This window comes from Bradyrhizobium sp. Cp5.3 (assembly GCF_000426265.1).
GTDB classification, from domain to species: Bacteria; Pseudomonadota; Alphaproteobacteria; order Rhizobiales; family Xanthobacteraceae; genus Bradyrhizobium; species Bradyrhizobium neotropicale.
The window spans coordinates 169,709-218,972 of record NZ_AUFA01000012.1; the positions used below are offsets into that span (position 1 = coordinate 169,709).

At 64.4% G+C, this 49,264-nt stretch carries 52 protein-coding genes and 1 tRNA gene (1 of these 53 only partly in view); 39 read left to right on the forward strand and 14 right to left on the reverse strand.

Going from position 1 to position 49,264, the window contains the following annotated elements:
* Both smpB and K289_RS0119835 read left to right on the forward strand, forming a co-directional pair.
* Window positions 1-251, forward strand: partial view of an SsrA-binding protein SmpB gene (gene smpB / locus K289_RS0119830; RefSeq protein WP_027553126.1) — the 3' portion only. Its footprint begins 223 nt before the window's first position; 251 of the gene's 474 nt are visible here — the last part of the coding sequence; its start codon lies beyond the left edge, outside the window; it ends in the stop codon at window positions 249-251.
* A 4-nt stretch (window positions 252-255) separates the two neighbouring features.
* Entirely contained in the window at window positions 256-849 is a 594-nt protein-coding gene (locus tag K289_RS0119835) for a peroxiredoxin (protein WP_027553127.1), read from the forward strand.
* Here K289_RS0119835 and K289_RS0119840 read toward each other — a convergent pair.
* The gene (locus K289_RS0119840; RefSeq protein WP_027553128.1) at window positions 846-1,520 is read right to left on the reverse strand and encodes a uracil-DNA glycosylase; all 675 of its coding nucleotides are present in this window, start codon (window positions 1,518-1,520) and stop codon (window positions 846-848) included. The two genes, K289_RS0119835 and K289_RS0119840, sit on opposite strands and share 4 nt — an antisense overlap.
* Window positions 1,501-2,145, reverse strand: a complete 645-nt coding sequence (locus K289_RS0119845; RefSeq protein WP_027553129.1) for an NYN domain-containing protein — start codon at window positions 2,143-2,145, stop codon at window positions 1,501-1,503. Before K289_RS0119845 ends, K289_RS0119840 begins: the two co-directional genes overlap by 20 nt.
* A 322-nt stretch (window positions 2,146-2,467) precedes the next feature.
* On the opposite strand from K289_RS0119845, the gene rpoZ reads away from it, so the two are divergent.
* The 11 genes from rpoZ to parC all read left to right on the forward strand — a co-directional run bounded on the left by rpoZ (window position 2,468) and on the right by parC (window position 13,384).
* Window positions 2,468-2,860, forward strand: a complete 393-nt coding sequence (gene rpoZ / locus K289_RS0119850; protein WP_027522935.1) for a DNA-directed RNA polymerase subunit omega — start codon at window positions 2,468-2,470, stop codon at window positions 2,858-2,860.
* A gap of 207 nt (window positions 2,861-3,067) precedes the next feature.
* Window positions 3,068-5,359: a bifunctional (p)ppGpp synthetase/guanosine-3',5'-bis(diphosphate) 3'-pyrophosphohydrolase gene (locus tag K289_RS0119855; RefSeq protein ID WP_027553130.1), complete on the forward strand. Its 2,292-nt coding sequence runs from the start codon at window positions 3,068-3,070 to the stop codon at window positions 5,357-5,359.
* A gap of 110 nt (window positions 5,360-5,469) precedes the next feature.
* Window positions 5,470-6,222: a pyridoxine 5'-phosphate synthase gene (locus K289_RS0119860; RefSeq protein WP_027553131.1), complete on the forward strand. Its 753-nt coding sequence runs from the start codon at window positions 5,470-5,472 to the stop codon at window positions 6,220-6,222.
* Entirely contained in the window at window positions 6,219-6,638 is a 420-nt protein-coding gene (acpS, locus tag K289_RS0119865; protein ID WP_027553132.1) for a holo-ACP synthase, read from the forward strand. The genes K289_RS0119860 and acpS overlap by 4 nt, the downstream gene beginning before the upstream one ends.
* Before the next feature lie 249 nt (window positions 6,639-6,887).
* Window positions 6,888-7,652, forward strand: coding sequence for a signal peptidase I (gene lepB / locus K289_RS0119870; RefSeq protein ID WP_027553133.1), 765 nt, complete (start codon window positions 6,888-6,890; stop codon window positions 7,650-7,652).
* Window positions 7,649-8,464: a ribonuclease III gene (gene rnc, locus K289_RS0119875; protein WP_027553134.1), complete on the forward strand. Its 816-nt coding sequence runs from the start codon at window positions 7,649-7,651 to the stop codon at window positions 8,462-8,464. Before lepB ends, rnc begins: the two co-directional genes overlap by 4 nt.
* Entirely contained in the window at window positions 8,454-9,380 is a 927-nt protein-coding gene (era, locus tag K289_RS0119880) for a GTPase Era (protein WP_027553135.1), read from the forward strand. The genes rnc and era overlap by 11 nt, the downstream gene beginning before the upstream one ends.
* Window positions 9,381-9,397: 17 nt before the next feature.
* The gene (locus tag K289_RS0119885; protein ID WP_027553136.1) at window positions 9,398-9,778 is read left to right on the forward strand and encodes a hypothetical protein; all 381 of its coding nucleotides are present in this window, start codon (window positions 9,398-9,400) and stop codon (window positions 9,776-9,778) included.
* A gap of 144 nt (window positions 9,779-9,922) precedes the next feature.
* Window positions 9,923-10,675 (forward strand): DNA repair protein RecO, encoded by a 753-nt coding sequence (gene recO, locus K289_RS0119890; RefSeq protein WP_027553137.1) that lies wholly within the window; start codon window positions 9,923-9,925, stop codon window positions 10,673-10,675.
* Window positions 10,676-10,777: 102 nt separating this feature from the next.
* The gene (locus tag K289_RS0119895; protein WP_027553138.1) at window positions 10,778-11,065 is read left to right on the forward strand and encodes a hypothetical protein; all 288 of its coding nucleotides are present in this window, start codon (window positions 10,778-10,780) and stop codon (window positions 11,063-11,065) included.
* A gap of 60 nt (window positions 11,066-11,125) precedes the next feature.
* Entirely contained in the window at window positions 11,126-13,384 is a 2,259-nt protein-coding gene (gene parC, locus K289_RS0119900) for a DNA topoisomerase IV subunit A (RefSeq protein WP_027553139.1), read from the forward strand.
* A 60-nt stretch (window positions 13,385-13,444) separates the two neighbouring features.
* On the opposite strand, the gene K289_RS0119905 is transcribed toward parC, so the two are convergent.
* The 3 genes from K289_RS0119905 to K289_RS0119915 form a co-directional block, all read right to left on the reverse strand.
* Window positions 13,445-14,251, reverse strand: coding sequence for a hypothetical protein (locus K289_RS0119905; protein WP_156918073.1), 807 nt, complete (start codon window positions 14,249-14,251; stop codon window positions 13,445-13,447).
* A 79-nt stretch (window positions 14,252-14,330) separates the two neighbouring features.
* Window positions 14,331-15,716 carry a chromate efflux transporter gene (gene chrA / locus K289_RS0119910; protein WP_027553141.1) on the reverse strand — a complete coding sequence of 462 codons (1,386 nt, stop codon included), beginning with the start codon at window positions 15,714-15,716 and terminating at the stop codon, window positions 14,331-14,333.
* Window positions 15,716-16,534 (reverse strand): chromate resistance protein ChrB domain-containing protein, encoded by an 819-nt coding sequence (locus K289_RS0119915; protein ID WP_027553142.1) that lies wholly within the window; start codon window positions 16,532-16,534, stop codon window positions 15,716-15,718. The genes chrA and K289_RS0119915 overlap by 1 nt, the downstream gene beginning before the upstream one ends.
* Before the next feature lie 204 nt (window positions 16,535-16,738).
* Between K289_RS0119915 and dmeF the strand changes: the two genes are divergently transcribed.
* The 3 genes from dmeF (at window position 16,739) to K289_RS0119930 (ending at window position 19,606) form a co-directional block, all read left to right on the forward strand.
* A complete protein-coding gene (dmeF, locus tag K289_RS0119920; RefSeq protein WP_027553143.1) occupies window positions 16,739-17,716 on the forward strand; it encodes a CDF family Co(II)/Ni(II) efflux transporter DmeF in 978 nt (325 codons plus the stop codon).
* Window positions 17,717-17,813: 97 nt separating this feature from the next.
* A complete protein-coding gene (locus K289_RS0119925; protein WP_027553144.1) occupies window positions 17,814-18,641 on the forward strand; it encodes an N-acyl homoserine lactonase family protein in 828 nt (275 codons plus the stop codon).
* A gap of 86 nt (window positions 18,642-18,727) precedes the next feature.
* Entirely contained in the window at window positions 18,728-19,606 is an 879-nt protein-coding gene (locus K289_RS0119930) for a DMT family transporter (RefSeq protein ID WP_027553145.1), read from the forward strand.
* Here K289_RS0119930 and K289_RS0119935 read toward each other — a convergent pair.
* Window positions 19,603-19,794, reverse strand: coding sequence for a hypothetical protein (locus K289_RS0119935; protein ID WP_027553146.1), 192 nt, complete (start codon window positions 19,792-19,794; stop codon window positions 19,603-19,605). The two genes, K289_RS0119930 and K289_RS0119935, sit on opposite strands and share 4 nt — an antisense overlap.
* Window positions 19,795-19,825: 31 nt before the next feature.
* The gene (locus tag K289_RS0119940) at window positions 19,826-20,983 is read right to left on the reverse strand and encodes an MFS transporter (protein WP_027553147.1); all 1,158 of its coding nucleotides are present in this window, start codon (window positions 20,981-20,983) and stop codon (window positions 19,826-19,828) included.
* Window positions 20,984-21,164: 181 nt separating this feature from the next.
* Between K289_RS0119940 and K289_RS0119945 the strand changes: the two genes are divergently transcribed.
* The gene (locus K289_RS0119945; protein WP_027553148.1) at window positions 21,165-22,424 is read left to right on the forward strand and encodes an adenylate/guanylate cyclase domain-containing protein; all 1,260 of its coding nucleotides are present in this window, start codon (window positions 21,165-21,167) and stop codon (window positions 22,422-22,424) included.
* 87 nt (window positions 22,425-22,511) lie between these two features.
* On the opposite strand, the gene K289_RS0119950 is transcribed toward K289_RS0119945, so the two are convergent.
* Window positions 22,512-23,756: an MFS transporter gene (locus tag K289_RS0119950; RefSeq protein WP_027553149.1), complete on the reverse strand. Its 1,245-nt coding sequence runs from the start codon at window positions 23,754-23,756 to the stop codon at window positions 22,512-22,514.
* A 164-nt stretch (window positions 23,757-23,920) separates the two neighbouring features.
* Here K289_RS0119950 and K289_RS0119955 point away from each other — a divergent pair, with 164 nt between their 5' ends.
* The gene (locus K289_RS0119955; RefSeq protein ID WP_027553150.1) at window positions 23,921-25,273 is read left to right on the forward strand and encodes an Nramp family divalent metal transporter; all 1,353 of its coding nucleotides are present in this window, start codon (window positions 23,921-23,923) and stop codon (window positions 25,271-25,273) included.
* 64 nt (window positions 25,274-25,337) lie between these two features.
* Here the strand turns inward: K289_RS0119955 and K289_RS0119960 are convergent, their stop codons facing one another.
* The 3 genes from K289_RS0119960 to hemB all read right to left on the reverse strand — a co-directional run bounded on the left by K289_RS0119960 (window position 25,338) and on the right by hemB (window position 28,072).
* On the reverse strand, window positions 25,338-26,114 hold the full coding sequence (locus tag K289_RS0119960; protein ID WP_027553151.1) for an arginyltransferase: 777 nt from the start codon (window positions 26,112-26,114) through the stop codon (window positions 25,338-25,340).
* Window positions 26,115-26,182: 68 nt separating this feature from the next.
* The gene (locus K289_RS0119965; RefSeq protein ID WP_027553152.1) at window positions 26,183-26,722 is read right to left on the reverse strand and encodes an RDD family protein; all 540 of its coding nucleotides are present in this window, start codon (window positions 26,720-26,722) and stop codon (window positions 26,183-26,185) included.
* A gap of 291 nt (window positions 26,723-27,013) precedes the next feature.
* On the reverse strand, window positions 27,014-28,072 hold the full coding sequence (hemB, locus tag K289_RS0119970) for a porphobilinogen synthase (protein ID WP_027553153.1): 1,059 nt from the start codon (window positions 28,070-28,072) through the stop codon (window positions 27,014-27,016).
* A gap of 123 nt (window positions 28,073-28,195) precedes the next feature.
* Here hemB and K289_RS0119975 point away from each other — a divergent pair, with 123 nt between their 5' ends.
* The 12 genes from K289_RS0119975 (at window position 28,196) to K289_RS0120030 (ending at window position 38,833) form a co-directional block, all read left to right on the forward strand.
* The gene (locus tag K289_RS0119975) at window positions 28,196-28,681 is read left to right on the forward strand and encodes a DUF6163 family protein (RefSeq protein ID WP_027553154.1); all 486 of its coding nucleotides are present in this window, start codon (window positions 28,196-28,198) and stop codon (window positions 28,679-28,681) included.
* Window positions 28,682-29,184: 503 nt separating this feature from the next.
* Entirely contained in the window at window positions 29,185-29,703 is a 519-nt protein-coding gene (gene ldtR, locus K289_RS0119980) for a transcriptional regulator LdtR (protein WP_027553155.1), read from the forward strand.
* A 200-nt stretch (window positions 29,704-29,903) separates the two neighbouring features.
* On the forward strand, window positions 29,904-30,140 hold the full coding sequence (locus K289_RS0119985) for a hypothetical protein (protein WP_027553156.1): 237 nt from the start codon (window positions 29,904-29,906) through the stop codon (window positions 30,138-30,140).
* A gap of 38 nt (window positions 30,141-30,178) precedes the next feature.
* Complete coding sequence (locus tag K289_RS0119990; protein WP_027553157.1) at window positions 30,179-30,400, forward strand: hypothetical protein; 222 nt, start codon at window positions 30,179-30,181, stop codon at window positions 30,398-30,400.
* A 258-nt stretch (window positions 30,401-30,658) separates the two neighbouring features.
* Window positions 30,659-31,957 (forward strand): serine hydroxymethyltransferase, encoded by a 1,299-nt coding sequence (gene glyA, locus K289_RS0119995; protein ID WP_027553158.1) that lies wholly within the window; start codon window positions 30,659-30,661, stop codon window positions 31,955-31,957.
* A gap of 15 nt (window positions 31,958-31,972) precedes the next feature.
* Window positions 31,973-32,455 carry a transcriptional regulator NrdR gene (gene nrdR / locus K289_RS0120000; protein ID WP_011087793.1) on the forward strand — a complete coding sequence of 161 codons (483 nt, stop codon included), beginning with the start codon at window positions 31,973-31,975 and terminating at the stop codon, window positions 32,453-32,455.
* On the forward strand, window positions 32,452-33,600 hold the full coding sequence (ribD, locus tag K289_RS0120005; RefSeq protein WP_027553159.1) for a bifunctional diaminohydroxyphosphoribosylaminopyrimidine deaminase/5-amino-6-(5-phosphoribosylamino)uracil reductase RibD: 1,149 nt from the start codon (window positions 32,452-32,454) through the stop codon (window positions 33,598-33,600). The genes nrdR and ribD overlap by 4 nt, the downstream gene beginning before the upstream one ends.
* Window positions 33,600-34,208, forward strand: a complete 609-nt coding sequence (locus tag K289_RS0120010) for a riboflavin synthase (protein WP_027553160.1) — start codon at window positions 33,600-33,602, stop codon at window positions 34,206-34,208. Before ribD ends, K289_RS0120010 begins: the two co-directional genes overlap by 1 nt.
* A gap of 113 nt (window positions 34,209-34,321) precedes the next feature.
* Window positions 34,322-34,813 carry a 6,7-dimethyl-8-ribityllumazine synthase gene (gene ribH, locus K289_RS0120015; RefSeq protein ID WP_027553161.1) on the forward strand — a complete coding sequence of 164 codons (492 nt, stop codon included), beginning with the start codon at window positions 34,322-34,324 and terminating at the stop codon, window positions 34,811-34,813.
* Between the two features lie 3 nt (window positions 34,814-34,816).
* Window positions 34,817-35,314 (forward strand): transcription antitermination factor NusB, encoded by a 498-nt coding sequence (gene nusB, locus K289_RS0120020; protein WP_027553162.1) that lies wholly within the window; start codon window positions 34,817-34,819, stop codon window positions 35,312-35,314.
* Between the two features lie 175 nt (window positions 35,315-35,489).
* On the forward strand, window positions 35,490-36,488 hold the full coding sequence (thiL, locus tag K289_RS0120025; RefSeq protein WP_027553163.1) for a thiamine-phosphate kinase: 999 nt from the start codon (window positions 35,490-35,492) through the stop codon (window positions 36,486-36,488).
* Window positions 36,489-36,712: 224 nt separating this feature from the next.
* Window positions 36,713-38,833: a sodium-translocating pyrophosphatase gene (locus K289_RS0120030; RefSeq protein WP_027553164.1), complete on the forward strand. Its 2,121-nt coding sequence runs from the start codon at window positions 36,713-36,715 to the stop codon at window positions 38,831-38,833.
* Between the two features lie 214 nt (window positions 38,834-39,047).
* Here K289_RS0120030 and K289_RS0120035 read toward each other — a convergent pair whose 3' ends face one another.
* The gene (locus K289_RS0120035; RefSeq protein WP_027553165.1) at window positions 39,048-40,049 is read right to left on the reverse strand and encodes a tripartite tricarboxylate transporter substrate binding protein; all 1,002 of its coding nucleotides are present in this window, start codon (window positions 40,047-40,049) and stop codon (window positions 39,048-39,050) included.
* Window positions 40,050-40,178: 129 nt separating this feature from the next.
* Entirely contained in the window at window positions 40,179-40,664 is a 486-nt protein-coding gene (locus K289_RS0120040) for an outer membrane protein assembly factor BamE (protein ID WP_027553166.1), read from the reverse strand.
* 98 nt (window positions 40,665-40,762) lie between these two features.
* Here K289_RS0120040 and K289_RS0120045 point away from each other — a divergent pair, with 98 nt between their 5' ends.
* From K289_RS0120045 to K289_RS44745, 9 genes are all read left to right on the forward strand, one after another.
* Window positions 40,763-41,314: a ubiquinol-cytochrome C chaperone family protein gene (locus tag K289_RS0120045; RefSeq protein WP_027553167.1), complete on the forward strand. Its 552-nt coding sequence runs from the start codon at window positions 40,763-40,765 to the stop codon at window positions 41,312-41,314.
* Entirely contained in the window at window positions 41,311-41,880 is a 570-nt protein-coding gene (locus K289_RS0120050) for a DUF177 domain-containing protein (protein WP_027553168.1), read from the forward strand. The genes K289_RS0120045 and K289_RS0120050 overlap by 4 nt, the downstream gene beginning before the upstream one ends.
* Window positions 41,881-42,178: 298 nt before the next feature.
* A complete protein-coding gene (plsX, locus tag K289_RS0120055; protein ID WP_027553169.1) occupies window positions 42,179-43,240 on the forward strand; it encodes a phosphate acyltransferase PlsX in 1,062 nt (353 codons plus the stop codon).
* A complete protein-coding gene (locus tag K289_RS0120060) occupies window positions 43,237-44,217 on the forward strand; it encodes a beta-ketoacyl-ACP synthase III (protein ID WP_027553170.1) in 981 nt (326 codons plus the stop codon). The genes plsX and K289_RS0120060 overlap by 4 nt, the downstream gene beginning before the upstream one ends.
* Before the next feature lie 132 nt (window positions 44,218-44,349).
* Entirely contained in the window at window positions 44,350-44,691 is a 342-nt protein-coding gene (locus K289_RS0120065; RefSeq protein ID WP_027553171.1) for an integration host factor subunit alpha, read from the forward strand.
* A 24-nt stretch (window positions 44,692-44,715) separates the two neighbouring features.
* Entirely contained in the window at window positions 44,716-45,288 is a 573-nt protein-coding gene (locus K289_RS0120070) for a MerR family transcriptional regulator (protein WP_027553172.1), read from the forward strand.
* A gap of 104 nt (window positions 45,289-45,392) precedes the next feature.
* Window positions 45,393-45,470: transfer RNA gene (locus K289_RS0120075), tRNA-Pro, on the forward strand.
* A gap of 270 nt (window positions 45,471-45,740) precedes the next feature.
* Window positions 45,741-46,826, forward strand: a complete 1,086-nt coding sequence (locus K289_RS0120080; RefSeq protein ID WP_035685230.1) for a DUF262 domain-containing protein — start codon at window positions 45,741-45,743, stop codon at window positions 46,824-46,826.
* 7 nt (window positions 46,827-46,833) lie between these two features.
* Window positions 46,834-47,328, forward strand: a complete 495-nt coding sequence (locus K289_RS44745; RefSeq protein WP_156918076.1) for a HEPN domain-containing protein — start codon at window positions 46,834-46,836, stop codon at window positions 47,326-47,328.
* Between the two features lie 11 nt (window positions 47,329-47,339).
* Here K289_RS44745 and K289_RS0120090 read toward each other — a convergent pair whose 3' ends face one another.
* Entirely contained in the window at window positions 47,340-48,431 is a 1,092-nt protein-coding gene (locus K289_RS0120090; RefSeq protein WP_027553174.1) for an integrase, read from the reverse strand.
* Window positions 48,432-49,264 lie beyond the last annotated feature (833 nt).

Sequence of the window (49,264 nt, forward strand, 5' to 3'; positions counted from 1 at the left end):
ACCGCTTCAACCACGAGCCCAAGAGGCCTCGAAAGCTGCTCCTGCACCGCAGGCAGATCAACAAGCTGATCGGCGCGGTGGACCGCGAAGGCATGACGCTGATCCCGCTCAAGCTTTACTTCAACGAGCGCGGCCGCGCCAAGCTGCAGCTCGCGGTTGCGAAGGGCAAGAAGCTGCACGACAAGCGCGAGACCGTGAAGAAGCGCGACTGGGGCCGGGAGAAGGGCCGGCTGATGCGGGCGAGGGGTTAGCGAGATGAATCAGAGAAGCCTGACCGAGGTCGACTGGAGCAAGATTCCCGCACCCGCCGACGATGGGGGCGCCGCGCATCTGAAGGGTATGGCATTGCCTCCGGTCAGCCTGCTCGCGACCGACGATACCTCGGTGACGCTGTCGACGCTGCGCGGGCGCACCGTGGTGTTCGCCTATCCGCGCACCGGCGAGCCCGGCAAGATCGCGCTGGTCGACGACTGGGACATGATTCCAGGGGCGCGCGGCTGCACGCCGCAGACCTGCGCGTTCCGCGATCTCTTCGCCGAGCTGAAGGCCGCCGGTGCGGCGCAGGTGTTCGGCCTGTCGACGCAGAGCAATGACTACCAGATCGAGATGGCCTCACGGCTGCATCTGCCGTTCCCGGTGCTGTCGGACGAGAAGCTGGAGCTCACGCGCGCCCTCGATCTGCCCACCATGGAGGTTGCGGGGCTCACGCTGATCAAGCGCCTCGCGCTCATCATCGACGAAGCGCGCATCACGCAAGTGTTCTATCCGGTGTTCCCGCCGGACCGGAACGCCGGCGATGTCCTGGACTGGCTGAAGGCCAATCCGGCCAAAGATCCGGTCAGGGCCTAGTCGAGGTCGGCTTTCAGCCGCGCGAACACCTTGCGGAACATGTCCGGCGTCAGCACGCCCGTGTTCGTGTTGTAGCGGGAGCAGTGATAGCTGTCGTAAAGCCTGATCGCGCCGGCCTGATGCACGGCGCCGTGGCCGAAAGGGGCCTGCGAGCCCTTCAGTTGCAGCGGCTTGAGCACGGTGTCGTGCGCAATGCGCCCGAGCGCGACGATCGCGCGCAGGTTCGGCATCGCCGCGAGGTTCGCCGCGAGAAAGCGGCGGCAGGTGTTGATCTCCGCCGGCAGCGGCTTGTTCTGCGGCGGCACGCAGTGCACCGCATTGGCGATCCGGCAGCCGACCAGCTTCAGGCCGTCGTCGGGCCGCGCCTGATAGGTTCCCCTGGCAAATCCATATTCGATCAGCGTCGCGTAGAGCAGGTCGCCGGCATAGTCGCCGGTGAAGGGTCGGCCGGTGCGGTTGGCACCCTGCATCCCCGGTGCGAGACCGACGATCAGCAGGCGCGCCCTGGTGTCGCCGAATGGCGCGACCGGCGCATTGTGCCATGACGGCTCGCGCGTGCGGTTCGCCTCGCGAAAGGCGACCAGCCGCGGACAGAGCGGACAGTCACGGTCGGGAACGACGGTGGGGGCCTGGCGGCTTAACCGGGCCGCCTCACTCGTCGAAGTCGTCATCGCCCCTCGGCGCCATCGTGGTTGCGCGCTGCAGGAATTGCGGGGCGTGGTGGCGTGCCTCGCGCTCGCTACGATCGCGCGGGGCGGGGCGTTCGGACGGGTCGCGGCCAAGCTTGGATTGCAGCTCGACGAGGTCGGTGAAGACGTCGGCCTGGCGGCGCAGCTCGTCGGCGATCATCGGAGGCTGGCTGGCGATCGTCGAGACCACCGTCACGCGCACGCCGCGGCGCTGGACGGCCTCGACCAGGGAGCGGAAGTCGCCATCACCCGAGAACAGCACCATCTGATCGATGTGCTCGGCAAGCTCCATGGCGTCGACCGCGAGCTCGATGTCCATGTTGCCCTTGACCTTGCGGCGGCCGGAGGCGTCGATGAATTCCTTGGTCGCCTTGGTGACGACGGTGTAGCCATTGTAGTCCAGCCAGTCGATCAGCGGGCGGATCGAGGAGTATTCCTGATCCTCGATGATCGCAGTGTAGTAGAACGCCCGCAACAGCGTCCCGCGGCTCTGAAATTCCTTCAGCAGGCGCTTGTAATCGATATCGAAGCCTAGCGTTTTGGCCGTCGCGTAGAGATTGGCCCCGTCGATGAAGAGCGCGATCTTGTTGGTAGGAGAAGGTGACATTCAGTTGCTCGCGTAGTGTTGTGATTAATCGTTTATTGTTGGCGCGGCGGCAGTCCGCGCGGTTCTAGAGTGCTGCCGAGTCCCGTCGAAAACAAATCCGGAGAAGTCGGGGCAATCAAGGTATAGTTATGGCGGCGGTGCATAAGTCCGGGCCCGCCATCAATGGTAGCCCGAAAAACCACCCATCCCAGCCCCAATTTGGGGGTAGCAGAGCCGTTTGGCGAGGCCAAATCACAAAATGATCTTGCGAAACCGCCCCGGCCCCTATAACTAGCCCGCATCATCCACATATTTGGTCCCACCCAGAGCGGAGCGACAGTCCATGGCTCGCGTCACCGTAGAAGATTGTATCGACAAGGTCGACAACCGGTTTGACTTGGTCCTGCTGGCCGCCCACCGGGCCCGCATGATCTCGTCCGGTTCACAACTAACGGTTGACCGCGATAACGACAAGAACCCTGTTGTGTCTCTGCGCGAAATCGCTGACCAGACCATTTCGCCGGAGGATCTCCGCGAGGAGCTGGTGCATTCCCTGCAGAAGTTCGTCGAGGTGGACGAGCCCGAGCCCGATACGGTGCCGCTGATCGGTTCCGCGGGCGCGAGCGTCGATGCCGACGATACCGAAGTTGCCGTCGAGCGCATGACCGAAGAGGAGCTCCTGAAGGGCCTCGAGGGTCTCGCACCGCCGGAGGAGCAGCCCGAGGAGGACGAGTAATCGTTCCGTCGCTGTCGTCGAATTCTTGTGATCGGATCAAAGGCCCGAACCCGCGTTCGGGCCTTTGCTTTTGTTGACCTTTTCGTGGTTACCATGGCGTTGGCGGATCGCGCCGTTTCCTGTCATCGAATTGATCGGAACCGCGCGGGATCGGGGCTAAGGTGTATACAACGGGCGTCTTGGTGGCCCGTCTGAAGGCAGGAAGGCATGGTGTATCGGCGCCGGAGACACACGCAGATGCTGGCCGCAACCGAATCGGTTGCCGTGGCCCCGACGGCGCCGGCAGGAGCGCGACCGGCGAAGCCGCGCGCGCGCATGATGCGTCAGTATGACCTCGTCGAGCGTGTCAGATCCTACAATCCCAACACCGACGAAGACCTGCTGAACCGGGCCTACGTCTACGCCATGAAGGCGCACGGTTCGCAGACCCGCGCCTCGGGCGACCCGTATTTCTCGCACCCGCTCGAGGTGGCGGCGATTCTCACCGACCTGAAGCTCGACGACGCGACCATCGTCGCGGCGCTGCTCCACGACACGATCGAGGACACCGAGGCGACCCGCGCCGAGATCGACCAGCTGTTCGGGCCCGAGATCGGCGCGCTGGTCGAGGGCCTGACCAAGCTGAAGCGGCTCGAGCTGGTGTCGCGCGAAGCCAAGCAGGCCGAGAATCTGCGCAAGCTCTTGCTTGCGATTGCCGACGACGTCCGCGTTCTCCTGGTCAAGCTCGCCGACCGCCTGCACAACATGCGCACGCTGGAATTCGTGCCGCCGGAATCGCGCCGCCGCATCGCCGAGGAGACGCTCGACATCTATGCGCCGCTAGCCGGCCGCATGGGCATGCAGCAAATGCGCGAGGAGCTGGAGGATCTGTCCTTCCGCATGCTCGATCCGGAAGCCTATTCGGTGGTGATGCAGCGTCTCGATGCGCTCGCCGAACGCAACCGCAATCTGATCGGCGAAATCGAGGCGCAGCTTTCCAACAATCTGCGCCACAATGGCCTCGGCACGCGGGTCTATGGCCGGCGCAAGAAGCCGTTCTCGATCTGGACCAAGATGGAGCGCAAGTCGGTCGGCTTCGAGCAACTGTCCGACATCTTCGGCTTCCGCATCGTGGTGACGGACGTGGCTGCCTGCTATCGGGCGCTCGGAATCGTCCACACCACCTGGCCGGTGGTTCCGGGGCGCTTCAAGGACTACATCTCGACGCCCAAGCAGAACGATTACCGCTCGATCCACACCACGGTCATCGGCCCCGGCAACCAGCGCGTGGAACTCCAGATCCGCACCGAGGAGATGGACCAGATCGCCGAGCGCGGCATCGCCGCGCACGTCTTCTACAAGGAAGGGGCCGGTTCGCCGACCGAATTCCTCAAGCGCGAGTCCAACGCTTTTGCCTGGCTCCGCCACACCGTCGGCATCCTGTCGGAGAGTGCAAATCCAGAGGAATTCCTCGAGCACACCAAGCTCGAGCTGTTCCACGATCAGGTGTTCTGCTTCACCCCGAAAGGCAAGCTGATCGCACTGCCGCGCCACGCCAACGTGATCGATTTCGCCTATGCCGTGCACACCGACGTCGGCAACAGCGCGGTGGGCTGCAAGATCAACGGCAAGTTCGCGCCGCTGTCGTCGGAGCTCCAGAATGGGGACGAAGTCGAGGTTCTGACCTCGGAAGCGCAGTCGGCGCCGCCGTCGGCTTGGGAATCGCTAGCGATCACCGGCAAGGCGCGCGCCGCGATCCGGCGTGCCACGCGCACGGCTGTGCGCGATCAATATGCCGGCCTCGGCCGGCGCATCGTCGAGCGCCTGTTCGAGCGCGCCAAGATCGAATATGCCGACGACAAGCTCAAAGGCGCGCTGCCGCGGCTCGCCCGCGCCTCGATCGATGACGTCATGGCGGCAGTCGGCCGCGGCGAGATCAAGGCCTCCGACGTCGCCCGCGCGATGTATCCCGACTACAAGGAGGAGCGCGTCGCGCGCTATGCCGGCAAGAAAGGTCTCGCCGCCAAGCTCAAGGAGAAGGTGGTCCCCGAGGCGCCGCGCAGCCCGGTCGCCATTCCGATCCGCGGCATCAACTCCGACCTCCCGGTCAAGTTCGCGCCGAATGGCGGCGCCGTGCCCGGCGATCGCATCGTCGGCATCGTCACACCGGGTGAGGGGATCACGATCTATCCGATCCAGTCGCCGGCCTTGAAGGATTTCGAGGAGGAGCCGGAGCGCTGGCTGGACGTGCGCTGGGACATCGAGGACAGCACTCCGCAGCGCTTTCCTGCCCGCATCAAGGTCGAGAACGTCAACGAGCCCGGCGCGCTGGCCCAGATCGCCACCGTGATCGCCGAACATGACGGCAATATCGACAATATCAGCATGCAGCGCCGCTCGCCCGACTTCACGGAGACGACGATCGACCTCGAGGTCTACGATTTGAAGCACCTGAGCGCGATCATAGCCCAGTTGCGCGCGAAGGCGGTCGTCGCCCGCGTCGAACGTGTTAATGGATAAGGCTCGTCGTTGCCGGGCTTGACCCGGCAACTCATCTTTCGAAGAGGATGGATGCGCGGGGCTCGCCCGCGGATGACGAGTTGAGGAATGTCACTTAAGTGAGCCCTGCAATGCCCGCTCCTCCGCTTCGCCTCGGCGTCAATGTCGACCACGTCGCGACCCTGCGCAACGCGCGTGGCGGCCGCAATCCCGATCCGGTGCGCGCGGCACTGCTCGCGATCGAGGCCGGTGCCGACGGCATTACGGCGCATTTGCGCGAGGACCGCCGCCACATCCGCGACGAGGACATGGCGCGGCTGAAGGCCGAGATCTCCAAGCCGCTCAATTTCGAGATGGCGGCGACCGACGATATGATGCGCATCTCGCTCGCCACCAAGCCGCACGCGGTATGCCTGGTGCCGGAGCGCCGGCAGGAAGTGACGACCGAAGGCGGGCTCGACGTGGTCGGCCAGCACAACGCGCTCGCGCCTTACATCGCGCGGCTGAACGATGCCGGCATCCGCGTCTCCTTGTTCATTGCGGCGGATCCCCAGCAGATCGAGATGGCGGCGCGGCTGCGCGCGCCCGTGATCGAAATCCACACCGGTGCCTGGTGCGATGCCGTGGTCGACGGCCACGCCGAGAAGGCCGAGGCCGAATGGCAGCGGATCGTGGCGGGGGCGAAGCTCGCGCGGGCTGCGGGGCTGGAAGTTCATGCCGGCCACGGGCTCGACTATGCGACCGCGGAGAAGATCGCGGCGTTGCCGGAGATCGTCGAGCTCAACATCGGCTACTACATGATCGGCGAAGCGCTCTTCGTCGGCCTCGCCGAGACGGTCCGCGGCATGCGCGCGGCGATGGACCGCGGCCGGAGCCGGGCATGATCATCGGCATCGGCTCCGACCTGATCGACATCACGCGTGTCGCCAAGGTGATCGAGCGCCACGGCGAGCGCTTCCTCGATCGCATCTTCACGCAGACCGAGCGCGCCAAGGCCGAGCGGCGCGCCAAGAACGAGAAGATGGTGGTGGCGACCTATGCCAAGCGGTTCGCGGCCAAGGAGGCCTGCTCGAAGGCGCTCGGCACCGGCATCCGGCGCGGCGTCTGGTGGCGCGACATGGGGGTGGTCAATATGCCGGGAGGGCGGCCGACCATGCTGCTGACCGGCGGGGCACTGGCCCGGCTCCAGGCCCTGACGCCCGAGGGCTTCGAGGCGCGCATCGACCTTTCGATCACCGACGACTGGCCCCTGGCGCAGGCCTTTGTGATCATTTCCGCGGTCCCGCTGGCGAAGTCCTGACGGTTCGGTGGTCATTTTATAATTCGCATTAAAAATCAATATCTTATGCAGTTTTGATGCGATCCTTGATTGCGTGGACCCCGACAACCGTCTAAAAGTCCGCGGACGCAAATCAGCCTGGGTGAATTCGGCTTTACGCCGGAATTGGCCCTCACTATCAGAATCAGGACAATCTCCTTACGCCGCGAACCGATGGGCCATGCGCGGGAGGAGGGCGCTCTGTGACCGCCGGCCGGAATTGAGAGAGCAATGAGCGTGACTTCGGGAACAAAATCTGAGAGCGGCCTCGGCGAAACCATCCGGGTCGTGATCCACGCTCTCCTGATTGCGCTGGTGATCCGCACCTTCCTGTTTCAGCCCTTCAACATTCCATCCGGCTCGATGAAGGCGACGCTGCTGGTCGGCGACTATCTGTTCGTCTCGAAATATTCCTACGGCTACAGCCATTACTCGATCCCGTTCTCGCCGCCGCTGTTCTCGGGGCGCATCTGGGGCTCGGACCCGAACCGCGGCGACATCGTCGTGTTTCGCCTGCCGAAGGATGACTCGACCGACTACATCAAGCGCGTGATCGGGCTTCCCGGCGACCGCATCCAGATGAAGGACGGGCTGCTCTACATCAACGACACGCCGGTCGAGCGGCAGCGCATGAGCGAGTATGTCGGCGAGGATCCGTGCGGCTCCGAAGGCGGCGGCATCTCCCGGGTGAAGCGCTGGAAGGAGACGCTGCCGAACGGCGTGTCTTATGAGACGCTGGACTGCGCCGACAACGGCTACATGGACAACACCAACGTCTACAACGTGCCGCCCGGCCATTTCTTCATGATGGGCGACAACCGCGACAACTCCACTGACAGCCGATTCCTGGGCCAGGTCGGCTATGTACCGTCGGAAAATCTGATCGGCCGCGCGCAAATGATCTTCTTCTCCATCGCCGAAGGCGAGCATGCCTGGATGTTCTGGCGCTGGCCGTGGGCGGTGAGATGGAACCGCTTCTTCAAAATCGTCCGATGAAAGACGAAGCCAAGGACATCGCGATCCAACCGACCGAGGCGCCAGTGAGCCCTGAAGGCGAAGCTGCTCCCAAGACACCCGCGAAGAAGAAGCGGGCACGGAGCGCCAAGGCCAAGGGGGCGAACGCGGCGCTCGAAGCGCGCATCGGACACGGCTTTGCCGATCCGAACCTGCTGATGCAGGCGATCACGCATGTCTCGGCGCTGAAGTCCGGGCGCAAGCGCGGCGACAGCTACCAGCGGCTCGAATTTCTCGGCGATCACGTGCTCGGGCTCGTCGTCTCCGACATGCTCTATCACGCCTTCCCGAGTGCCGACGAGGGCGAGTTGTCCAAGCGGCTTGCCGAACTCGTGCGCAAGGAAAGCTGCGCCGACGTCGCCAAGTCGCTCGGTCTGCTCGACGACGTCAAGCTCGGCTCGGTCGGCCCCAGCGCCGACGCCCGCCTGCGCAAGAGCGTACTCGGCGACATCTGCGAGGCCGTGATCGGCGCCATCTTCCTCGACGGCGGCCACGCGGCCGCGGCGGAGTTCGTCAAGCGCAACTGGACCGAACGCATGCACAAGCCGCGCCGGCCGCTGCGCGATCCCAAGACCGTGCTGCAGGAATGGGCGCAGGGCAAGGGACTGCCGACGCCGGTCTACCGCGAGGTCGAGCGCACCGGCCCGCATCACGATCCGCAGTTCCGCGTCGCCGTCGACCTGCCGGGGCTGGCGCCGGCCGAAGGCATCGGCGGCAGCAAGCGCGCGGCGGAGAAGGTGGCGGCCTCCGTCATGATCGAACGCGAAGGCGTTGGCGGCGGCAATGACGGCTGAAGCAAGCGGCGAAGCGCCTGCCGCGACGCGCTGCGGCTTCGTCGCGCTGATCGGCGCGCCGAACGTCGGCAAATCCACCCTGGTCAATGCGCTGGTCGGCGCCAAGGTCACGATCGTCTCGCGCAAGGTGCAGACGACGCGCGCGCTGATCCGCGGCATCGTCATCGAAAACAACGCGCAAATCATCCTGGTCGACACGCCCGGTATCTTCTCGCCCAAGCGCCGGCTCGACCGCGCCATGGTTTCGACCGCCTGGAGCGGGGCGCATGACGCCGATCTCGTCTGCGTGCTGCTCGATGCCAAGACCGGTCTCGATGAGGAGGCGGAGGCGATCCTTGCCAAGGCAGCCAGCGTCAATCACGAGAAGATACTGGTGATCAACAAGGTCGATCTGGTCCAGCGCGAGAAGCTTTTGGCGCTGGCGCAGGCCGCCAACGAGCGCATGCCGTTTGCCAGGACCTTCATGATCTCGGCGATCTCGGGCGATGGCGTCGACGACATTCGCACGACCCTTGCGGAGATGGTGCCGCCCGGCCCGTTCCTCTATCCCGAGGACCAGATGTCGGATGCGCCGATGCGGCAGCTTGCGGCAGAGATTACACGCGAAAAGATCTATCAGAAGCTGCACCAGGAATTGCCGTACCAGTCCACGGTCGAGACCGACAAGTGGGAGGAGCGCAAGGACAAATCGGTGCGCATCGAGCAGACGATCTTCGTGGAGCGCGAAAGCCAGCGCAAGATCGTGCTGGGCAAGGGCGGCGCCACCATCAAGTCGATCGGCGCGGACTCGCGCAAAGAGCTGATGCAGATCCTGGATGTGCCGGTGCACCTGTTCCTGTTCGTCAAGGTGCGCGAGAACTGGGGCGACGATCCCGATCGCTATCGCGAGATGGGCCTGGAATTCCCCAAAGAATAAGACATGACCGGGATCCGATGAGCGTGCCTCGCAACGTCCTGCGCTTCGAAGCGCTGCTATATGCATCGCTGATGCTGGATGCCCTGTCGGTCGCGGTGCAGGACCGCACGCCGAATGCGGAGATGACCGAGCAGATGATCATGACGGCGACGCTGCTCGCCGGCGGCATGATCCTGCTTCTGGTCTATTTCGTCTGGCTCGCGGCGAGATGGCGGAAGAACTGGCCACGCTGGGTGCTGGCGGCGGCCCTGGTGCTGTCGGTGATCTCGCTCGGCCAGATCATCGGCGAGAAGGGGATGGAGCTCGACAGCGCCATCGAGATCGTGTCCTGCGTGCTGACGACGATCGGGCTTTACTTCTCGTTCACCGGGGATGCCCAGGGCTGGTTCAACGCGTGACGTTTCACGCAATGCCGTAGGGCGGGCAAAGGCGCGCTCTTGCGCCGTGCCCACCGCAATCGCCAGTGCGCAGTGGATCAAAATTGGTGGGCACGCTTCGCTTTGCCCACCCTACGATCCCTCGAAATGCGTTAGGCTCACCCCATGGAATGGACCGACGAAGGCATCGTGCTCGGCGTGCGGCGGCATGGCGAATCCAGCGCCATCGTCGAGCTCCTGACGCGCGAGCACGGGCGTCATCTCGGGCTCGTGCGCGGCGGTGCCAGCTCGCGGATGCGGCCCCTTCTGCAGCCGGGGAACAGCGTCAGCGCGGTCTGGCGGGCGCGGCTCGACGAGCATCTCGGAACCTACGCGATCGAAGGCCTGAAACTGCGCGCGGCGGCGCTGCTTGCCTCGTCCCATGGCGTCTACGGCGTCACCCATCTGGCCTCGATTGCGCGGCTGCTGCCGGAGCGCGACCCGCACGAAGAGATTTTTGCGCTGCTCGAACATTCGCTCGACGATTTCGACGACATCGGCGGTGCGGCCGTCCATCTCATCCATTTCGAGCTGGCGATGCTCTCCGAGCTCGGCTTCGGGCTGGCGCTGGAGAATTGCGCGGTGACCGGGGAGACCACCGACCTCATCTACGTCTCGCCGAAATCCGGCGGCGCGGTGTCACGCACCGCCGGCGAGCCGTGGCGCGACCGGCTGCTACGTCTGCCGCCGTTCCTGCGCCACGGCGAAACAGCGAGCGAGCTCACGGACGAGGACCTGCAGGATGGCTTTCGCCTCACCGGCCTGTTCCTGCTGCGCCATGTGCTGGAGCCGCGTGGGCAGGGCCATTCCGATGCGCGTGCCGGCTTCATCAATGCCTTGACGCGCCAGCAGGCGAGGGCGGCGGTATCAGCGCCATGACCTGACTGCGCCACTGCCTTGTCCACAGGCATGGAGTTCCTCGGAACGGAATCGCCCTGTTCGTGTTAGGGGGGAGCAGGTTCCACATCGGGGACAGTCCACATGTTGATAAGAGGATTTGCGCTGTCGGCGGCGCTGCTTGCATTTGTGCCGGACGCGATGGCCGGCGAGCCGCAACCGGGCCTGTTCCGTCGCGCCTCATGCACGGTGGTCAGGTACTATGTGGCGAAATATTCCGCTGTAGCCGCAGAGACATGGGCGCGGTCCCATGGCGCGACTGAGGCCGAAATCGACGTTGCGCGCCGCTGTCTGACCAACGCGCCGGCGCCCGCGCAGGCCAGGAATCCGCAAACCACCCCGCCTGTGACCGCTGGTTGGGCCGGGCATTAACGGCCCACAGGGAACCAATCCATCCTTGCCCGATTCGCTTCCACGGTTTAACCGGGCGGCATGGGAAAACGATTGATTCCGCCGGAGGAGCCGGCCGAAATTCACGAGGTGCCGCTGCGTGAAGCGCTGGAAGAGCGCTATCTCGCCTATGCGCTCTCCACCATCATGCACCGCGCGCTGCCGGACGCGCGCGACGGCCTGAAGCCGGTGCACCGGCGCATCCTCTACGGCATGCGGCTGCTCAGGCTCGACCCCGGCACGGCCTTCAAGAAGTCCGCCAAGATCGTCGGCGACGTGATGGGTTCGTTCCATCCGCATGGCGACCAGGCGATCTATGACGCCATGGTGCGCCTCGCGCAGGATTTCTCCTCGCGCTATCCGCTGGTCGACGGCCAGGGCAACTTTGGCAATATCGACGGCGATAACCCCGCCGCCTACCGCTACACCGAAGCGCGCATGACCGACGTCGCGCGGCTTCTGCTCGAGGGCATCGACGAAGACGGCGTCGAGTTCCGCGCTAATTACGACGGCCAGTCGAAAGAGCCGGTCGTGCTGCCCGGCGGCTTCCCCAACCTGCTCGCCAACGGCGCGCAGGGCATCGCGGTCGGCATGGCGACCTCGATCCCGCCGCACAACGCCGCCGAGCTCTGCGACGCTGCGCTGCATCTGATCGAGAAGCCCGACGCGAAATCCAAGGCCCTGCTGAAATGGGTCAAGGGTCCGGATTTCCCGACCGGCGGCATCATCGTCGATTCCAAGCAGGCGATCGCCGAGGCCTACACCACCGGCCGCGGCTCGTTCCGGGTGCGCTCCAAGTGGCAGCAGGAAGAGGGCGCTCGCGGCACTTGGGTGGTCGTCGTCACCGAGATCCCGTGGCTGGTGCAGAAGTCGCGGCTGGTCGAGAAGATCGCCGAGCTGCTTGACCAGAAGAAGCTGCCTCTGGTTGGCGAGGTCCGCGACGAATCCGCCGAAGACATCCGTCTCGTCATCGAGCCGAAGTCGAAGAACGTCGATCCCGCCCTGATGATGGAATCGCTGTTCCGGCTGACCGAGCTCGAAAGCAAGATTCCGCTGAACCTCAACGTTCTGATCAAGGGCCGCATCCCCAAGGTGGTGGGACTCGCGGAGTGCCTGCGCGAATGGCTCGACCATCTTCGCGACGTGCTGATCCGCCGCTCCAACTTCCGCAAGGGCCAGATCGAGCACCGGCTGGAGGTCCTTGGTGGCCATTTGGTCGCCTATCTGAACCTCGACAAGGTGATCAAGATCATCCGCACCGAGGACGAGCCGAAGCCGGCGTTGATCAAGGCGTTCAAGCTGACCGAGGTCCAGGCGGAGGCCATCCTCAATATGCGTCTGCGCAACTTGCGCAGGCTCGAGGAAATGGAGATCCGCAATGAAGACAGGGATCTGCGCAAGGAGTTGAAGGGTATCGAAGGCCTCCTCGCCTCAGAAGCCGAGCAGTGGAAGAAGGTCGGCGAGCAGGTCGGCAAGGTCCGCGACATGTTCGGACCCAAGACGCCGCTCGGCAAGCGCCGCACCACGTTTGCGGACGCGCCCGAGCACGATCTTGCGGCGATCGAGGAAGCCTTCGTCGAGCGCGAGCCGGTCACGGTCGTCGTCTCCGACAAGGGCTGGATCCGCACCATGAAGGGGCACGTCGAAGATCTCTCCGGCCTTGCCTTCAAGCAGGACGACAAGCTCGGCTTCGCCTTCTTCGCCGAGACGACCTCGAAGCTGCTGCTGTTCGCCACCAACGGCAAGTTTTACTCGCTCGATGTGGCGAAGCTGCCAGGCGGCCGCGGCCACGGCGAGCCGATCCGCCTGTTCATCGACCTCGAGCAGGAGGCCGCCCCCGTCGCGCTGTTCGTCAACAAGGGCGGACGCAAATTCCTGGTGGCTAGCCACGAAGGCCAGGGTTTTGTCGTCAACGAGGACGATTGCGTCGGCACCACCAAGAAGGGCAAGCAGGTCCTCAACGTCGACATGCCGAACGAGGCGCGCGCGGTCACAGAGGTGCTCGGCGACACGATTGCGGTGATCGGCGAGAACCGCAAGATGCTGATCTTCCCGCTCGATCAGGTGCCGGAAATGGCGCGTGGCCGCGGCGTCCGTCTGCAGAAGTACAAGGACGGCGGCCTGTCCGACGTCGCCGTATTCGATGCCAAGGCGGGTCTGACCTGGAAGGACTCCGCGGGGCGCGAATTCAGTGCGACCATGAAGGAGCTCGCCGAGTGGCAAGGCACCCGCGCCGACGCCGGCCGCCTGCCGCCGAAGGGATTCCCGAAGTCGAACAAGTTCGGCCGGGTGATCGGGTAGGCTGGTTGCTGCCCCAACAAGACTGTCATGCCCCGGCTCGACCGGGGCATCCACCGGCCGCTAATCCTCCACAAACGCTTTCCATCGGCTCAGCGCCGACTGTCGCAAGCTCGCTCTTTCGCCATCGAGCTCGGAGCTGCGTTTCGCCGCGTCCGTCATTGCGGTCGCAGCGCGATTGTAGCCGTTGGCCGTGGACTGGAAGGGAAACACGAACTGGCCGTTTGTGACCCTATAGATGCCGAACTCGCGCACCAGCAGCGCCACGCATTTTTCGTAGGCGTTGTAATAGTCTGCGCGTGCGATGAGCATTTTCGAAGTGAGCGCGGTCCAGGCTCCATGCTGCTCGTCGATCATCGCCATGAACGAGGTCAATCGCTCGTCCCCGACGTTCAGTGACCGAACGTCCTTCTCCACATTCTCACGTGCAGACGTGAGCAGCGCATCGTAGCGCGGCGCGAACGTCGCGACATTGGCTTCGGCGGTCTTCAGGTCGCGCCGAAGCGCGTCGAGGTCATTGCGGCTGGCCGTGCCGAGATCGCCGAGCATCGGCAAGGGCCTTGCCGCGGCTTCATCGAGCAGTCGCCGAGCCGCAGCGTCGATGTCGTTCACGTCCTCGTTTGCGAGTGCGACGAGCCTGAGCAACCTGTTGGAGGGATATTGCTTGATGGCTTGATCGAGCTCTGCAGGATCGGTCACGTCGCGCAACGCAGCCCGGCTCTCCTCCGCGGACCTGACGGCCTGAAGCCTCGACAGGTCGCCAGCGTAGTAGATGGCGCCAACGCACACAGCCGCAAAGAAACCGAAGAGCAACAGAACGAGGAGCAATCGTCCGCGCGGTTTGGCAGCCTGATGCGACACTGATCCCACGGGGCGGGACTCCTCTCGAACGACACATTACTGTCTTTCGCAGGGCCCGAGGAGTCCAGCTATGATCTGATCAGTCTCCCTAGATCACCCCCACCAGCCGCAAGGCGATACCCGCCGCGCAACTACCCGCCAGCACCGTGAGCATGCCGAGCCTGAAGCGGAACAGCGCGGTTGCGGCTGCGATCGACAGCGCGAGCGCCGGGATGTCGACGCTGGTCAGCACGGGACTGTCGAAGGAGAGCGGGAAGGCGTTCACCGGCACGGTCTCGCGGAACAGCGTGTGCAGCGCGAACCAGATCGACAGATTGAGGATCACGCCGACGACGGCGGCCGTGATCGCACTCAGCGCGCCGGCAAGGCCCGTGTTGCCGCGCAACCGTTCGATGTAGGGCGCGCCGACGAAGATCCAGAGGAAGCAGGGCGTGAAGGTGACCCAGGTCGCGAGCAGTCCGCCGAGGGTTGCCGCGAGCATCGGCGACAGCCCGCTGGGATCGCGGAAGGCGGCCATGAAGCCCACGAACTGGAGCACCATGATCAGCGGGCCCGGCGTGGTCTCGGCCATGCCGAGGCCATCGAGCATCTCATTCGGTTTCAGCCAGTGATAGTGCTCGACCGCCTGCTGGGCGACATAGGCCAGCACCGCATAGGCGCCGCCGAAGGTGACCAGCGCCATCTTCGAGAAGAACAGGGCGATCTGGCTAAACACATTGGCCTCGCCGAAGGTCGCGAGCAGCGCGATCACCGGTGCCAGCCACAGTGCAAGCCAGAACGCGCCGACGCGGATGGCGCGTCCGGTGTCGGGGCGGACGTGCTCGGGCACGGCTTCGCCCAGCATGCTGTCGATCACGGCTGTGTTGCCACCATGGCCGTGACCGGCCGGCGCGAATTCCGGGCGACCGCTTCGCGCGCCGGCATAGCCGATCACGCCGGCGGTGAGGATGATCAGCGGGAAGGGGACCGCGAAGAAGAAGATGGCGATGAAGGCGAGCGCGGCGAGCGCAATCATGACCCGATTCTTCAGCGCGCGCTTGCCGACGCGCACCACCGCCTCGACGACGATGGCGAGCACTGCGGCCTTCAGCCCGAAGAACAGCGCCTCGACAAAGCTGACATTGCCATAGGCGGCATAGATGTAGCTCAGGCCCATGATCGCGATGATGCCGGGCAGGATGAACAGCCCGCCCGCCACCAGCCCGCCGGCGGTACGGTGCAGCAGCCAGCCGACATAGGTGGCGAGCTGCTGCGCCTCCGGTCCCGGTAGCAGCATGCAATAGTTCAGCGCATGCAGGAACCGGCCCTCCGAAATCCAGTTCTTCTCCTCGACCAGGATGCGGTGCATCACCGCGATCTGCCCCGCGGGCCCGCCGAAACTCAGGCAGGCAACGCGGAGCCAGACGCGAAAGGCTTCGCCGAAGCTGATGCCGTGACCGGCATCAGCTCCTGCTTGAACGCTACGGGTATCCATTACGCCTTCACCTTGTTGGTCGGCCAGTTGTGGGTCTCGGTGGTGGCGTCGCGGCACCAGCGGTAGAAGGCGTCGTAGAGCGTCATGCCGGCCTCGAGCTGCGCGAGGTCATCGTCATACATCCGCGACAGCCCGAGAGACGCCGCGAGCAGGCCAGGCGCCTCCGGCGCGAGGTCGGGCCGGGCCGTGTCGGCGCCGCGCACGAGCGTTGCCAGCCGCTGCAAGGGCGGTGTGGCGAGCCCGAACTCCTCCATCATCACGTCGAAGGTGCAGAGCTCGCCGCGGTGGCTCCAGAACACGTTTTCGATGTCGAAGGGCGCCGCGCCAAAGTGCTCGCCGACGGCGACCACTTCGGAGGGCGCGACGTACAGGAACACCGCGTTGGGATCGACGAAGCGGCGGATCAGCCAGGGGCAGGCGATGCGGTCGACCTTCGGCCGCGCGCGCGTCACCCAGATGGTCCGCCCCCTCGCATCGCGTGGCGGCAGTTTTCTGGTGTCGATCAGCGGCAGATTTGCCGCTTTCCAGCCCTCGAAGCCGCCTTCCAGCGTCTCGGCCTGCACGCCGAGCTGGCGCAGCCAGGCCGCCGTGCCCTGGGCGAGCTTTTCGCCGCGGAAGCAGGTGACGATGGCGGAGCGGCCGGCAAACTCGCCGCCCCAGTCCTGGACGTTCTCGTGACTGAGCTTGATGGAGCCGGGGATCAGCCGCCGGTCGGCGGAAAAATCCTCCTCCGTTCGCACGTCAATCAGGGTGGGGGCATTGGGCGTGCCGATCAGGCGCGCCAGTTTGTCGGGAGATATGGTCGTGAAAGTAGACATGATGATGCGTCCTCGTAAGAACCGAACGGGACGCGATACTTGGGCATGTCGCCTCGTGGGGAGATCGCTCAATCCCCATGGCGCCAATTACAGCGAAACCGCGGGGGGCTGTCAATCGCCGGTTTTGCCGGCAATGAGCGTTAGTAAGGGATGCTGTCAGGGCCTATATTGGGCGCTGGAATCTACTCCTGGAGATCTGGTCCGATGCATTCCCATTCCATCGAACAATGGACACACGATCACGCGTTCCTGGGCGAGCGGCACGACGAGAACGAGCGGCGCACCTGGTTCGTGGTCGTCCTGACGCTGGTGATGATGGTCGGTGAGATTCTGGCCGGCTCGCTGTTCGGATCGATGGCGCTGCTCGCCGACGGCTGGCACATGGGCACCCATGCGGCGGCCCTCGGGATTGCCGCCTTCGCCTACCGTTTTGCGCGACGGCACCTCGGGAATGCGCATTTCACCTTCGGCACCGGCAAGTTCGGCGATCTCGCCGCCTTCGCCAGCGCGATCATCCTGGGATTGATCGCGGTCCAGATCGCCTATGAGAGCGTGCTGCGGCTGTTCACGCCCGTGCCGATCGTCTATGGCGAGGCGATCGCGGTTGCCGCCCTCGGCCTGTGCGTCAACCTGGTGAGCGCGTGGCTGCTGCGCGACAGCCATGACCATCACCACCACGGCCACGATCATGGCCATGGTCATGCACATGATGATCACGACGATCATGACCATGATCGTCACGGCCATCACCACCATCATCACGACCACAATCTCCGCGCGGCCTACGTCCATGTCATGGCCGATGCGGCGACCTCGGTGCTTGCGATCGGTGCGCTCGTCGTCGCGATGTATTCGGGATGGGTGTGGGCCGATCCGGCCGTGGGCCTGATCGGCAGCGTGGTGATCGCGAGCTGGGCGTTCGGTCTGGTCAAGGCCTCCGGCGCAGTGCTGCTCGACGTGCGCGCGGACGAGAAGCTGGAGCGCATCGTCCGTGCCCGGATGGAGGTTGGTGACGACCGCGTCACGGATCTGCATCTCTGGCAGGTCGGCCCCGGCCATTGCGCCGTGCTGGTGTCGGTGGTCTCGGATGCGCCGAAGCAGCCGGCCGTCTACAAGAGGCGGCTCGCCGGGCTGAAGGGGCTCAGCCATATCACGGTCGAGGTCGAGACCTGCCCGCACTGATGTGATCGGCGCCTTCGGGAATTTTCAGCCCACTCCGGGTTTGGTCCTCGGTATCGGCGCGCGGCCTCGCCGTCACGGTGAAAAAGGAACAGCAACCATGCGCCGGACCGGCCTTGCCTTCTCCGCCATCGCACTTGTGCTCTGCGCCACCACAGCGTCCGCGCAGTCGCAGACATCCGCCGTCGAGAAGCTCTACATTCTCAATTGCGGGGAGGGCACCGCCGGCGACATCTCGCGCTGGTCGCCCGGCGTGAACGAAGGCAAGTCGATGGACTTCGTCGACACCTGCTACCTCATCAAGCACGGGCAGGACTGGTTCCTGTGGGACACCGGCATTACTGATGCCGTTGCCGCGATGCCCAATGGGCTCGCGCCCGCCGACCCCAAGGCGGTCACCTGGCGGCGACCGAAGACGCTTGCAGCGCAGCTCGAGCAGATCGGAGTGAAGCCGGCGGACATCAAGGCGATGGGCGTCTCGCACACGCATCCCGACCACATCGGCAATGTCGAGATGTTTCCGCAGGCCATGCTCTACGTGCAGAAGGCTGAATATGACTGGCCCGGCGCCAACAATGAGCCGCGCTTCAAGCCCTCCCATCCCGTCGAGCTTTTGTCGGGCGACAAGAACGTTTTCGGCGACGGCAGCGTGACCATCCTGTCGACGCCCGGGCACACGCCGGGGCATCAGTCGCTGCTGGTGAAATTGTCGAAGACCGGGGCGGTGGTGCTGTCCGGCGATGCCGTCCATTTCAGGGATAATTGGGATAACCGTCGCGTGCCCAGCATGAACGCCGACAAGGACCGGAGCGTGGCCTCGATGCAGAAGATCGCCGACACGCTCGCCAAGGAGAAGGGGCAGCTCTGGATCAACCACGACAAGGCCCAGCGCGACGGCCAGAAGCTGGCGCCGGAGTTTTACGACTGAGGCCTGCAGGCCAACCGACCCTGCTGCCATGACGGTGGCAGCAGCACCATGCTAGGCGGCCGCATCGTCTCCGAGAGGGAACGCCTGTGGGAGAGTGGGGCGGAGTTGCGATCGCGCTGGCGTCCAGCAGCCTCGGTGGCACCGCGGCGGCGATCACCCGCTATCTCGTCGTCGGCGCCGATCCGATCCTGCTTGCAATCCTGCGCTGGGGCATCGGCTTCGCCTGCCTGCTGCCGAGCGCGCTTCTGCTCGGCGTCCGCTGGCCGTCGCAACGTGACTTGCCGGCCGTGGCGCTGCTCGGCGTCTGCTTCTTCGGCCTGTTCTTCATCCTCTACAACATCGCGGTGTCCTACACGACCGCCGCGCGCGCCAGTCTTGCGCTGGCGACGCTGCCGCTCCACACCATGGTGGTCGGCGCGCTCTTAGGCGTGGAGCGGCTGACGGCGCGCAAGATCACCGGCGTCGGCATCGCCGTGCTCGGCGTGACGGCGGCGCTCGCGACGGGCCTGGCGCAAAGCCCGCCGGGCGCCTGGCGCGGCGAACTGATCATGACCGGAGCCGTGTTCTGCATGGCGTTCTACAATGTGCTGTCGCGCCCGTTGATGAAGCGCTCCAGCGCGCTCGGCTTTCTCACCGTCGGCATGGGCGCAGGTGCAGTCGTGTTGGTGCTGGTGGGTCTTTGGCGTGGCAGCTTTGCGGCGCTCGATCGTTTCACCGCGGCGCAGTGGACCGCCGGTGTCTATCTTGGCATTGGCGGCGGCGCGCTTGCCTTCATCCTCTGGGTCAAGGCGCTGGAACGCGCCACACCGACCCGCGTCGCCAATACGATGACGGTCAACCCGATCGCGGCCGCCTTGCTCGCAGCGCTCCTGATCGGCGAGCCGATTACGCCCAATCTCCTCATCGGGTTGGTTGCCGTGTTCGCCGGCATCTGGATCGCCACCGGCGAGACGAAGACGGCCTAACTTCGCGGTGCCGTCACCGGCGGTGGGCCGCTTTCCGGACTCTTCTTCGGCTTCAGCGTGCCGGCATAGAAGGAGAGCAGCCACACCAGCACGACGGCGAGGAGATAGACGCCCCAGGCCTGCGGCGGCGTGGTCGCCCAGCGGAAGGCGCGTCTGAATGTGCCGGGGGTGCTGGTGTCTTCGGTCATGGGCCGCTTGTGCGCGATAGCGCCGCTGCGGTCAATCCGGCCGTCGCTCTGCGCGGATCAGGAACAGCGCTGCCAGCGCCGAAAGGCTGAGCGCGGACGACACGATCAGCACCTTGGCTCCCATCACGTCGATGAGCAGGCCGAAGGCAAGTGGCGACACGGCCTGCGCCATGCGTGCCGGCGCGCCGATGATGCCGAGGCGGTAGCCAAAATCCTTCGGGCCGAAGATCGACAGCGGGAGCGTGCCGCGCGCGATCGTCAAGATGCCGTTGCCCGAGCCGTGGAATAGCGCGAAGGCGCTCGCCGCGGCGCCGCCGAAGATCGCTACGATCACTGCTCCGATCGGATGGGTGAAGCAGGCGAGGCGCGTCGACCACAGCGGATGGAAGCGGCTGAGGAAGCCCGCTTCGAGAATGCGCGCGCCGACCTGCGCCGGCCCGATCAGCGCGCCGGCCGCGATCGCTTCGACCGGTGTTGCGCCGGTGGTCTCGAGGATGCGCGGAAAATGCGCGGCCATCGCGCCGGTGACGGTCCACACCGCGGCGAAGATGAAGGCGAGCAGGATCATGGTGCGGTCGAGCGGCAGATGCGGCTTCGCTGCCGTCGCGGCGGCCTGCTTGGCGCCCTTGATCGCCGGCAGCATGAAGAAGTTCAGCGGAAGGCCGATCAGGATGTTGGCAGCCGCCCAGGCAAAGCAGGTGTCGCGCCAGCCGATATGCGACAGGCCCCAGGCGGTGAGCGGCCAGCCGACGGTCGAGGCAAAACCCGCCATCAGCGTGATGCCCGTGATCGAGCCGCGCGCCTCGGTTCCGTAGATTCGGCCGAGCGCGGCGAAGGCGGCATCATAGAGTCCCATCGCCATGCCGATGCCGAGCACGAGCCAGGCGATCGCCATCATCGTGACGGATTGCGAGAACCCAAGCAGCACGAGGCCGGCGGCGATCGTCAGATTCGAGGCCGACAGCACCTGCCGTCCGCCGACGAGGTCGATCTGTCGCCCGATGCGCGGGCCGAGCATCGCGGAGATCACCAGCGACGCAGAGAACGCGCCAAAGATCCAGTTGGAGGAGACGCCGAGATCGCGCGCCATGGGGTCGGCGAGCAGGGCCGGCAGGTAGTAGCTGGAGGCCCAGGCCAGGGTCTGCGTGGTGCCGAGCGCCAGGATGATCGGAAGCTGTCGCTGGCTCATCCGCGCGCGCTTCCGATTCTGGCCGACAAAGTCATCATCCATCGCATTTGCCGCCCGCAGCGCGGGCGCGTCAACCGCACCTGCGGCATATTCGACCTGCGGCGAACGGGAGCCTTGGTTGTGCACGGCACGCGCGCGGCTTCCGCCTTTCGCTGGTCACGAATGCACGCCATAATGGCGTATGCAATTGACCTCCCGTCTCGAGCTGATGAACTGGCTGACCGGCCAGGGGCTCACCGGCCTGCCCGAACCCGAACTGCTTCGCGGCTTCTGCGAGCGCTGCCGCGCCGAGGGGCTCGAGCTGTCGCGCGGCCTCCTCTTCATCGACACGCTGCATCCGATCTACGAGGGGCGGGGTTTTCGCTGGAGCGACAGGCCGAGCAACGAGAGCGAAGCCTTCGAATACGGCTCGACGGCCGAGGGCGATCCGAACAAGAACTGGCGGCGCTCGGTGTTCTTCCATTTGCTCGAGCACGGCCACGACGAGATGCAGATCGATCTTGCCGATTGCGACAAGCTCGACTTCTCGCAGATCGGTGAACTTGCCGAAAAGGGTCACCGGCATTTCCTCGCCTTCGTGCATCGCTTCGGCGAAACAGGCGCGCTCGGGCAGATGGATTGCCTTTATTCCTACTGGACGACGCGGCGCGCGGACGGTTTCAGGGAAGCCGAACTCGCCGCGCTGCGCGACCTCGTGCCGGTGCTCGGGCTCGCGATCAAGTCGGCACAGCAAGTCGATATCGTGCGTACGCTCGGGCGCGTCTATCTCGGGCGCGACGCCTCCGAGCAGGTGCTGCGCGGGCGCATCTCCCGCGGTGTCACCGAACGCATCAACGCCGTGCTCTGGTATTCGGACCTGCGCGGCTCGACCGGGATCAGCGAGAGCATTGGGCCTGACGAGATCATCCCGTTCCTCAACGACTATGCTCAAGCGGTGATCGACGCGATCCACGACGCCGGCGGCGACGTGTTGAAGCTGATCGGCGATGGCGTGCTCGCGATGTTCACCGGCGAGGATATGGCGACAGCGCGTCGCGCAGCGCTGCGGGCCGAGCATCTGTTCCGCCAGAACGCCGTGGCGTTGAATACGCGCCGGGCGGCCGACGGCCGTCCCACCACGTCGGCCTATATCGGCCTGCATGTCGGCGAAGTCTTCTACGGCAATATCGGCAGCGAGGACCGGCTCGACTTCACGGTGGTGGGACCGACCGTCAACGAGGTCAGCCGCATCGCATCGATGAGCCGTTCGGTCGATCGTGAGCTCCTGGCGTCGTCGGAGTTCTACAAGGGCCTCGATGCCACCGGCCGCCGCTATCTCGTCTCCACCGGCCGCTACGCGCTGCGTGGCATCGGCCGCGCGCAGGATCTCTACACGCTCGATCCGGATATCGACGCGAACGAGCCGGTGACGGGGAGCTATGAGCGGTATTTGGCGGGTTAGGCCCGCCTGTTTCCCCGCAGTCGTCCTGGCTTTCGCCAGGACGACTGCGGAGGGAATTGCCCCGTTTCTCGCAATGACGAGGTGGCGCTAGCACCGCGCCGCCGCGCCGTCCTCCACCATCTTCGGCTGCCGATCCAGTGCCACCGCAGGCGAGAGCCAGATCACCAGCGCCTGCACGGCGAACACCGCCGCGGCGAGATACAGGCACGCCTCCGCGCTCCAGAAGCCGCCGACGACCGCGCCGAGCGCCGAGCCGACCGGGCGGGCGCCGTAGCTCATGATGTTGATGGCGGAGACGCGGCCGAGCAGACTCGGCGGCGTCACGGACTGGCGCAAGGTCGTGGTCGAGATCACCCAGAGGATAGGCCCGACGCCGAGCAGGAAGAAACTCAGGCCCGCAAGCCAGGGCGAGGGGAGCAGCACCGTCAGCGCCATCACCACCGCAGCGGCGAAACCGGTGACCGGGCCGAGGCCGATCACGGTGCCGAAGGCGATGCGGCGCATGACGCGCGTTGCGAGCAGCGCGCCGATCACCATGCCGACGCCGTACATTGCGAGCACGATGCCGACGCCTGTGGCCGACAGCCCGAGATGGCGCACGGCATAGGGTACGAACACCGCGAGCTGCAGGAACCAGCCGGTGTTGAAGATAAATTGGGTGACGAACACGGGCCGCAGCAGTGCGTGGTGGAACACGAATGCCGCGCCTTCGCGGATCTCCTGGAACGGATGACGCCGCGGCACGGGCGCGCGGGCCGGCTCGTAGAGCCCGGACAGCAGCACCACGGCGATCGCCGAAAGTGCGGCGGCGAAGGCGAAGGCGGGACTCGCGCCAAGCCAGCCGACCAGCGCGCCGCCGAGCGCAGGCCCGCTTGCGAAGGCGACGGTGCGCGCAAGCTCAATCCGCGCATTCGCCGCCGGCAGCAGCTCCGACGTTACCAGCGAGGGCACCAGCGCCGGCGCGGCCACGCTGTAGACGACGGTGCCGCACACCGCGGCAAAGCCGAGCAGCGCCAGCAGCGGCAGATTGAGCGCGCCGAGCCAGAGCAGCAGCACGACGGCCGCGAGCGCGGCCGCGCGCAGCGCTTCGGCGCCGGCCATCAGCGAGCGGCGGGAGATGCGGTCGGCGAGCAGGCCGGCCGGGATCGCGAACAGCACGAAGGGCAAGGTGAGGGCCGTTTGCAGCAGGCCGGTCTGGCCCTCCGCGACGCCGAGCGTCAGCACGGCGACGATGGGTGCGGCCGCCAGCGCGATCTGCTCGGCTGACTGCGCCGCCAGGTTGGACCAGGCGAGGCGGTTGAAGGTGTCGGGAAGGCGAGAGCTCGTTGACATGGCACATGTCCTGCAAAGTGATCCAGCGCCACTATTCACCTCCGTGGACGGCTAAACCCACCCGCTTCCCGATAGGCCCAGGCATGGCGGGTCTCGGGAACCGGTGCGGCTAGATGCAGTTGCAAATGAGTTGCAATAAGGATCGACTTCGGTATTCTGCCAACATGGATGCCCGTTCGCCCGATTTGACCCCCGAGGCCGCCGGTTGGCGCGCTGATGCGCCCGCCACCAAGAGCCTGGCCGAGGTGAATGCAACGGTGGCCGTTCCGGCCGGAGGCCGCTGGTGGCGGCGGCTGCTCGCCTTTGTCGGTCCTGGCTATCTCGTCTCGGTCGGCTACATGGACCCCGGCAACTGGGCGACCGACCTCGCCGGCGGATCGAGGTTCGGTTACACGCTGCTCTCGGTCATCCTGCTCTCGAACCTGATGGCGATCCTGCTGCAGTCGCTTTCCGCGAGGCTCGGCATCGTTACCGATCGCGACCTCGCGCAGGCCTGCCGCGCGACCTATTCGCCGGCAGTGAATTTCCTGCTCTGGCTTGCCTGCGAGGCGGCGATCATCGCCTGCGATCTCGCCGAGGTCATCGGCACCGCGATCGCGCTCAAGCTGTTGTTCGGCATTCCCCTGATCGGCGGCGCGCTGATCGCAGCGCTCGATGCCTTCCTGCTGCTGCTCCTGATGAACCGCGGCTTCCGATTTCTGGAAGCGTTCGTCATGGCGCTGCTTGCGGTGATTGCGGTCTGCTTTGCGATCCAGGTCGCGGCTGCGGCGCCGCCGGTCGCGGAGATTTTGCGCGGCTTTGCGCCGAAGACCGAGATCGTCACCAATCCGGAGATGCTCTACCTCGCGATCGGCATCATCGGCGCCACCGTGATGCCGCATAATCTCTATCTGCACTCCTCGATCGTGCAGACGCGCGCCTATGAGCGCAACGAAGCCGGCCGGCGCGAGGCGATCAAATGGGCGACGACGGACTCGACCATCGCGCTGATGCTGGCGCTGTTCATCAATGCCGCGATCCTCGTGGTCGCCGCCGCGACCTTCTACAAGAGCGGCCATTCCGACGTCGCCGAGATCGGCCAGGCCTTCGAGCTGTTGTCGCCGCTGCTCGGCCTCGGTATCGCTTCGACCCTGTTCGCAGTGGCGCTGCTCGCCTCGGGTCTGAACTCGACGGTGACGGCAACGCTGGCGGGACAGATCGTGATGGAGGGCTTTCTCGACCTGCGCCTGCCGAGCTGGGCGCGACGCCTCTTGACGCGCGGCATCGCCATCATTCCCGTGATCATCGTTACCGCGATCTACGGCGAGCGCGGTACGGCCGATCTGTTGGTGTTCAGCCAGGTCGTGCTGTCGATGCAGCTTCCCTTCGCCGTCATCCCGCTGGTGCGCTTCGTCTCCGACCGCCGCAAGATGGGCAAGTTCGCGATCCCCACGTCAGTCGCAGCGATCGCATGGATCGTCGCGGGCGTCATCGTGGTTTTGAACGTGAAGCTGCTGGCGGATGCGCTGTTCGGGTGAATGGCGAATGGCGAGTAGCGAATGGATTTGTTCTATTCGCTACTCGCCACTCGCCATTAGCGTCTCAATCCTGCGGCTCGGACGCTGCATCCCCTTGCGCGTCGATGCGGAGCCAGCCGGAGGGCGCGAGGCGCTGCTGCGGCAGGAAGCGGGCCTTGTAATCCATCTTCTTCGAGCCTTCGATCCAGTAGCCGAGATAGACGTAAGGCAGGCCCTGGCGGCGGGCGCGGGCGATGTGGTCGAGGATCATGAAGGTGCCGAGCGAGCGGCTGACCTGGCTGGGCTCGAAGAAGGAATAGACCATCGACAGGCCGTCGCTGAGTACGTCGGTGAGTGCCACCGCGAGCAGCTCCTCGCCGCGGCCGGTGATGCCGCTGTCGGGTCCGCGCCTGCGGTACTCGATGATGCGGGTCTCGACATGGCTGTCCTCGACCATCATGGCGTAGTCGAGCACGGTCATGTCGGCCATGCCGCCATGGCGGTGTCGGGCATCGAGATAGGCGCGGAATACCGAATATTGCTCGGAGGTCGGCACCGCGCTGCGCTGCTCGCCGATGACGTCGGCGTTGCGCGCCAGCACTTTGCGGAAATTACGGGAGGGACGGAATTCATTGGCGATGACCCGGACCGAGACGCAGGCGCGGCACTGGTCGCACGCTGGCCGGTAGGCGATCGATTGGCTACGGCGGAACCCGCCATGGGTCAGGAGGTCGTTGAGGTCGCCGGCGCGGTCTCCCACGAGGTGCGTAAACACCTTGCGCTCATGCCGGCCTGGCAAATAGGGGCAGGGGGAGGGCGCCGTAAGGTAGAACTGTGGGGTGTCGCGCGAGTGCTGGGTCAAGGGACGTCGTCGGCCTCCGAAGTGGGTATCAGCATCGCGCTATGGAGGCCCCCGGTCAATCGATTAGCTCAATAGGTCCGCGCCGCATGCGAGATGGGCGCGCGAACCGAGTTGTTGATCACCACGGTTCCGAGCACGAAATCATGCAGCAGGCGTCGGCGGCCGTTGAACAGGCCGACCAGGACCACGAAGGGCGACAGGAACGAGACCGATACCCAGAACAGCACGGCATGCGTGGCGCCGAGCACGAAATAGCCGGGCGCGCCGTACCAGGTGCGCAATTCGAGATCCATAACCCGCATGCCGATCGTCGCCGAAGACGGACCGCCGATGCAGGCTCCGTAATAGACGATGGCCCAGATCACCGATGCCGGCCACGCCAGCCAGAACAGCGCCCAGCCAAGGCCAAGCGTGACAACGCCGAACACGGCGATGAAGAGGTAGCCGAGGATGACCGGCACCGAGATCACGACGAGGTCGATCAGAAAGGCGAACACGCGCCGCGTCGCTACGCCGCGGAACAGTTCCGGGTGCAGATAGGGATCATAGGCATGCGGCTGCATGCCGCCGTCATTGCGCCAGCCATTGCCTGAGTCCGAATACGACATGGTCCGTCCTCTCAAGGGGAAACTCCCGTGGCAGGACATGGGAACAGGCCGTCCTCATGCCAAGGGCGCGCTGGCTTTAACAGGCGGAAATATTCCGGCGATTCCGCGGCGCCGCGGGAGGAGGCGGGAAAGGGAACGCTGGCGCAACAATCCTTGGTGTCATCCGGGCTTTCGCCACGACAACACCGGGGCTGTAGGGTGGGCCAAGGCGCGTCAGCGCCGTGTCCAACACACTTTGCCTCATATGCGCTCGGAAATTGGTGGGCACGCTTCGCTTTGCCCACACTACGATTACTGCGCTCTGATCTTCTCCGCCGCCTTCGGCGCAAAATAGCTCAGCACGCCGTCTGCGCCGGCGCGCTTGAAGGCCAGAAGGCTCTCCATCATGGCGCGGTCGCCGTCGAGCCAGCCGTTGTTCGCGGCTGCAGCGATCATCGCGTACTCGCCCGACACCTGGTAGGCGAAGGTCGGCATCGCAAAGGTGTCCTTCACCCGCCGCACCACGTCGAGATAGGGCATGCCGGGCTTCACCATCACCATGTCGGCGCCTTCGGCGATGTCGAGCTCGACCTCGCGCAACGCCTCGTCGGTGTTGGCGCTGTCCATCTGATAGGTGCGCTTGTCGCCTACAAGCGTCTTGGCCGAGCCGATCGCGTCGCGGAACGGGCCGTAGAAGGCGGACGCGTATTTCGCCGCATAGGCCATGATCTGCACGTCGAGCAGGCCCGCATGGTCCAGCCCCTCGCGGATCGCGGCGACGCGGCCGTCCATCATGTCGGAGGGTGCGATGATGTCGCAGCCGGCTTCGGCCTGCACCAGGGCTTGGCGCACCAGCACAGCGACCGTCTCGTCATTCAGGATCTTGCCGTCGGTGATCAGGCCGTCATGGCCGTGGCTGGTGAAGGGATCGAGTGCGACGTCGCAGAGAATGCCGAGATCGGGAAACTCCTTCTTGATCGCGCGCACCGCCTGGCAGACCAGGTTGTCAGGGTTGGTGGCCTCCGATCCTTCCTCGTCGCGCAAGGAGGGATCGGTGTAGGGAAACAGTGCAATGCAGGGGATAGTGAGCTTCACGGCGCGCTCGGCCTCACGCACGGCCTGATCGACGCTGAGCCGGTCGACGCCCGGCATCGAGGCGACCTGTTCGCGCTTGTTGCTGCCGTCGATCAGGAACAGCGGCCAGATCAGGTCGTCGGTGGTGAGCACGTTCTCACGTACCATGCGCCGTGCCCATTCGGCCTTGCGATTGCGGCGCGGGCGGACGGTCAGATCGAGCGCGGGGGAGGCGACTGCGCCGCAGGAGCGCGCGACCTCGCGCAATTCGATCGGACGTCCGTATTTGATCGCCATTACTCTTCCTCCGGCTGGAATTATTCTTATACCAGCTCGCATGGTTCCCGTCACCGCGGCTTGACCTGCCGCAAGGTGATGGCAGCCGATTGATTTTGCGGGGCAAAGCAGCCAGAAGGGGCCATGTCCGAAATCTCAACCCGCGATGCGGCCCGCGACAGCGCCAGGGACAATGCCAGAGACAAGGCGATGTCGGTGGCGGCGATCTCGTCGGAGCGGCCCGACACCGACGACAACGTCTGGACGCGCCGGCTCGTGCTGTTCCTACGGGTGATGGCGCTGCTCTCGATTCTCAAGGGGCTCTATCACTGGGCGCAGGTCACCGGCTTCGTCGGCGGCGAGGACGAGGCGTTCGAGAACCAGTCGATGGCCTGGCAGGCCGCGACCGTCTACTTCGCCGTGATCGAACTCGTCGCCGCCGTCGGCCTCTGGCTCGCCACGCCCTGGGGCGCGGTGGTGTGGCTGACGACTGTGGTGTCGATGGCGGTGATCGAACTGATGTTCCCCGGCATCTACGGCGGCAGCCTCATCGTGGTCGGCGTCGAAGCCTTCATGCTCGCCGCCTATCTCGCGCTCGCCTGGATGGCCGCGCGCGAACGGCCGCCATAGAGCGCACACGAATTCAACGTACAACTTTCTCGTGCCCGGACGCAGCGCAGCACGAAGTGATGCGCTGCCGAGCCGGGGCCGATCTCTCCGCGATCTCGTCATGTGGCCTGGGTCCCGGATCTGCGCTTCGCTTGTCCGGGACACGAGTGCGGACTTGTGCGCGATTGGTTGACCGTTGGTTGCCTAAAATTCGCGGTAAGTTTTCATTGACCAGCGTGTTCCGCCACAGCCGTTACGTGCTCGTTTCGAAACGGGGCGGGGCTGTACTGGAATGCTACAGAACCGGCGGACGGAGGGTGAACAGGACCTTGCCACGGTCAACAGACGGTTGCGAAAAGTCCTTGCAGCACAGGCTTAATCCGCAATTCACTGTCTTAAATTCATGATCTCTTTATTGTCTTATTTAAGCTGATGTTCAAACCGGCCCCTTAAGTTGCACCTATCAGGCGGGACACAAGTTTCGTCGAATAAGTGTCGATAAAAACGACAACAGGGGAAGTGTCATGATGAAAGCCGTCGCAACTGCGGCAGACACCGCAGAGCGCGTCTCCGGCCAGCAAGGCTCGGTGCAGACGCTCTATCTGGAAGCTTTGACTCTGGTGGAGCGGCTGCATCGCCGCCTCCTCGACGTCATCAAGGACGAGTTCGATCGCCGTGGCCGCGCCGACATCAATTCGGTGCAGGCGCTGCTGCTCTACAACATCGGCGACAAGGAGCTGACCGCGGGCGAGCTGCGCACGCGCGGTTACTATCTCGGCTCAAACGTCTCCTACAATCTGAAGAAGCTCGTCGAGCTCGGCTTCCTCGATCATCAGCGCTCGCGCGTTGATCGCCGCTCGGTGCGCATTCGCCTGACCCCGCAGGGCCAGGAAGTTCGCCGCATCGTCGATGCGCTCTACCAGAAGCATGTCAAGACGGTGGAGCAGGTCGGCGGCATCTCGGGCGATGAGTTCGCGACCCTCAACAAGTCGCTGCACCGTCTCGAGCGGTTCTGGACCGATCAGATTTTGTACCGGCTCTGAGTTCTTTCGAAGGGATCAAGGCCAAGCCGGCCCACAACAAGACCGGCAAGCCTCCCGAACGTGCCTAACTTCCCCAATCGCACCGGCCCGGCTCTGTCCGGACCGGTGCGTTTTGTCTTTTTGCAGCTGCGAAAAAAATGGCAGCGCAAGGGAACGAGTTCCCCCCTCGGCACTTATCTCTTCCGGATCGGAGGATGACGATGCTGGTCGAGCGCGGACTGGGCGTGATGAACGTGGAACTCGTCAGCGAGGCCTACGCCATCGCCGCGAACTACCTTCGCCGCTCCGGTGCGATCCCCGACACGCTCGTCACCAACGAACGCCTGCTCGAGATCATCATCAAGCTGCTCCAGCACGGCGAATTCAACAAGATCAGGCTCGCCAACAAGGCCATCACCAGGTTCGAGGCGCAGCCCCAGGCGCAAGCGGTTGCCTGATCGAGACTGCCAAAATCCGTAAAGAACCAGAGGGTGCCATGGAAGCTGCCATCGATCGCATCATGAAGACCTATGACCTGCTCGCCAACCGCACCGCGGCGGCCAGCGAGGAGGCGAGGGCGAAGGTGACGATTTACCTCAATACTTTGATGGAAGCCGGCGAGAAGGACACCCACAGGTTGACCGTCTGTGGCCTGACCTATTTGCGCCAGCTCGACGGCAGCGTGGATCCCGTGAAGGCGGGGTATACCGGGCTGTAGAGCCGCGGCGGCACCGCCTGTGTGGGGCTGAATGGTCCGAACCGGCCCTTCCTGGATGATTAGCGCGCCTGCGATTCCTTATGGGCTCCGCCGTCCCAAATCCCCAAATCCCACCATATCTTGCATAAATATCGCCCCGGACCCGCAAATGCTTGGCCCGGGACGGGCGATGTGGTAGATCGCGCTCGCCGCTTCCGATCGCCACACCAGACCGCCCGTAGCCCGCCAAAAGGCTGCGGCGGTGGAGATATTCGCAAGATGACCCTCGCCAAGACAGCCTCCGCGCACGATTCGTTTTTCGCCGCCTCGCTCGAACAGGCCGACCCGGAAATCGCCGCAGCCATCAAGGGCGAGCTCGGCCGGCAGCGCCATGAGGTCGAGCTGATCGCCTCCGAGAACATCGTCAGCCGCGCCGTGCTGGAAGCGCAGGGCTCGGTGATGACGAACAAATACGCGGAAGGCTATCCGGGCGCGCGCTACTACGGCGGTTGTGAGTGGGTCGACGTTGCCGAGAACCTGGCGATCGATCGCGCCAAGAAGCTGTTCGGCGCGAATTTCGCCAACGTGCAGCCGAACTCCGGCAGCCAGATGAACCAGGCGGTGTTCCTGGCGCTGCTTCAGCCCGGCGACACCTTCATGGGTCTTGATCTCGCGGCTGGCGGCCATCTCACCCATGGCTCGCCCGTCAACATGAGCGGCAAGTGGTTCAAGGCCGCGCACTACACCGTGCGCCGCGAGGACCAGATCATCGACATGGATGCGGTGGCCAAGCAGGCCGAGCAGATCAAGCCGAAGCTGATCATCGCCGGCGGCTCGGCCTATTCGCGCGCCTGGGATTTCAAGCGCTTCCGCGAGATCGCCGATAGCGTCGGCGCGTACCTGCTGGTCGACATGGCGCACTTTGCCGGCCTCGTCGCCGGTGGTGTGCATGCTTCGCCGGTGCCGTACGCGCACGTCACCACCACCACGACGCACAAGTCGCTGCGTGGCCCGCGCGGCGGCCTGATGCTGTGGAATGACGAGACGCTCACCAAGAAGCTCAACTCGGCAATCTTCCCGGGCCTGCAGGGCGGCCCGCTGATGCATGTGATCGCAGCGAAGGCGGTCGCCTTCGGCGAGGCGCTGCGGCCGGACTTCAAGGTCTACGCCAAGAACGTCGTCGAGAACGCCAAGGCGCTCGCCGAGACGCTGAAGGGCCACGGGCTCGATATCGTCTCCGGCGGCACCGACAACCATCTGATGCTGGTCGACCTCAGGCCGAAGGGCCTGAAGGGCAACGTCTCGGAGAAGGCGCTGGTCCGCGCGGCCATCACCTGCAACAAGAACGGCATTCCCTTCGACCCCGAGACGCCCTTCGTCACTTCGGGCCTGCGCCTGGGCACTCCGGCTGCGACCACCCGTGGCTTCGGCGTTGCGGAGTTTCAGCAGGTCGGCGGCATGATCGCCGAGGTTCTCAACGCGATCGCGCAGTCATCCGACGGCAAGGCACCGCTGGTCGAAGCTGCGATCAAGGAGCGGGTCAAGGCACTCACCGATCGGTTCCCGATCTATCAGTAAGGCTGGACCAAGCGGATGCGCTGTCCGAACTGCAACAGTCTCGATACGCAGGTAAAGGACTCGCGTCCGACCGAGGACTCTTCCGTGATCCGCAGGCGGCGCGTGTGCGTCGCCTGCAATTTCCGTTTCACGACTTTCGAGCGCGTGCAGCTGCGCGAGCTCACCGTGATCAAGCGCAACGGCCGCCGCGTACCGTTCGACCGCGACAAGCTGATGCGCTCGGTGCAGATTAGCTTGCGCAAGCGCCAGGTCGAGCCGGAGCGGGTGGAGAAAATGGTCTCCACCATCGTGCGCGAGCTCGAGACCGGCGGCGAAGCCGAGATCTCCTCCGAGGTGATCGGCGAGACCGTGATGGAGCATCTGCGCACGCTCGACGACGTCGCCTATGTGCGCTTCGCCTCCGTCTATCGCAATTTTCGCGAGGCCAAGGATTTCGCCGACGTGCTCGGCGAGCTCTCCGGTGAGGAGGAAGCGCGGCTCGCCGCGATCCGCAAATGATCTTCCGCATCCTGGAGGATCAGTTCGCGCAAAGGGCCCGCGAGGCCAAAGACGCCGATCGCCGCTTCATGCAGCTTGCGCTGGCGCTCGGCCGGCGCGGGCAGGGACGGACTTGGCCGAACCCAGCCGTCGGCGCGATCATCGTCAAGGACGGGGTGATCGTCGGTCGTGGCTGGACCCAACCTGGCGGGCGGCCGCATGCGGAGCCCGAAGCGTTGCGGCGGGCAGGCGAAGCGGCGCGCGGCGCCACCCTCTATGTCACGCTCGAGCCGTGCTCACATTTCGGCAAGTCGCCGCCTTGCGCGGACGCTGTGATCGCCGCCGGCGTCAAGCGGGTGGTGGCGGCCATCGAGGATCCCAATCCGGAAGTCGCAGGGCAGGGCCATGCGCGCTTGCGCGCGGCTGGCATCGCCGTGGATGTGGGCCTGTGCGCGGATGAGGCTGCTTTTGACCACGCCGGCCACTTCCGCCGCATCCGCGACAAGCGCCCGCATGTGATCCTGAAACTTGCGGTCTCGCCAGACGGCAAGATCGGCGCGGCCGGCGGTAAGCCGGTGGCGATCACCGGCGAAGCCTCGCGCGACCGCGTGCATCTGCTCCGCGCACAGAGCGATGCGATCCTGGTCGGTATCGGCACGGTGCTTGCGGACGATCCGCTTCTCACCTGCCGCCTGCCGGGCATGACGGCGCGCTCGCCGGTGCGCGTGGTGCTCGACCAGGCCTTGCGGATTCCGGGATCTTGCCAGCTCGTTCGTTCTGCGCGCGAGACGCCGCTCTGGGTGGTCGGCTCGGAGCTTGCAGAAGCGGCCGCGGCGACGCGCCTCGGTGCGGCCGGAGCGCAGGTCATTCGCGTCCCGCCCGGGAACGCTACAGGGCTTGATCTGCCGGCGGTGCTTCATACGCTTGCCGAGAAGGGCATCACGCGGCTAATGGTCGAGGGCGGCAGCCGCGTGGCGGCCTCGTTCGTCGCGGCCGACCTCGTCGACGACATCTGGCTGTTCCGCGGCACGGAAGAGGTTGGCGCCGATGGCGTCGATGCGCTTGATGCATTGCCCCTGTCGAAAATCACGCAGTCGCAGGCGTTCAAGGTTCATGCTAGCGAAACGTTCGACAAGGATACTCTTACCATCTACGAGCGCGCCTAATGTTCACCGGCATTGTCACCGATATCGGCGAGATCGTCAGCCTGACGCCGACTGCGCAGGGGCAGTTGCACCGCCTGCGCATTGCATGCCGCTACGATCGCGCGACCATCGCCGATGGCGCCTCGATCGCCTGCAACGGCGTCTGCCTGACAGTGGTCGCCTCGGGCGTTGAAGGCAGCAAAACCTGGTTCGACGTCGACGCCGCCGCGGAGACGCTGGCGCTGACCACGGCGAAGCACTGGAAGGTGGGCACCAGGCTCAATCTCGAGCGCGCGCTCAAGATCGGCGACGAGCTCGGTGGCCATATCGTCGCCGGCCATGCCGACGGGATCGCGACCATCGTCAGCCGCGAGGACCTGCCCGATATGGCGCGGTTCGAGCTGCGTACGACGCGCGAGCTGGCGCGCTTCATCGCCACCAAGGGCTCGATCACGCTCGACGGCGTGTCGCTGACGATCAATACGGTGGCCGACGTGACCTTTTCGGTGCTGATCATCCCGCACACGCTGACCGTTACGACCATCGGCGGCTGGAAGGCGGTGAGCGAGGTCAATATCGAGGTCGACCTGATGGCCCGCTACGCGGCGCGGCTGACGGAAATGAAGTGATGGTGACTAAAGATCGTCATGCGTGGGCTTGACCCGCGCATCCATCCTCTTAAGAGGTCTTGACCCGTTGGATTGCCGGGGGTCGGGCCCGGCAATGACAGAGTAGGCTTACAATGGCAGACGCGCGGCGCGCACCCCTGAAGGACCAGACCGACATTTCCGGCGGGCGCGCGCTGATCGTCGAGGCACGGTTCTATGACGATCTCCAGGATGCGCTGCTGGAAGGCGCGGTCGCCGAGCTGAAGGCGGCCGGCCTGACCCATGACGTGATCACGGTTCCCGGTGCGCTGGAGATTCCGGCGGCGGTCGCCATCGCGGTCGACGCGGCCGCGGCGAACGGCAAGCCCTATGACGCGGTGATCGCGCTCGGCTGCGTCATCCGTGGCGACACCATCCATTTCGAGATCGTCTCGCAGGAATCCTCGCGCGCGCTGATGGATCTCGCGGTTGCGCGGAAACTGCCGCTCGGAAACGGCATTCTCACCGTCAACACCGAGGCGCAGGCCTGGGCACGGGCGCGGGCAAGCGAACTCAACAAGGGCGGCGATGCCGCGCGGGCCGCACTGGCCATGCTGCGCATCAAACGCCGATTGGCACGAGCCTGACACATGGCTGACAACGGCAAAAAGCAGGCCGGCGGTCTGGAGAAGAAGGCGAACCGGCGCGGCGCGGCGCGGCTCGCCGCGGTCCAGGCGCTGTACCAGATGGACATTGCCGGCGCCGGCATCAACGACATCTTCGCCGAGTTCGAGAGCCACTGGCTTGGCAACGAGGTCGAGGGCGACACATATCTGCCCGCGGAAGCGGCTTTCTTCCGCGACGTCGTCTCGGGCGTCGTGCGCGATCAGAAGAAGCTCGATCCTTTGATCGACGACGCGTTGTCGAAGGGCTGGCCGCTCAAGCGCATCGAAGCGATCCTGCGCGCGGTGCTGCGGGCAGGGGCCTATGAGCTACAGCACCGCAAGGATGTACCGGGCCGTGTCGTGGTCTCCGAATATGTCGACGTCGCCAACGCCTTCGTCGACCGCGAGGAAACCGGCATGGTGAACGCGGTGCTTGACCAGATTGGCCGCCAGTTTCGCGGTGACGAGTTCGGGCGGGGGTAGGTGTCGGCGAGGGCGGTCGATTGAAGCAATACGCCAGCCCCATATTCCTCTGTCATGCCCCGCGAAGGCGGGGCATCCAGTACGCCGCGGCCTATCGATTTCACGCGATCGTCTCTGGAATACTGGATCGCCCGGTCAAGCCGGGCGATGACACCTGTGTTTGGGGCTGGAGCTGATGGCAAACTCGCACAATCCCTCCGGCGAAGACTCCCTCATCGCGCGCTATTTCAAGCCGCTGGCGACCGATCCGGGCGCGTTCGGTCTGGTCGATGATGCGGCGATCCTGAGATCATCCGGCGAGGATATCGTCGTCACCACCGACGCCGTGGTCGAGGGCGTGCATTATCTTGCCGACGATCCGCCCGGGACGATCGCGCGCAAGGCGCTGCGGGTGAACCTGTCGGACCTCGCCGCCAAGGGGGCGGTGCCGGCCGGCTTCGTGCTCACGCTGGCGCTGCGCAGCAAGGAGGACATCTGGCTCAGGCCCTTCGCGGATGCGCTCGGCGAGGACGCCAAGGCGTTCGCATGCCCGCTGCTCGGCGGCGACACTGTGTCGACGCCGGGGCCGCAAATGATCTCGATTACCGCATTCGGCCGCGTGCCACAGGGCCGGATGGTCGGCCGCACCGGCGCGAAGCCCGGCGACCGCATCCTGGTGACGGGAACGATCGGCGACGCCGCGCTCGGCCTCGACGTCCTCAAGGGCGGGGTAATCGCCCAGGCGCTGGCCTCCGATCCGCATGCGCGTGAGATGCTGACCTCGCGCTATCGCGTGCCGCAGCCGCGCAACGCGCTGGCACTGGCCGTGCGCGAGCATGCGACCGCAGCAATGGATGTCTCCGACGGGCTGGCCGGCGATCTGACCAAGCTCTGTGCCGCGTCAGGCGTCTCCGCGATCATTGAGGTTGCGAGCGTTCCGCTGTCGGCGGCGGCCGCAAGCCTGGTGGCGCGCAACGCCGCTGGCATTGAGATGCAGCTCGCCGGAGGCGACGATTATGAGGTGCTGTGCACCGTTCCAGCCGCGCGGAGCGATGCGCTGGTTACCGCGGGGCGGGCGGCCGGCATTGCGGTCACGGCCATCGGAACGATCGTCGAAGGCTCCGAGCGGCCGCGTTTCCTGGATAGCCAGGGCAAGGAACTGGCGCTGAAGCGACTGTCCTACAGCCACTTCTAGGAATGTCTCCAGACCGGGCGCCTGCGCCCTAAATACCTGCCGAGATCGCCTTTTTCGGCCGCTTCCGGCGTTGCACCATCAAGTTGATTTTGGCAAGCTCGTGACCGACTGGGGCCGCCCCTTCGGGCAAGGGGTGGCCCTGTTCAGCATCAAGGCGCCGCTCCGCACGACGGAAAAACACAAAGGCGCCGGGGGTACATCAAGGATCTGAGGCAAAAAATCACATGACAGCATTATGGTTGATAGTGCTCTGCGGAGTGCTTTCCGTCGTCTACGCGATTTGGGCGACGTCTTCGGTGTTGGGTGCGGATGCGGGGTCACCGCGCATGCAGGAGATCGCGGGAGCAGTGCGCGAAGGCGCACAGGCCTACCTGCGGCGCCAGTACACCACGATCGGTCTCGTCGGCATCGTCATCTTCGTGCTGCTTGCCTATTTCCTCGGACTCTATGTCGCGATCGGTTTCGCTATCGGCGCTATCCTGTCGGGGGCGGCCGGCTTCATCGGCATGAACGTCTCGGTTCGCGCCAATGTGCGCACCGCGCAGGCCGCGACGACGTCGCTGGCCGGTGGCCTCGAACTCGCCTTCAAGGCCGGCGCGATCACCGGTCTGCTGGTCGCCGGTCTCGCGCTGCTCGGCGTGACCCTGTATTTCGGCTTCCTGACCTACTCGCTCAAGCTGGCTCCAGACAGCCGCACCGTGGTCGACGCCATGGTGGCGCTCGGCTTCGGTGCCTCGCTGATCTCGATCTTCGCGCGTCTCGGCGGCGGCATCTTCACCAAGGGTGCGGACGTCGGCGGCGACCTCGTCGGCAAGGTCGAGGCGGGCATTCCGGAAGACGATCCGCGCAACCCGGCGACAATCGCCGACAACGTCGGCGACAACGTCGGTGACTGCGCCGGCATGGCCGCCGATCTGTTCGAGACCTATGCGGTGACCGCGGTTGCCACGATGGTGCTCGCGGCGATCTTCTTTGCCAAGACGCCGATCCTCGCCAACATGATGACGCTGCCGCTCGCGATCGGCGGCATCTGCATCATCACCTCGATCATCGGCACCTTCTTCGTGAAGCTCGGGCCGAGCCAGTCGATCATGGGCGCGCTCTACAAGGGCCTGATCGCAACCGGCATCCTGTCGCTGATCGGCATCGCGGGGGTGATCTACTACCTGATCGGCTTCGGCAAGCTCGACGGTGTCGAGTACACCGGCACGGCGCTGTTCGAATGCGGCGTTGTTGGCCTGATCGTCACTGCGGCGATCATCTGGATCACCGAATACTACACTGGCACCGACTACCGCCCGGTGAAGTCGATCGCGCAGGCTTCGGTGACCGGCCACGGCACCAACGTGATCCAGGGCCTTGCCGTCTCGATGGAGGCGACCGCGCTGCCCGCGATCGTCATCATCGCCGGCATCCTGGTCACCTACAGCCTTGCTGGTCTGTTCGGCATCGCGATCGCGACCGCCACCATGCTGGCGCTGGCCGGCATGATCGTGGCGCTCGACGCCTTCGGTCCCGTCACGGACAATGCCGGCGGCATCGCCGAGATGGCGGGCCTGCCGAAGGAGGTGCGCAAATCGACCGACGCGCTCGACGCGGTCGGCAACACCACCAAGGCGGTGACCAAGGGCTACGCGATCGGCTCCGCCGGTCTCGGCGCCTTGGTGCTGTTCGCGGCGTATAACCAGGACCTCAAGTTCTTCGTCGCCGGGTCCGCGCAGCATACCTACTTCGCGGGCGTCAATCCGGACTTCTCGCTGAACAATCCGTACGTCGTGGTGGGCCTTCTGTTCGGTGGTCTTCTGCCGTACCTGTTCGGCGCGATGGGCATGACCGCGGTGGGCCGTGCGGCCGGCGCGATCGTCGAGGAAGTGCGGCGCCAGTTCCGCGAGAAGCCGGGCATCATGCAGGGCACCGACAAGCCGGACTACGGCAAGGCGGTCGACCTGCTGACCAAGGCGGCGATCAAGGAGATGATCATCCCCTCGCTGCTGCCGGTGCTGTCGCCGATCGTCGTCTACTTCCTGATCTACGCGATTGCGGGCGGCGGCGCGGCCGGCAAGTCGGCGGCGTTCTCGGCGGTGGGCGCGATGCTGCTCGGCGTGATCGTGACGGGCCTGTTCGTCGCGATCTCCATGACCTCGGGCGGCGGCGCCTGGGACAACGCCAAGAAGTACATCGAGGACGGCCATTTCGGCGGCAAGGGCTCTGACGCCCACAAGTCCGCCGTCACCGGCGACACCGTCGGCGATCCCTACAAGGATACGGCCGGTCCCGCAGTGAACCCGATGATCAAGATCACCAACATCGTGGCGCTGTTGCTGCTGGCGATCCTCGCGCACTGAGCGGCGACGTAGGTGCAAATCAAAACCCCGCGGCGCTAGCCGCGGGGTTTTTGTTTCTGTCTTGGCAACGATTCCGATGGTTGCTCCCTCACCCTGAGGAGCGCGGAACGCGCGTCTCGAAGGATGAAGGCCCCGCTGGTGGCCCTCGTGCTTCGAGAGGGCCGCTGCGTGGCCTCCTTAACATGAGGGAGAGGCACCGGAGCGAACGGCTCGCCTACTGCACATCCATCTGCAGGCCTTCCTTCTGGATGATGCCCGCGAACTTCTTTGTCTCGGCGTCCACGAAATCGGCGAACTGCTGCGGGGTGCCGTAGTCGGCGCGGGCGCCCATGGCGGCGATCTGTTTCTTGATGTCGTCGCGCTCCAGCATCGCCTTGACCTGGAGGTTCAATGCCTCGAGCACCGGGGCGGGGACGCCCTTCGGCAGGAAGACCGAGAACCAGGACGACACGTCGAAGTTGGCGAGCTCCGGCGCGGACTCGCGCATGGTCGGCAGGTTCGGCGCAAGGTCGCTGCGGTCGGTCGTGGTGACGCAGAGGCCGTTCAGCGTGCCGTTCTGCACCTGCGGCAGGCTCGGATAGAGATTGTCGAACAGGATCTGGATGTCGCCGGCCAGCGCAGCCTGGAGCGCGGGACCGGCGCCGCGGAACGGGATGTGCGTCATCTTCAGCCCCGTCAGCTGCAGGAACCAGGCGCCGGTGAGGTGCGGGCTCTGGCCGACGCCGGACGAGGCGTAGCTGAGCTTGTCCGGATTGGCCTTGAGGAAGGCAATCAGCTCGGCGACCGACTTGATGCCGGTCTTCGGATGCGCCGAGACGATGTTCGGGATCCGGATCATGTTGGAGACAGGCTGGAGCTGGTCCGGCTTGTAGGAGAGGTTCTTGAAGATGCTGTAGGCGATCGCGTTCGGTCCGGGATTGCCGATCAGGACGGTGTGGCCATCGGGCTTGGCGCGCGCAACCTCGGCCGTGCCGATCGTGCCGCCGCCGCCGGAGCGATTCTCCACGATGGTCGACTGGCCCCAGGCGGTTTGCAGGTGAGCGGCGAGCAACCGGCCCATGACGTCGGTCGAGCCGCCAGCCGCCGCCGGGACGATGAGGCGGACGTTCTCGGTCGGCTTCCAGTCCGCAAGACTCGATCGCGGCAGGATGGCTGCAGCCGACAGACCGGCGGCACCGGCGAGCACGCGACGGCGGGACAACAACTTGTTGGGCACGAATCCACTCCCTGCTTCTTGTTTTGCAGGGAGCGTAGGGAACCCGGCGCACAACGGCAAGTCGCACGCGGCGGCAAGTGCCGCGCGGAGGGCGGCACGACGCCGCAGGCCAAACCTAGGCGCGAGGCCTCAGTTGAAGCTCAGCAGCTTGAAGATCGGAGTGAGGTAGCTCATCTCCTGGCCCGAGGTCGGCGTGGTGCGGCTGATGAAGTCGAAGATCTTGCCGTCCTGCAGACCGTAATTCGCAAGCCGGCGCACGCGCCGATTCTTGTCGAAATAAATAGCGATCACGCGCTGGTCGACGACCCTCTGGTTCATGAAGGCGACCATGCGCTCGGAGCGCTGGGAGATGTAGTAGAACACTTCACCGTCGAGGGTGGCGACCGTCGAGGGCGTGCCCATCACGATCAGCACCTGGTCCTGGCTCGCGCCGATCGGAATCTGCTCGAGCGCGCCGGGCGGCAGGATGTAGCCCTTCTGGAATTGCTCGCCGGTGCAGCCTGCAAGCGCGGCTCCGACGAGGGCCGCGGCCGCGAACAGGCGTAGCGCACGCCGGCGTGTGTGAAGGCCGCGCGGCTGATCTGCGCGCGGGCAGGTCTGGTTCGTTATCGTCATTGCGGAACTGATTCCGTCCCCTTGCGTCGCGCGAGGCGCTGAAGTACCGGGCTGAGGCTGCGATTGCAACACACGCGCGCCCCCTTGCGGAGCCCACAATGGTTTGGCCGTTCAATCACTTCAGGAAACCCCGGCTAGCCCCGCGCGGCACCATTGAAGCCATCTATGGCATGATCGTGACGCAGGCGCGAGAACCCATATTTTACCGGGAGTTGGGCGTCCCCGATACGGTTAACGGCCGATTCGACCTGTTGCTGCTGCATTTGTGCCTGTTGCTGCGGCGCCTGCGGGCCGCCCGGGACGGCGCGGCACTGTCTCAGGCGCTGTTCGACCGCTTCTGCGAGGACATGGACGACAATCTGCGCGAGATGGGCATCGGCGACCAGACCGTCCCGAAGCGCATGCGCGCCTTCGGCGAGGCCTTTTATGGCCGGGCGCAGGCCTATGACCGGGCGATGGAGGAGGGCAGCGAGGCGCTGGCAGCGGCTATTTCAAAGAATATCTTGAATGGCACCGGGATGGAGCAGGCGCGCCAGCTTGCCGCTTATGCCGGGGCTACCGAGGCTGATCTCGGCCGGGCCGACGAGTCGGCACTTCTGCTCGCATCATTCAGATTTCCACAACCGCTTCGGGAGGAGGCGACGACATGAACCGACCGGACGCCGGATTCGACCCCGACCCCTGGCGCGCGCCCGTGATCGTCGCGCAAATCCCGGACGCCGGGCTGCACCGCGAGCTGGAGGCATCGGTCGCGCAGCGGCAGGCCTTGGCCGATATCGCCGGGCTGCGCGAGATTCTATCCGCTCATGCCACCTTCGACCTGACGCCGAAAAGTGGCGGGCGGATCCATGTCACGGGCCAGATCCGGGCCCGGATCGGCCAAACCTGCGTGGTGACGCTGGAGCCGATCGAGAACGACATCGACGAGGAGATCGACCTGATGTTCGCGCCCGAGGCCGAGGCGCGGCGGCTGGCCGATCTGATCGAGGAGGGGCAGGACAGCGAGGAACCCCCGGAGGTCGCCGACCCGCCGGAGGCAATCGTGGGCGGAATCATCGACCTAGGCCGGCTCGCCACCGATGTGATGTTCTTGGCGATCGATCCCTATCCCCGCAAGCCGGGCGCCGTGTTCGAGACCGATGTCACCGCTCCCGATCCGGAAGACCGTCCCTTTGCGGCGCTGAAGGCGCTTCAGGAGAGGAAAAAAGACCAATAGGCGCGCCTGCCGGGCCACCTCGCCTTGCGGTCCGGCGTGAGGCGATTGCAGGGATGCTTTGAGAGATCAGACTATCTATATGATTTTTAAGTATTTTCGAGAGATTGGCGGCTTTGCGGCCGGATCGCCCGGGATACAAAAGACTGGGGGCAAGAGGTTGTTTCGGGATGACAAAACGCTATTGTCGCGCCCCGGTCCGGGTGCGGCGTGGCGCTTGACCGATCGCCATCTTGGTGGCGAAGCCATATTGCGGCCCCGCTAGTTCACGACCGCACGAGACCAGGTTTCCGGGACGCTTATGCCAAGCAAGGTTCGCATTGCGCTTGACGCCATGGGGGGCGATGTCGGCGCCCCCGTGGTCATTCCCGGCGCCGCCATTTCGCTTGGCCGGCATCAGAATACCGAATTCCTGCTGGTCGGAGACCGCGCCAAGATCGAGCCTGAACTCGACAGGCACCCCGAGCTCAAGGCCGCCTCCAGGGTCATCCATACCGATGTCGCCGTCAGCATGGAGGACAAGCCGAGCCAGGCGCTGCGGCGCGGCCGCAGGACATCCTCGATGTGGCTCGCCATCGATGCGGTCAAGAAGGGCGAGGCGGATGTCGCGGTCTCGGCCGGCAATACCGGCGCGCTGATGGCGATGTCGCGCTTCAACCTGCGCACGCTGCCGGGCATCGACCGTCCGGCGCTCGCGTCGCCCTGGCCGACCATGCGTGGCTATTCCGTGGTGCTCGATCTCGGCGCCACCATCGGCGGCGACGCGGAGCACCTGGTGGCGCTTGCAGTCATGGGCGCAGCGATGGCGAGCGTGTTGTTCAACAAGCCGCGTCCCACGGTCGGCCTGCTCAATATCGGGGTCGAGGAGGTCAAGGGCCACGAGGAGATCCGCGAGGCCGGGGAAAGGCTGCGCGCGCTGAACCTGCCGCAGCTCGACTATATCGGCTTCGTCGAGGGGGACGGCATCGGCAAGGGATTGGCCGATGTGATCGTCGCCGAGGGCTTCAGCGGTAATATCGCGCTCAAGGCCGCCGAGGGCACCGCGCGGCAGATAGCGGACATTCTCCGCAACGAGCTCCAGCGGAGCTGGATGTCGAAGCTCGGCTATCTCTTCGCGCGGAGCGCCTTCCGAACCCTTCGCGACAAGATGGATCCGAACAAATCCAACGGCGGCGTGTTCCTCGGATTGAACGGCGTCGTGATCAAGAGCCACGGTGGAACCAACGCCGAAGGCTTTGCCTATGCGATCGATGTTGGCTATGAGATGATCCAATACGATCTCCTGAACAAGATCAATCAGATGCTCAACCGCGACGGGGGTGCGCTGGTGTCAGTGCCAACCGAGCCGGAGGATGTTTCGTGACTCAAATTCGTTCGGTCGTGCTGGGCTGCGGCAGCTATCTGCCGGGGCAGGTCGTGACCAATGCGCAACTCGCCGAGCGCATCGACACGTCCGACGAGTGGATCGTGCAGCGCACCGGCATTCGCGAGCGGCACATTGCGGCTGACGGCGAATTCACCTCGCATCTCGCGATCAAGGCAGCTCAGGCCGCGCTCACTGACGCCGGCGTGGACGCGCAGTCGATCGAGCTGATCGTGCTGGCGACCTCGACGCCGGACAACACGTTTCCGGCGACCGCGGTCGCGGTGCAGCACGGGCTCGGCATCAATCACGGCGCGGCCTTTGACCTCCAGGCGGTGTGCTCGGGCTTCGTGTTCGCACTCGCCACCGCCGACAATTTCCTGCGCACCGGCGCCTACAAGCGCGCGCTGGTGATCGGTGCGGAGACCTTCTCGCGCATCCTCGACTGGAACGATCGCGGCACCTGTGTCCTGTTCGGCGACGGCGCCGGCGCGGTGGTGCTGGAGGCGCAGCAGCAGCCGGGCAAGGCTGCGACCGATCGCGGCATCCTGACCACGCATCTGCGCTCGGACGGCCGGCACAAGGCCAAGCTGTTCGTCGATGGCGGACCGTCCTCGACCCAGACCGTCGGTCATCTGCGCATGGAGGGCCGCGAGGTCTTCAAGCATGCGGTCGGCATGATCACCGACGTGATCGTCGACGCGTTCGAGGCCACCGGCCTCAATGCCGAAGACATCAACTGGTTCGTGCCGCATCAGGCCAACAAGCGAATCATCGATGCGTCCGCACACAAGCTTCATATCGCACCGCAAAAGGTGGTGCTGACGGTCGACCGTCACGGCAACACTTCGGCGGCCTCGATTCCGCTGGCGCTGTCGGTGGCGCGCAAGGACGGCCGCATCAAGCGCGGCGATCTGGTTCTGCTGGAAGCGATGGGCGGCGGCTTCACCTGGGGCTCTGCACTCGTGCGCTGGTAGTCACAGTCGATAAAATTTTGCCGGAATCATCTCCGATTATCGATGCTTCTGCATTGATGAGCGGTGTTGACCGCCGTATCGTAACCTCCTAATTTTAGACAACAATTGTTCGCCGTGATGTGGGGCAGGGCGATGACCGAGACTAGTAAAACCGTAACGCGTGTTGATCTCTGCGAAGCCGTCTACCAGAAGGTGGGCTTGTCGCGCACGGAGTCGTCTGCGTTCGTGGAACTCGTGCTGAAGGAGATCACCGACTGCCTGGAGCGGGGCGAGACGGTGAAGCTGTCCTCGTTCGGCTCTTTCATGGTGCGTAAGAAGGGCCAGCGTATCGGCCGCAATCCGAAGACCGGTACGGAAGTGCCGATCTCGCCGCGCCGGGTGATGGTGTTCAAGCCGTCTGCGATCCTGAAGCAGCGGATCAACTCCCAGCACCGCGGCAATGGCGATGCCAGCAAGGCTCAACCGGAGGCGTAATCGCCCGCACGGAGGATTTTGCATTTGGACAAGGCGCCGGATGCGTTCCGCACCATCAGCGAGGTAGCCCAGGAACTCGACATTCCGCAGCATGTGCTGCGCTTCTGGGAGACCCGCTTCTCGCAGATCAAACCGATGAAGCGCAGCGGCGGCCGCCGCTATTACCGTCCCGACGACGTCGACCTGCTCAAGGGTATCCGCCGGCTCCTTTACGGAGAGGGCTACACCATCCGCGGGGTGCAGCGGATCCTGAAGGAGCATGGCGTCAAGTCGGTGCAGGGCCTTGCCGACAGTTCGGCTGCGGTCTCGTTCGGGGCGATCGAGGACGCCATCGGCCAGAGCCTGATGGAGCCGGAGGACGAGGCGCCCATCCAGGGCGTCGCCGACACCGATGACGACGATTATCAAGGCGAGGAGGAGGAAGGCATCGATTTCCGATTCGCGGAGATCGACGACGAGGAGATCCTCACCACCTTCCGCAAGGGCGGGACCGACCGCGGCGGCACCAGCGCCGCCGACCGGGAGCGGCTGGAACGGGTGCTCAGCGACCTCGTCGCCTGCCGGGAATTGCTCGATCAGGCGCTGAGGGACGGCTGAGGAGATTTCGGGGCCTTTGCCGCAGTTCCGGGGCACGAGACGGATAGCAAAATGGTACGGCTCGCCTTGCGCAAAGCGGCGATCCTAGCTAATGGAACGACATTCGGAGCGTGGCGCAGCCCGGTTAGCGCACTAGTCTGGGAGACTAGGGGTCGGAGGTTCAAATCCTCTCGCTCCGACCAAAATTATCAATAGAATCAAGTGTTTTTCGGGCGGTCGGTTTGCAGCCCACCGCCCGTTTGCAAATAGTTTGCAGTTTTTGTTCGCTTGTCGTTCCGATCGCGGGCACCTTAGAACCAGAGAATCAGCAATTTTTTTGGGGGCCCTGGCACTCGGCAGGCTGTTAAAAACCCTTGGGCGATTAAGCACAGAGTGACGATTTTCATCGGCGAGGGCCTAGGTAGGTCCCACCCTTGGCCGGCGAATAACTGACCTACCGATGGAGAAGCCGCTTGAGCGAACGCGACGACGAAGAAGAAGTCTTGGACATTGAAGCCGAGAATGACGAAACCCCATTCGTTGAATTCGACATATCGGTCTCGCCTTCCGATCCCACGCTAGAGCTGCTTGCTTCGCAGGTTACGCGCGGTGACCTCATTATTCCGTTCTATCAACGGTTGTTTGTTTGGAAGATTGAACAGGCTTCCAAGCTGATCGAGTCCTTTCTGATGGGACTCCCCGTTCCTCAGGTGTTCCTATATGTGAATGATGAGGGCCAACTCGAGGTGATCGACGGCCAGCAGCGAATAAAGTCTGTAACCTATTTCTTCGAAGGTTACTTCGGCGAAGCCGACAGTCACGGTCGCCGACAAGTCTTCAAATTGAAGGGGCTGTCCGAGCGCTCAGAATACAACGACAAAACATTTGCCGAGCTCAGCCCAAGGGATCAGCGCAAGCTTAAGAACTCTACGTTACGCGCCATCAACATTAAGCAGCTCAAGCCTTCCTCGAGGAACGACAGTGTATTTCATATTTTCGAACGACTGAACACTGGCGGCACACAGCTTAAGCCACAGGAAATTCGCAACGCTGTCTATCGAGGGAGGATCGTTGAAGAACTGCGTTCGCTAGGCACTAATCCAGGTTGGTTAAAGGCGCTCGGCATAACAAGACCCGACAAGAATCAGAAAGACCTTGAGCTTGTTCTGCGCTTGTTTGCGCTTTTTCAAGTTTGGGAGAACTACGAAAAGCCCATGCTCAGGTATTTGAATCACCAAATGGATGCCAACAGGGGGTTCACGTCAGATCGAGCAGCGGAGTTCAAGCGTCGTTTTCCCAGAGCCGTTAATGTCGTCAACGATGCTATTGATCGTCCCTTTCGTCCGCGCGGAGCGATGAATTCGGCCGTTCTCGAAGCGGTCATGGTTATCCTGCTCGAGAATCCACAGATTACGGCTGCCGAGCTCAAGGAGCGCTATCCCACGCTGCTTGCCAACAGACGTTTCAACGATACTACTAGGGGGAGCACTACCGATACTGGCGTTCTTCGGAACCGCCTGGAGATCGCGCGGGCAATTCTCGCCAATGCCGAGGGCTGATCTGGACTTGCGTTTCGATCGCATCGAACAACTGGTCGCTGAGATGCGCCAGTTCGTTCCGACGGACATAGTAGGGGTGGCGCAATTTCGCGCCGACCTCGCGGGTTTGCTTGTCGTATCGATGGCAGCTTCCTACGAAAGTTGCGTAAAAGAAACCCTCGTAAATTATGCCACCAATCATCACGTCGCATTCGGCAACTTCGCCACTAACAATTTTGCAAAGCTCAACAGCAGGATTTCAATCAACGATCTTAATCGCTACGCTCGCACCTTCGATGATGGTGTTCACTTGCGATTCAAACAAAAATTGACCGAGCGCAAACGACGAATCGACGCAAGAATTGGTAAGAACATAGAAGCGTCTTACGAACAAATCTTGAGCTGGCGACACGACTTTGCTCACGCCGGTATCCGGAATACGACAATCGAGGAAGCAATTGTCACTCATCGGCTTGCGAAAAGAGTGCTCTATGCTTTCGACGAAGCCTTCAATGGTGTCTGAACGGTTGCGTTTTAATGGCTGGCCTTATTTCGATGATCCTCAAGCTTCTTGATCGCGTTCGCGGCTAGGACGCCCCGGCGGGCTAGGTATGTATCAATAACCTTCTGGGCCTTGTCTACAGTCCAGCACAACGCCTCCGCGATCTCGGGCGCCGTGGCGCCGGCTTCCGCTAGGAGCGTTGCGGCAGTGCCTCGGTTGTCGTGATAGTTGAGCTCAGCTGTTTTTAGATAGTTCGCGTTCGCGCTAGCATCCTTGGCGATAATGGCATCGAGCTTATCGCAGTCCTCGCGCCAATGATCGTTGAAGTAGCGCTTGGTATAGGCCTTGCCGGTCGGCGTCAGCATGACCAGCGCGCCGGTGCGGGGCAGGCCGTCCAGGTGAGCTTTGAGCTCGCGCGTAGCGGGGATCCAGAGCATCTTGCCGGTCTTGCTCGACCGGATTTGGACACGCTGCCCGTCGTATCGCGTCCAGGCAAACTTGCGGACGTCGCTGGCGCGCATAGCGGTGTTGCGGACCAGGATCATGGCCGTCGCCATCGCCGGCCGTGCGGTCTTGATGAACTGCTGCTGTAGTTCTTCCGACCACGTCTTATCGGCCCTGTCGCTCTTGTAGAGCCGGCGAAAGGTCGGGATAGGGTGATGCTTGACCCGCCGCTGCTCTTTCGCGAACGAGAGCACCCGGCATAGCGCAGACATGAGGTTGTCGGCCGATCGGCGCGAGGTCTTTCCGAGCTCCTGGTGCCACGCGAGTGCGTCCGCTGCGAATGCATCGGCGTCGTCGGCGTTATTGAACGTGTCCTCAGGGACAGTGCCCCACTTCTGCTCAATGCGCCTGAGCTTCCAGGGATACTGCTTGCGGGACTCGTCGCTCAGCGCGGCGAATGTGCTGGACGTGTCGAACAGGCGAATGAGATCGGTGAGCGTCTTTTCGCTCTTCCGGCGCGATCTCTTCTCGGCCTCGGCGTAGGTCTCGGCCAGTCGGTCCGGGTCCAGGCGGATGCCGGTCGCTCGGTGGTAGAGATAGATTTTGACCGTGCCATCTGCCTGTCGCTTGGGAACGCGGTTGATGCCCTTGAGCTTAAGCGGCTTGGGTCTTACGCGCATTCTCGGCCTTCCAGCGCTGGTAGGGGGTCAATTCGGGCGTCGATTCTGTCACAAGGCCCGATGCCCGGTCTAGGGCGGCGTCAAGGGCCTTTAGGTCCCAGCGATTGGTCCCAGGCATTGCCCTGGGGATAAGTCCCTTCTGGATCCACCGGTCAAACGCGGCCAGGGTATTGCAGCCGCAGTAGTCGGCCGCCTCCTGTTTCGTTAGTCCGCGCTTTGTGAGCGTTTGCACTTCCAACAATCCCGATCGCTTCTGACGAATAGCCTATAGCGTCGAGATCGAGACCTTCGCGCGAAAAGCGCAGGGTGCGAGAACGATTGCCGAAAAGGTCCGCTGCGGCATCGCGTGACCATGATCGAGGCGGTGGCTTATCTCGGTTAGCGAGAGATTGGCGCGAAGCGCCGGTGGGCTGCCACGGTCATCCAGAGCGACCACAGGACGCGCCGCAGGCGTGTGGCTGCGATCGATGCTGGTGCGCCTTGCCTGCGCTGCAACGTCTGCGGGGGAGGCGCGCCTCCCCCGCAGACTTCAAGATCGAGTTCGACATGGACGGCTGGAGGCACTAGCTCACCGACCTCCTGGTCGATGCTTTCGCAATCACAATGCTGGGGCCTGACGGCCATTCCGAAGGCGTGCAATGGATTTCATCGTAACCTGCTCCACGAGGTATCTGAAAAAAGATTTCAACAAACTTGTCGTCGAAGTCACCGTCTGGATAGTGATGGTGACCAGGGTCGCCGGGGGATGTCCCGATCGCTGTTGAACTAGGTCGGGCCGACGTTGCCGGAATGAATGTTACGCGGCCCTCGTGACGTGGGCAACGGGGTTGATC

Bases quoted from the DNA above. Each gene is read 5' to 3' on its own strand.
- K289_RS0119835 (WP_027553127.1), top strand. From the start codon at position 256: ATGAATCAGAGAAGCCTGACCGAGGTCGACTGGAGCAAGATTCCCGCA.
- K289_RS0119840 (WP_027553128.1), bottom strand. From the start codon at position 1,520: ATGACGACTTCGACGAGTGAGGCGGCCCGGTTAAGCCGCCAGGCCCCC.
- K289_RS0119845 (WP_027553129.1), bottom strand. From the start codon at position 2,145: ATGTCACCTTCTCCTACCAACAAGATCGCGCTCTTCATCGACGGGGCC.
- rpoZ (WP_027522935.1), top strand. From the start codon at position 2,468: ATGGCTCGCGTCACCGTAGAAGATTGTATCGACAAGGTCGACAACCGG.
- K289_RS0119855 (WP_027553130.1), top strand. From the start codon at position 3,068: ATGGTGTATCGGCGCCGGAGACACACGCAGATGCTGGCCGCAACCGAA.
- K289_RS0119860 (WP_027553131.1), top strand. From the start codon at position 5,470: ATGCCCGCTCCTCCGCTTCGCCTCGGCGTCAATGTCGACCACGTCGCG.
- acpS (WP_027553132.1), top strand. From the start codon at position 6,219: ATGATCATCGGCATCGGCTCCGACCTGATCGACATCACGCGTGTCGCC.
- lepB (WP_027553133.1), top strand. From the start codon at position 6,888: ATGAGCGTGACTTCGGGAACAAAATCTGAGAGCGGCCTCGGCGAAACC.
- rnc (WP_027553134.1), top strand. From the start codon at position 7,649: ATGAAAGACGAAGCCAAGGACATCGCGATCCAACCGACCGAGGCGCCA.
- era (WP_027553135.1), top strand. From the start codon at position 8,454: ATGACGGCTGAAGCAAGCGGCGAAGCGCCTGCCGCGACGCGCTGCGGC.
- K289_RS0119885 (WP_027553136.1), top strand. From the start codon at position 9,398: ATGAGCGTGCCTCGCAACGTCCTGCGCTTCGAAGCGCTGCTATATGCA.
- recO (WP_027553137.1), top strand. From the start codon at position 9,923: ATGGAATGGACCGACGAAGGCATCGTGCTCGGCGTGCGGCGGCATGGC.
- K289_RS0119895 (WP_027553138.1), top strand. From the start codon at position 10,778: ATGTTGATAAGAGGATTTGCGCTGTCGGCGGCGCTGCTTGCATTTGTG.
- parC (WP_027553139.1), top strand. From the start codon at position 11,126: ATGGGAAAACGATTGATTCCGCCGGAGGAGCCGGCCGAAATTCACGAG.
- chrA (WP_027553141.1), bottom strand. From the start codon at position 15,716: ATGGATACCCGTAGCGTTCAAGCAGGAGCTGATGCCGGTCACGGCATC.
- K289_RS0119915 (WP_027553142.1), bottom strand. From the start codon at position 16,534: ATGTCTACTTTCACGACCATATCTCCCGACAAACTGGCGCGCCTGATC.
- dmeF (WP_027553143.1), top strand. From the start codon at position 16,739: ATGCATTCCCATTCCATCGAACAATGGACACACGATCACGCGTTCCTG.
- K289_RS0119925 (WP_027553144.1), top strand. From the start codon at position 17,814: ATGCGCCGGACCGGCCTTGCCTTCTCCGCCATCGCACTTGTGCTCTGC.
- K289_RS0119935 (WP_027553146.1), bottom strand. From the start codon at position 19,794: ATGACCGAAGACACCAGCACCCCCGGCACATTCAGACGCGCCTTCCGC.
- K289_RS0119940 (WP_027553147.1), bottom strand. From the start codon at position 20,983: ATGAGCCAGCGACAGCTTCCGATCATCCTGGCGCTCGGCACCACGCAG.
- K289_RS0119945 (WP_027553148.1), top strand. From the start codon at position 21,165: ATGCAATTGACCTCCCGTCTCGAGCTGATGAACTGGCTGACCGGCCAG.
- K289_RS0119950 (WP_027553149.1), bottom strand. From the start codon at position 23,756: ATGTCAACGAGCTCTCGCCTTCCCGACACCTTCAACCGCCTCGCCTGG.
- K289_RS0119955 (WP_027553150.1), top strand. From the start codon at position 23,921: ATGGATGCCCGTTCGCCCGATTTGACCCCCGAGGCCGCCGGTTGGCGC.
- K289_RS0119965 (WP_027553152.1), bottom strand. From the start codon at position 26,722: ATGTCGTATTCGGACTCAGGCAATGGCTGGCGCAATGACGGCGGCATG.
- hemB (WP_027553153.1), bottom strand. From the start codon at position 28,072: ATGGCGATCAAATACGGACGTCCGATCGAATTGCGCGAGGTCGCGCGC.
- K289_RS0119975 (WP_027553154.1), top strand. From the start codon at position 28,196: ATGTCCGAAATCTCAACCCGCGATGCGGCCCGCGACAGCGCCAGGGAC.
- ldtR (WP_027553155.1), top strand. From the start codon at position 29,185: ATGATGAAAGCCGTCGCAACTGCGGCAGACACCGCAGAGCGCGTCTCC.
- K289_RS0119985 (WP_027553156.1), top strand. From the start codon at position 29,904: ATGCTGGTCGAGCGCGGACTGGGCGTGATGAACGTGGAACTCGTCAGC.
- K289_RS0119990 (WP_027553157.1), top strand. From the start codon at position 30,179: ATGGAAGCTGCCATCGATCGCATCATGAAGACCTATGACCTGCTCGCC.
- glyA (WP_027553158.1), top strand. From the start codon at position 30,659: ATGACCCTCGCCAAGACAGCCTCCGCGCACGATTCGTTTTTCGCCGCC.
- nrdR (WP_011087793.1), top strand. From the start codon at position 31,973: ATGCGCTGTCCGAACTGCAACAGTCTCGATACGCAGGTAAAGGACTCG.
- ribD (WP_027553159.1), top strand. From the start codon at position 32,452: ATGATCTTCCGCATCCTGGAGGATCAGTTCGCGCAAAGGGCCCGCGAG.
- K289_RS0120010 (WP_027553160.1), top strand. From the start codon at position 33,600: ATGTTCACCGGCATTGTCACCGATATCGGCGAGATCGTCAGCCTGACG.
- ribH (WP_027553161.1), top strand. From the start codon at position 34,322: ATGGCAGACGCGCGGCGCGCACCCCTGAAGGACCAGACCGACATTTCC.
- nusB (WP_027553162.1), top strand. From the start codon at position 34,817: ATGGCTGACAACGGCAAAAAGCAGGCCGGCGGTCTGGAGAAGAAGGCG.
- thiL (WP_027553163.1), top strand. From the start codon at position 35,490: ATGGCAAACTCGCACAATCCCTCCGGCGAAGACTCCCTCATCGCGCGC.
- K289_RS0120030 (WP_027553164.1), top strand. From the start codon at position 36,713: ATGACAGCATTATGGTTGATAGTGCTCTGCGGAGTGCTTTCCGTCGTC.
- K289_RS0120040 (WP_027553166.1), bottom strand. From the start codon at position 40,664: ATGACGATAACGAACCAGACCTGCCCGCGCGCAGATCAGCCGCGCGGC.
- K289_RS0120045 (WP_027553167.1), top strand. From the start codon at position 40,763: ATGGTTTGGCCGTTCAATCACTTCAGGAAACCCCGGCTAGCCCCGCGC.
- K289_RS0120050 (WP_027553168.1), top strand. From the start codon at position 41,311: ATGAACCGACCGGACGCCGGATTCGACCCCGACCCCTGGCGCGCGCCC.
- plsX (WP_027553169.1), top strand. From the start codon at position 42,179: ATGCCAAGCAAGGTTCGCATTGCGCTTGACGCCATGGGGGGCGATGTC.
- K289_RS0120065 (WP_027553171.1), top strand. From the start codon at position 44,350: ATGACCGAGACTAGTAAAACCGTAACGCGTGTTGATCTCTGCGAAGCC.
- K289_RS0120090 (WP_027553174.1), bottom strand. From the start codon at position 48,431: ATGCGCGTAAGACCCAAGCCGCTTAAGCTCAAGGGCATCAACCGCGTT.